This is a genomic window from Legionella qingyii (assembly GCF_003184185.1).
This window is the reverse complement of record NZ_QHJG01000015.1, coordinates 65,808-110,681: the sequence shown is the minus strand read 5'-3', so window position 1 is coordinate 110,681 and position 44,874 is coordinate 65,808. Positions and strand designations below refer to the sequence as shown.

Below are 44,874 nucleotides of genomic sequence, written 5' to 3'. Positions count from 1 at the left end.
CTTTCTACTCAATACTTAAGAAAAGTGATTGGTTTTTAAACTTTGATGAAATCGCCCTGGATAAATCAGTTCAAAAATAATTTCTTAATTCTTCCTTAAGGTTTGATCTTTATACTTAACTATGAACTAATAGGGAGCCCGGATGCTATGCGTGTATTAATTATAGAAGACAGCGTTTTTAATGCATTTTGCTTATCTCGACTCTTGGAGTCAGCTATTACTCCAGTATCAATAGATGTAGTAAGTAATAGCCAAGATGCTTTGTCTTTTATAGATACTCATGCACCGGATTTGGTTATCATTGATGGTGAGTTGAATTTGATTGATGAGTTATCTACTCATGGTCCGCAACTTGCAGCGGTGATACTACAAAAATATCCTCATCTTCCTCTCATAGCATGGTCAGACTCTGAATTTATGCGCGGAGCTTTTGCTAAGGTTTTTATTCAATATAATCGCTTGGTTAATGAGTATAACACCTGGACTAAAACTGTAAGTCCAGAATGTATCCAAAAAACTTGGGCTTATTATTTTGATGAGTCAGTCGGAAAAAAACAGCAAGCATTTTCACATGTATCTCATGCTAAAAGACAGGCTGCTATTATCTAGATTTACATATCGTAGATCTGAATTATTTCTGGGCAGCGATCAGCAAAGGCCTGAAATAAACGCTATAATTATAGTTATATAATACTGTTTCTGTGACAAATAGATAAATCTATTTTTTAAGGATATCGCAAATGATGGATTATGAGCGAATACAGGACCCTTCAGATCACAAACCACATAAAACACATAAAGCAACAAGAATTAGCGAAAAAGAAATGGACGATGATCTTGGTTCCTTAAGCCGAATGTTAAAAAAGACTAAAAATCATCAAAAACATAAGAATGCTCCTATAAAAGAGAGCATGCTTGATTTGGAGGTACAACCTATTAAGACAGAAGAAGCATTTTATGCAAAAAGTATTCTGCAAAATATTCTGGAAAGTACGATTGAGTATTCAATTGTAGCAACAGATTTGGATGGAAAAATAATTGTATGGAATCAAGGAGCTTACCGCAATTACGGGTACCATGCTACGGAGATGGAAAATAAGAAGAATATTTTAGACCTCCATAAGCCTGAGGACATTCAATCTGGAGCGGCTCAGAACTTCATGCAAAAAACATTGCGGGAGGGAAAAGCAGAAGAGGAATTTGAACGCCTTCGCAAAGATGGGTCGAATTTTATTGCCTCGGTCACTTTAGCATTACGCAGGGATAATGAGGGTAATCCTATCGGCTATGTTATGATTTCTAAAGACATTACTAAAGCAAAGCAAATTGAAAATCAACTGATTAAGACGAACGAAGAGTTAGAACAGTTTGCTTATATTGCATCACATGATTTAAAAGCTCCTTTGCGTGCAATTGAACGATTAGCTACCTGGATTGAAGAAGATAATATCGATAAGTTAGATGAAAAATCAAAGGAACATTTGGCATTATTACGTCAACGTACTTTGCGTCTGGCAAATTTAATTGATGGAATATTACAATATTCACGAGCTGGTCGTTTGGATTTAAATCTTGAGCTGGTAAATACCAAAGAAATTTTAAAAGAAATTATTGAAAATCTTAATCCAGATGGTCGATTTGAAGTACATTATCCGCAAAATATGCCGATTTTTAAAACAGCCAAGATTCCATTGATGCAGGTATTATCCAACTTGTTGGGTAATAGCATAAAGCATCACCATCGAAAAAAAGGCACGATTAAAATTGAGATTGAATCATTAGGTGCCTTTTATTTATTTACGATTAAGGATGATGGTCCAGGAATTCCCTCCGAGTTTTTTGATAAAATTTTTGTCGTTTTTCAAACTCTTAAATCTAGAGATGAGTTTGAATCTACAGGTGTTGGCCTGAGCATAGTGAAAAAAATTGTTGAATCTCAGGGAGGGCGAGTTATGGTTCAATCACAGGTGGAGCGAGGAACTACAATGTCATTTACTTGGCCTAAGCAGATCCGAAAATAAGATTTGCGCTCTTCATTAAACATCGATTAGAAATAGCAACAGGCGCTATTTCGCTTTTTTGTTAGGAAATTCAAGCAGATTCCAATAACGATGTAATGATGAAATTACTTCCATAAAGTCTGAGATTTGAAATGGTTTTACAATATAGCCAGCAGCGTTCAAGTTATATGCATCTATTTTATCCTGTTCACTATTTGAGGTAGTAAGAATAAAAACCAGCAGTGATTTTAATTTTTTATGGGTTCGAAGATTTTTCATAAATTCTATGCCATTCATTTTAGGCATATTGATATCAAGAATAATTATTTTGGGCGTGGGTTTTAATTTTTTTTCTCCATTTACGCCTAATAATTTGTTTAAGGCGTCTATCCCGTTGGTCGCCACATGCAATGGATTATCGATGTTATTTTTTTTAAAAGTTCGTTGCATGTCTTTGATATCAATTTCATCGTCATCCACAAGCATAAAATTAATGGATTTATCTAATTGATACATAATTTTTATTCCCTATCTCTGCGTAATATAGATTATAGGCAATAAAGTTTGTATTTACACATAATGATCTTTTATTGGTACTATAATTAATGTATGAATCGATACAAATAGGATAAGTCTTCTTAGAAACTATTTCCTGGTAACCGTGATTTATGGGCTATTTAAAGCACAGGAACGCGGTAGGAGAATGATTATGGAATCCCAAGGAAACACCGTTGATATTTTATATATCGAGGATGATATTGTTGATGTTGAGGGTGTAAAACGAGTATTTAAAAAACTAAAAGAGTCGTGTGCTATTGAAGTTGCTTTAAATGGTGAAGAAGCATTAAACAAATTATATGGACGTCAGGGTCAAGAGAAAATTCATCCTAAAGTAATTCTTCTTGACATCAATGTACCTATAGTGAATGGGATTGATTTGCTGAAAATTATCCGTAAGGATCCTTCATTAGCGTTCACAGAAGTATTTATTTTGACAAATGCTTATACAAAAGAGGATAAGCTTGCGATCAAAGACTTAAATGTAAGAGGACAAATTATTAAACCTCTTGAATACGGCGATGCATTGAATATTTATTGGGCAACCCATCATGTATAAAATGAAGTGCCAATGCTTCATACCTCGCAACACCGCTACTTGTTCAGCACCTTACAAAAAAAATTTGATTGCTAGTATATGTTTAATGAGCCGCATCCCAATTAGCACCTGTACCAATAGAGACTACAAGTGGGACGGAAAGTTCCACCGTATGCTCCATTAATTCACGAATTATCTTTTTGCTTGATTCGATTTCTTTGGCATTTACTTCAAAAACCAACTCGTCATGAACTTGCATAATCATTTTTGTTGATGGATTTTTTTGCGCATTTTGCCATTTAGCTATGGATATCATCGCCTTTTTAATGATGTCTGCTGCAGTACCCTGCATCGGCGCATTGATTGCTGTTCGTTCTGCTGCCTTTTGGCGTATCATATTGCGTGCATTGATTTCAGGTAAATACAAACGTCTACCGAATAAGGTTTCTACATAACCGAGATGATGAGCTTGTTGTCGGGTGCGATTCATATATTCCAAAACTTTAGGATAACGTTGGAAATAGGTATCGATGTAATATTGTGCATCCTGACGTTCCACACCAATTTGTTTTGCCAGACCAAAAGCAGACATTCCATAAATCAAACCAAAATTGACTGCTTTAGCACGACGGCGTTGCTCGCTGCTGACTTCATCCAAGGGTGTTTCAAAAATTTCGCTGGCTGTTGCCGCATGAATATCCCAACCGTGCGCAAAGGCTTTTAACAGATTCTCATCTTGTGATAAATGCGCCATGATTCGTAATTCGATTTGCGAGTAATCTGCTGCAAGAATGAGGTTGTTTTCTGGAGCTATAAATGCAGTACGTATTAGCCGGCCTTCTTCACTTCGAATGGGTATATTTTGCAAATTGGGTTCACTAGAAGAGAGTCGACCTGTGGCAGTGACTGCCTGGTTGTACGATGTATGTACTCGGTGCGTCTGCGGATTAATTTTTCTAGGTAGGGCGTCAATATACGTAGAGACCAGTTTCGTTAGACTACGGTACTCAAGAATTACTGCAGCCAGACGGTAATCATAAGCGAGCTCTTGCAATACTGACTCTGCTGTAGAAGGTTGTCCTGTTGGTGTTTTTGCGATCACTGGCAGTTTGTGTGAATCGAAGAGGATTTCTTGTAATTGTTTTGGCGAGTTCAGGTTGAAGGGTCTGCCTGCTAATTGTAATGCTTCTTGCTCTAAGGCATTAATGCGCTCTTTTAAGCGGTTTCCATGCTTCTCTAATGTTACGGAGTCAATAAGCACTCCAAGTCGTTCCATATCAGCAAGCACCGTAACCAATGGCATTTCTATCTCATTGAATACATTTTGCACCGATTCAGGGATTAAAGGGAACAGTTTATTGTGAAGTTGCAGCGTAATCTCTGCATCTTCTGCGGCATAAGCGGCTGCTTTACCCACTGGAATTTGATCAAAACGCAGTTGTTTTGCTCCTTTTCCAGCAACATCTTCATAACTAATTGTTTTATGACCTAGATATTTTAAGGCCATTGAATCCATATCATGACGCCCAGAACTACTATTGAGCACATAGGATTCCAACATGGTATCATAGCAGATCCCTTTAAGATTGATGCCATGATTTTTCAATACTGAATAATCGTATTTGAGATTTTGACCGATTTTTTTTATTTTGGGGTTTTCTAAGATAGGTTTTAACGCGGTTAATACTTCTTCACGAATTAATTGTGTCGTTCCATCTGTATGTGTAAATGGAATATATACGGCTTTTCCTTCTTCGATCGCTAAAGAAATTCCGACGATTTCTGCAAGCATAATCTCAATGCTGGTTGTTTCTGTATCAATGCAAAATGCTTGGCATTGTTCCAGTTGATTGAGTAAATGATTTAATTGGTGGTTGGTTGTAATTAATTCAAAGGGAATGCTGGAAATACCAGGTTTGTTTGAGGATGTACTTCCTTTTTCTCCTAAAAGATCTTTAAGCCAGTTTTTGAATTCAAAGTGACGGGTTAACTCGATGAGTTGTTCTTTATTCATTGGTTTCGGCTTTAACTCACCCCAGCTTAGGGGTAAATCAACATCCGTTTTGATCGTCACCAATTTTTTGGATAATGGCAGTTGTGGAATGCCTGCACGCAAGTACTCGCCAATCTTACCATTAATTTCAGCTGCATGTTGGATGAGATTATCAAGCGTTTGATATTCTGTAAGCCATTTGGCAGCTGTTTTAGGTCCGCATTTCGTTATCCCGGGGATGTTATCTACACTGTCACCAACAAGTGTAAGGTAATCAATTATTTGCTCAGGTTTTATTCCAAATTTTTCTTTGACTCCGTCAATACCCATGATGGTATTACTCATGGTATTGATTAATGTGATGTGCTCGTTGACAAGCTGAGCCATATCTTTATCGCCGGTCGAAATGACTACCGAAACTCCTTGTTCGGTCGCCTGCCTTGCCAACGTCCCTATTACATCATCTGCTTCAACCCCATCGATAATCAATATGGGAAGTCCCATCGCTTCGAGTAGCTGGATCAAAGGCTCAAATTGAGAGCTTAACTCTTGGGGCATAGGTGGTCTATGCGCTTTATATTCTGGATACCATTCATCCCGAAATGTTTTCCCCTTGGCATCAAAGACTACTGCCAATTCTTCAGGTTGGTAGTCTTTAATGAGCTTTTTAATCATATTGGCTACCCCATAGATGGCACCTGTGGGTTGGCCTTTTGAATTAGTCAAAGGCGGTAGCGCGTGGAAGGCACGAAAGAAATAGGATGAGCCATCGATGAGAATCAAGGGGGATGTCATGGTTACTCTGCCTCTGCTTTGGCAAGTTGTTTCTTCAATGATTCAACTTGCTCCGAAAGTGCTTTAATGTTTTTGCGAATTAAAGGGATTCGATTGACACCTAGCTCATGTTGAATGGCAAGATCTTTAGGACGAGCGGGATTTCCTAAATAAACATTCCCTTCTTTTAAATGCTTGTTCGGAGGCACTCCTGTGCGAGCACCTAATACTACGCCGTCATCAATGCGTACATGGTCACTGACCCCAACATTGGCGGCAAAAATGACATGATTACCGGAAGTTGTACTTCCTGCTATGCCGGTAAAGCCGCATAAAATATTATGTTTACCTAATTTAACAGAATGGGCTACCTGGACCAGGTTATCAATTTTAGTCCCCTCACCAATAACAGTCGCTCCCATTGTGGCGCGATCTATAGCGGTATTTGCACCTATTTCTACATCATCTTCAATAATGACTCGCCCAATATGAGGGACTTTGAGGTGTTTTCCATCAACAAAGGTATAACCAAACCCATCAGAACCAATAACAGTAGAGGCATGAATTGTTACTCGGGAGCCAATTTGACAGGTATCATACACAGTGACATGAGAATGAATGGTGGTATGAGCGCCTAAAGTTACTTCACGACCAATATGAATATGGCTTTTTAAAATACAGTGATCACCAATAACACTACCTGCTTCAATCACTACATAAGGCCCTATAAATACATCGTTTCCTAATTGCACTCCTTCGCCAATGACTGCAGTAGGATGAATGCCAGGAATGATTTTTTGTGGGGGATTGAAATGATGCATCAGAGTTATAAAGGCTTTGAATGGATGCTTTACCTGTATTAATGGTTTTTGAGAAACAGTGATTTGTTCATTGACTAATATAGCAGCTGCTTGAGATGCTTCCGCCAATTTTACATTTTCATTACTGTCAGCAAACACTATGCTTCCGGGTATAATCTCATCAATAGGAGATAGCAAAGAAATTTTTATTGTGTCATCACCTATGACTACCCCTTGTACCTTATTTGCTATATCACGCAGTGAATAACTCATTTGTTGGCCTTTTTTTGTAAAATAGCTGATTATATACCCAAGAAACCTCCATTGCTATGTTTTAAACGACTTGATTGATTTGTTCGGAGTCTTCGAAAACGCGCATCATTATTAAGTGCTATTCAACTTGGAACAGTATGGCGAAACTTAACCCCGGCTATAATTTTGGACCTAATAGCTGAGTGATTCTTAAATGTTTTCTTACTCTGAATAAAATTTGGCAGAACCGATTAAACGGTAACGACATGAAGTATAGAAAAGTAGGTTTAAATCCTGTATAAAATTAGCCTGAATGCTCTGGAATTCATGATTAAAAATCAAAAGGATATGTATGTTGAAAAAAATAATAGCCTCAGGGTTTTGCGCGCTGTTTAGCGTAAATGTGTTTGCTGTAGTAGATCCTTATGCCCCAGTTTTACCCCAGGTTTGGTCATCAATTATTATTGTAAGTGGAGGACCCGCATGGTCTGATCCAGGGAAGGATCAATATCTTTACCCGTTTCCACCTCCACAAAATAACTTATATCATGCTGATTCAAAGTCCGATTGGTTAGGCTCGGGTGAATTATTTTTTGGGCTACAGCATTTTATTGGTGCAAGCAATGTGATTGCCCAATTCGGACTCGGTGTGGCTGCTGCGAGTGATGCGAGTCTTTCAGGAACCGTTTCTGTTGATGGTGTTCCCGATGTTTATACCTATAGCTATAAGGTGAGTCATGTGCGTGCAGAGTTTAAAGGAAAACTCATTGCCTGCGGTTTTCAAGCCATTCAGCCTTATTTAAGTGGAAGTTTTGGTGTAGGTTGGAACCATGCTCATGATTGGCTTCCTACTACAGTTGATCCAGTTCTGTATCCAACCTACTGGTTTACTACCGCCAGTACGGTAGCTTTTTCATATACAGTTGGGCTAGGGGTGCAAAAAATGTTAACTCCCAACTGGCAAGTAGGCGTGGGGGCTGAATTTGCAGATTGGGGTAAAAATTATTTGGGCGGTGATAGCGCTACGCTGGATAAAGGCCCCGGTATGCCCCATTTGTATACCACGGAATTATTGTTTAGTGTGGGTTATATGTTTTAGGTAGCTGGGAGGCACAAATGCAAAAGCCTGGAACTGCCCGGCTGCTTGCCAGCAACTTACTCTTGTGCGTCTCTCACTGAAAAGCCATATTTGACTTCCCCCCAAAGATTTGCAGCTTGCGATTAAGAAGTAATCGCAAGCAACCAGGCTCGTTCTTTATTTGACATATCTACGTAGTATCAAGGCGACGTTGGCGCCTCCAAAGGCAAAATGATTGGATAATACGATATCAATAGTTTTTTTACGTGCTTCATTAGGCACATAATCTAAGTCACAGTCAGGATCTGGAGTTTCTAAGTTAATCGTGGGTAATAACAAATCATGTTGTAGACTTAGTGATGTGGAAATGACCTCCATGACCCCAGATGCTCCTATTGCATGGCCAATCATTGATTTTTGTGCAGTAACCGGGATCTCATAGGCCCTTTCACCAAATATTGATTTAATCGTTTGTGTCTCAATTTTGTCATTTAAGGGTGTTCCGGTACCATGGGCTTTGAGGTATTGAACATCGCGCGGTGATAATTTTGCATCATCTAATGCCCCCTGAATCGCACGTTGCTGTCCTTCTGAAGAAGGCGCGGTAATATGAAATGCATCACAGCTGGAACCAAAACCAATAATTTCTGCGAAAATAGTCGCTCCTCGCGCTCTGGCGTGATTTAATTCTTCAAGAATTAAAATTCCAGCCCCTTCTGCCATTACCATCCCCTCACGATTCAGATCAAATGGACGGCAGGCTTTTGTAGGCGTTTCATTATTGGTAGACATCACCTTTAATTTACACCAAGCGGACATCATCGATTCCCAAAGAGGCGATTCTGTCCCGCCACAGACAGCAGTGGAGAGTCTGCCATTAGCGATTTGTTGGTAAGCAGAGCCTATGGCCTCAGCTGAGGAAACACAAGCATTAGATATAGTTGAATTAGGTCCACCCAGGCCAAATGCGATGGCAATAAAATTGGCAATGGAGTTTGACATTCCTCGGATTACCGTCAGCGGTTGCATTTTTTTCCAATTGTCATTGAAGAAAAATTTATAACTGGCCTCTGATTCAGGATATCCGCCCATACCAGTCCCTATAAAAGTTCCTGCTTTACTGAGTTCATGAGGAGTCAGCCCGGATTGTTCTATAGCGTTATGTGTACAATAGAGTGCGAATTGAGCGGCCCGTGGATAACGTTTATTTTTGTTAAGCTCTGGAAGATGTTCCAGTGAGAAATCCGTAATTTCACCTGCTATTTGTGTTGGATACAAAGAAGGATCATAACTCTGAATCCGTTTTATTCCGCATTGCCCTTGTTTTGCCGCTTCCCAGAATTTGTTTAAGCCTGTTCCTATGGAAGAGGTTATTTCCATGCCGGTTATAACAACCCTTTTTTTCATCAATGATCCCTTTTATTTTTAATATGAGAAACGCTCTTTATGCAAGCTGAACGAACGATTTTGAGATAAATAGTTGTTCCGTCTTTTTTAGCTCAATACTAAAGGCGGGGTTTAAATTCTGTCAAGCTCTATATGAAGAGGTCCACTTTAAGGAATGGTTATCCACACGGTCATTAATTTAATGATTTTTGTTATTCTCGCGCAGGCGGTAATTCATTTTTATAGTGGTAGTGTGCTTCTCTAGAAATGGGTTCCCGCCTTCGCGGGAACGATTGTTCTTTTTCTAGGATGTCAGCATTTCGGTTCAGCTCACTACTTAGATACCAACGGTGTTCAAGGGTTTTGTTTTGGTTTAATTAGTTTTTGCAAATCGTAGAGGCTAATCTCCCAATAATCACATGAATTTTGAGTTAGAAAACCGAGGCGTGTATATAGATTAAGGGCTTTTTGATTGTGCGTTTCTACATCAAGATTGAGATCAGGTTTGCCTTCGCTTAAAGCATAATTAATGCAATGAGAAATTAAGGCCGTCCCCAAACCTTTACCTTGGCGAATTGGTAACACGGCGATATCAGAGAGTGTTGCGCCATGGTTTTCCCAACGTATGTGTGCTTTTCCTACGAGATGATTGTCTTCAAATGCGAGTATTATTTGATAGGCTCTATCACTAAGAATGTGTTCAAAACGAGGAACTAATTCTGCTTGCGTTTTGAAGAAACATGCTTCATCTAAAACGCAAAGCAATGGAATATCCTTTTCTGTAGCAGTACGGTACACTAGATTTTTTTTGTAATCTAGTAATGGCTTTAAATCATGTCGTTCCATATAGTATTCACTATGCAGATACGAAAAACCAAGTTCAGGTAACCATGGGCTATTGATATGAGCAGGACTAGAAAAAATTAATTTTAGAAAGCCTTGTTCTTGTACGAGAGGCAATATATTGCGTAGCAATTTTTTGGCAATGCCTTTCCTGCGATAATTCGGGTGAACAAGCAGTGAAACTTCAACTGCATCCTCGTAAAAGAAAAAAACACTTAGGAAGCCGATTAATTTTTTTTTGTCATAATTCAGCACGAGCGTAGGTAAATTTCTTTTTTGTATGAGTAAGTGGGTATATAAATTAGGCACGCTGCCGTCTTTTTTTTTGCAGACGGTTTTTAATTGTTCCAGATCTTTGAGCTGATCTTTATTAAGTTGATTTGTTTTACTAAGCATAATTGATAATAAATTATTATTCGTTTTTTTAAAGGATAGCCTGTTTTAGATTAATTTGCTCTTATTTATGTCTAATTTATTAAAAATGTAAATTTAAGACTGCAACTATAATTTCCAAAATGATTAAGACGATAATGATAATCTCCAAATTATGGCCATGTCGATTGTCTAAATACCCATTAAACATGTCAAAGATTTCATTTAGAGTATCCAGACGATGATTGATCGCGTTGACGCGTCTTTGAATGTGTAAGTAACGTTCCAACATAGTAAAGTGCTCTTCTAAGGTTGGATGCTGCCAAAAATATTTGGGATGATAAAGGAAATTACTAATTAAATTCATTTCACTTTTAGCGCCGAGGATTTCTCCAATAATTTGTTGTATTTGAGTACGGCTAATTTCCATTTCACCTGTATGCGAAAGCATTTGGATCATAGGATTGTATTTATCAATTAGCGCATCAATAATTGTTTCAAAATATTGTAATTTGACTGATTGGGAAAAACCATAAGATAGACTGAGTTTGAGCTCATCACTCTCATCTTCTATAGTCAGGCAATCCACATCGAAAAAATCATGTGGTTCTATAGTTGTTTTGTCACTGAGTTGATAATGGAATTCATCATGCACCAAAAGGGTTACTGGTTTATCAACCAGCTGCTTGATGGTACTTAGATAATCATTAATTTGATAACGTTTGATTCCCCAGGAAACCACAGTGCCATTTTTAAAAACGAAAATTGTATGGTCTTTGTTGTGGTTCGCACTTAACTTGAGAACATCTCGAGTCTTTAATGAGGTAAAGTCAGTTGAAGCATTTTTAAAATGACTGTCGACACGTGTTAAATCAATTGATTTGGCAATACAAAAACTTAAGCATTCCATGATGGTAATAATCCGCGAATAAAAGCTATTTTCTATGATGGTAATAGATACATATGCTGTATCTTATTAATCAATATTTAAGATCAGATACAGCATTTTACAAATTTATAATAATTATCTCAACTTTAACTATTATACATCATTCTATAGTTTCACGCGCTTGATAAGTTTTTTTTCGGTCGGTTGCCCCACATAACCATTTCGGACAAACTTCTAAAATCTCGGCGATCCGGTTAAGTTGTTCGGCTGCAGGAAGTATGTGCCCAAAGATTAACGAGTTTGCTAAGTGACGTGAAATACCAAATACTTTAGCTACGGCTTTGACTTTTTCAGTTAAATCCTCTGGAAAGTCCAACGAAGCCAACTCGCGATTGAAGCGTTGCGAAAATACTTTACTGTTCATTTTCTCACTCCATGAAAAAATAATATTCAGCATCATGCTGACCCATCCTAGATACCCGTCAATCCTTGAATCAGGTAAAAGAGAGTTATAACTCATTTTTTTTTAATAGCAAAGACTTTTTTAGCGTGGAATCAATTAGTTATTATTTACTCGCCATAATGATAACTAGTTGACCAATTGCTGCTTAGAATCAGCAACAATTCCTAAGGAAAATGGGAGCGTATTTGAAATGAGGGCGCGATCAGATCATGAGATGTCAATAGAAAAAGGTGATACATCTTCTTCTTCTTCCTCAAACGTATCTTTAACTTCAATAAAAGGTACTCTAAAATTTGATAATGTATTTTTTGGAATCAAAGAAATTTCTTGGAAAAACTTGTTCTTTCTTTGGTATTCATTAGCAAGAGAAAACCCAAACACATTGAAAATACTTAAAAATGCTGCGAGAAAACTGTAAAAAGCAGATTTAATTTGCACATCACTTGCGATGGCGGTTTGATGTTCAGAGCAAATAAATTGTAGTTTTTTTTCAAATTTTGAATGTTCTTGCAGTTGTTTTATAGGCGATAACTTAAAATACTGGTTAACTAATAAGGATAGTTTGGCTAGCGCATTTTCTAATTCTGTAGCATAAGGATTATTATTAACTTTTAATTGTTCTACTGTGGTCTCGATCATTTCTAATTTTTTCCGAACGACTTCCTTGGTATCAATAACATTTTCTTTCAAATACCAATTATAGGTGACTGTGAGTACATGAAATGCGAGCGCTTTATGTCTCAGATCCGACCAGGATAATTCACGGGAAAACGAATCCAGTACTTCTGCAAGGTAAGGATGTACTTTAATTCCACGAACTGCAACGCGTACTGTGTCATCGATAGATGTCATGAATTTATCGGGTTCAAGGCTATTTTTTCTTTTAGTGGCATGATCATATATTGCAAAAGCCGATGCAGTTAGATTTCTTTTATTCTTCACATCAAAAGGGCTTTGTAAATAATGTATTAATGCAGTTCTGAAATTTTGGATTAAAGTTTGAGACATTAATAAATGAACACTTAGGTTTTATTTGGGCAAGTGTAGCAAATAATTTTTACTTGGTTAACAAAAAATACAAAAAGAGTAAAAAAATATCTGCTCAAATCTAAGAGAGAAAAGATTACGTTTAATTCATTGATAGTTCATGCATTCTGACCCCATTTATAGAGGCTATTTCCGATCAAAATGAGAATTAATTTATAAATTTTTACACTATTCGTATGAAATAGGGTATAATGGCGGACTGAAATTAATCAGAACAGTTGTTTTATTTTTAGACAATCTCTTGTTTTTTGTTCTTTGCAGTGATTTAAGGATAATAAAATCATTACAGAGAATATTTATTTCAAATTAGGAGTTAAAACAGAATGATGAAAGTAGCCTCGGTAATATTGGGTTTGGTTTTAACTGGTTATGCTTTTGCAGACAATCCTAAAGAAATAGCAACTCATAAAGTGACTCTAGCTGGTTTGCAACCGGGAGAAGGACGCTTTATTCGTAGTGATGTATTTGAGAATGACAAGTTTCAATCCGGTTCTTATTTTTGTGCTGGCGCTGATAGTGTCTTGTACGATATGCAGTATGTATTTTCAAAAAGCCATGAGCCATTTCATGCTGAACATTTAATTAAATTTTCAATATGCCAAGACGAAACGATGGCTCAATGCCAAGAGTTTGCTACAGATAAATATTTTACCTTTAGAAACCTCGATGGATATTTGCAAAATGATAGCACCAAATCAACTGTGGATGTTTCTCCATTAAAAGTTGTTTATCAATCTTGCGAACCTAGTGCTGATATGGATGAATTGGTTAAAAAATCAATTTATGAAAATGATCGCCGTTTTTCACATGTAGGGTAATAATCCTTCTTTAGTTTCAAGTGTACTCCGGGAATTTTCAATGGATTACGATTCTCGGGTTGCGCTTCATTCAGGCTTTTTGTTTTTTTGCATCAATTGAATTCCAAATCTAATTGGTTAATTTTTTGCAAAACTCATCCCTTTTTTGCCTGCAATTCATGTATTAGTGGTTAAATAACGCCCAATTTAAAAGTATCCATGTAATAATTTGGAGGAACAGTGAATGAAAAAAATGAAAGTATTAGGATGTTGTTTATTATTAATGCTTGCATTGGATGCATACTCCTACCAAACTCGGGAAAGTAAAATATACAATGATAAAGGTCAGCTTGTTCATATAGACGGTCTATCATGGTCTGGATTTCAGGACACCAATGTGTTTCAAGGCTTACAAAGTAATCCCTTTTATGCAATTCCCTCATTGAGTTCTAGCCCACGCGCTTATGGAATGATGAATTTGATCAGCAAGCCATGGGAGTTCCCAAGTTCAGGCGTAGATAAAAATTCAGCAGTGAGTTTTAAAACATTACGATTACCCATCCAGCCTGAAGTCCTTTATGATGATCAGCGTGAAGTTGATTTGAATAAGTGGCTTTCAGATAAAGCCGCTCCGAGTGCAGGAAATGGTTTATTTTGTAAAACATGGCAAAGTAATGGAAGTGCTTGTGAAAAAGCTGTGAGTCCGAAACAAGCATTCTGGACTGTTTTACAGGAGTTAAAAAAGAACAATATTAGAGTGATGATTGACATCCACCATCGCCATGGCTACGGTGATGCGATGCGAGATGGTACTGTGTACGATATGAATCGATATGAACAGGATATTTCTCTTTTAGCTACAGAAATAAAAAAACGCAACTTAGACAATGTACTGGGCATTGATATTTTTAACGAACCTTATCGTTTAAATTGGTTTAAAATGCATGACGCTCAAGTACCTTGGACAAAAGTCATAGCAACAGCCGCTAATGCAGTACAAAAAAATAACCCTAATTTGTTGCTCTTTGTGGAAGGCCCTGATTCAGGAAATGATGACGCAAACAATCCTGTAATTTGTGTCCCTAAATCACAGATCGTGAATGATAATGGATACAGTCACGCTCCGGATCCGGCTTTATGTGGCACTTTAGATCGGGTGTTCTTTAAAGGGAATTGGGGAGAGGATTTCAAGCCCTTACTCAATGAACAACAGGCTAAAAATGGAATTGCTGTATTTGATAAGGATAAATTTAAAAAAGAATTAGTCAACCAGGGAATAAATCAGACTGCATTGCAATGGTTGTTGGGTGATGCACAAGCGCAAAACGGTCATATCGTTTTTTCACCGCATGTATATCCTGCTGAGGTCGCCGGTTGGGAGACAGCGCCCGGAAATCCAAGCCAATTACGTTTCGATTGGTCATGGGGATTTTTATACAAAGCAGGTTATCCGATCGTGCTTGGTGAGGCATCATGGAACACTGCAAAAGGTAAGGCATTCTTTACCAATGCGCTTATGCCTTATTTGCAAGCGAACATGGAAACTAACAACATCTTCTTCTGGGCGATTGGCTATCTTGGAGATACGGTAAGCGCGATTGATCCTAATTCTGGTGAGCTCAATTTAGATGTGCAGCAAACATTAAAAAATTATTTTGATGATATTTAAAAAATGGAGCCTGGGTTAAGCTGCGCTTTACCCAGGTTACTTTAATTCAGAGGCTTACTCGCTACCCACACAATGATGACAGGTAAAAATGTTTTGAGGGTCGTATTTGTGTTTTATTTGCAGCAATTTAGGATAATTGCTACCCCATAAAGCCGATTGCCAATTTTTAATAAAATAATCTGCTTCATTTGGATAAGTACCGGAGTGGGGACTTAAGGTTTGCAGGAGAGCCATTGCCTTATTGGCTTGCTTAATTTCTTCTTTAGCTTTAATTAAATCCGGTTTATGTCCAGCAACATTGGCGTAAGTATTTTCTTGGCCTCCAGAAATAATGGCTAGGGCTGCCGCATTAAGCACCTCTGGGTGCATCGCAGTATTTTTTTGCCGTGCAAGAGCGTCTTGTGTTGCACCCGATAATCCTTTATTGAAATGAAGTGTAATTTCCGCAAAACGTGATGCATCAAAAAGTGTTTTGGCAAATGATGTTGAATGTTCATTAGTGAATAATGTAAACGGAAGATACATGGATAAATAATAGTTAATGTACATGGATACTTCAGATTGATTTGCGGCCCACCAAAACTCATCAGGAGACGCCTTTTTTCCTTTGTTAATCACAATCGCATCAGGGGTATTGGCAAGCAAATAATCAAAATCCCAATAGTGCCTTGCAGGGCGTGTTGCGCTATTGAGACTAAATTGATATTGCTCAGGTTTTCTTGCTAACCAATTAAGAAATGGTTGCCAAAGTTTGTCTACTTCGGATTTGCTTAAACCAGAAAAAGCCAGGGAGAAATTCATTTTATTATCAGGAGTTAAAGTAACTTGCTCTCCCCAATGCTCATTATTGAGATTGAGTTGATAAAAATGGATGAAATAATGAATAAGTTGTTGGTAAGCTGCATTGGATTTCGCAGTAATTGTTCCTTTAACTTTGCCAAATAATGTGGGAAGGTCATGGGTTTGCAATGTAATTTTACTGACAATGCCATACGTACCCCCGCCTCCGCCTTTTAATGCCCAAAATAGGTCTTGATTCTGGCAGGCATTAACCGTCCGAATTTCTCCATCTGCAGTAATAATCTCTGCCTCCAATACTCCAGCAGCACCGGTGCCAAATTTTTTGGAAAAACTACCGAATCCGCCTCCCTGAATAAATCCGCCTGCCGCACCGACTGTTGCACAACCGCCTCCCTGTACGTAGCGGCCATTATTGGTAGTGACTTCCTTATAAACTTCTATCCATCGTGTGCCTGCCGCAACAGTGACTGCGGTTGTTGGTGCTTGGGTTTCAGGACATCCTTGAGGGATAAACTGATCTTGAAGCATCACCTTACGCAAGTGATGAGTCCAGATTAAGAGTGAATTCGGTGCGTTGGAACGGCCAAGATAATCATGCCCAGTTCCTTTTACTACCAGTTTAATTCGATGTTTACGTGCAAAATTAACTGCAGCAGCTATTTCTTGAGCATTTTCAACTGCAACCACATAAGAGCTCACCGCAGTTTGCCAGGCATCGACCCAACCATTGGATTGAGTCGCCCCAGCTTGTGATTCAATAAAATAAGGGTTTCTTAGCTCATGAAGAACCTTTTGGCAGGAAGTGCTCTTGGCGTTTTTAACACAAGGAGATAAAGGGGATTGTCCGCGCAGTAAATGCCCATTGACTTGTTTGTTTAACTCGTCCCATTGCGCTTGAGTTGGCCAACAGGGTTGATTTGGGAAACAATATTCAGAAGCCCCATTGCACATGGAACTCATGAATAGAAAACATACCATCATCCATAATTTCATGAATCATCTTCCAGACTATTATCAATTTTGAATTCTTAATCCCGGGTTACACTCCGTTTCACCCAGGCTACCAAGGTGAGGTAGTGTTACATTGGTTTCACATTCCATGCAAGACAATTCCATGTCTCAGAGGGCTCTTTATTTTCAAAGACACACAATGCACCGGTCGCGACTTTGATCCCAAATTGCGTACTGAATGTTGCAAAATCACCAGTTAAATAAGGTGCAAAGCGGGCAATTCCATTGCTTGTAACGACCAGACATGTTTTTCCAGGGTATTCTTTACGAATACGCGTGGAAAAATCCATCCAATTTTGAATCAGCAAAGCAGGATCTACGTTCCAACCTGCAGGCACTATGGCTTGTGATTCCCATGCATTCATAGCTTCTTTACCAAGGCGCGCCACAACATGTTCTTCGGGTTGATTTTCATCAGGCCCATAATCGATCTCATTAAAAATGGCCAGTGTTTCAATGGGTAAATTTGTTCCCATAGTACTTTGTGCTTGTTCTGCAGTTTGTATGGCTCGTTTTAGCTTCGAAGTGAAGATGACATCAGGAATAAGCTCATTATTTTTGAGATATGTGCCTAGTTTTTGTCCTTGGTTCAAGCCACTATCAACAAGCGGTAAATCAGTAGTACCGACTCTGCGAACAATATCACCTGGCGCAAAAGTATTTCCATGGCGGGCAACCAGTAATCGTGTCGTCATAGTTACATCCTTTTTAATAGTTCGCCGTGTTGGGCAATCAGCGCTTCCGCTCGTACTATATCTTCTGGGCTATCAATGCCTGACATACTGGCACGACCTTTATAGTCAACGGGAATGCAACGAAGAGTATAACCATTTTCCAAGATACGTAATTGTTCCAATCCTTCCATTTTTTCAAATTTACCCTCTGGCAAACTAATGTATTGTTTGAGCATATCTCGCGAATAACCATACAAACCAATATGACGAAATACAGGGCTTTTATCACTTTTTTGACGTAATTCCTTTTCGTTGCGTATGGCAGGAATAATGTTTTTGCTAAACCAAAAAGCGTTGCCAGTTTGTTCATCGAATACGGCTGTAGTACCGCTAAAGGGAGTAATCAACTTATTTTGGCGCAAATCATCCAGCTGGTTCCAGGATAATTGAGTTACGGGGGTGACGGCGTCACAAGGAGACGTAGCAAAAGCATCGATTAATGCACGTAAAAAATCTGGTGGTGTTAAGGGGGCATCGCCCTGCATGTTTAAAATGAAATCCGGTTCACTCGTCAAAGACTGGATTGCTTGGGCGACGCGATCAGTTCCACTCGGGGCCTCTGGTGAGGTCATTACTGATGCAACACCTAATTCATTACAATGTTGGACAATTCGCTCATCGTCGGTTGCAACGACTACAGACACATTTTCTAATCCTTCGGCAGCCGCACAGGATAAGCGGACCACACGTTGTAACATCGTTTGCCCTTGAATCATTGCCAGCGGTTTTCCTGGTAAACGAGTTGAAGCATAACGGGCAGGAATTACAATGGCAGTGTGCATGGCTAAAATTATTCCAACAAAAAGGCCAATAATAGCCTAAATATGAGAGGGTTACTATAGAAGAATAATGTCACAATAATGTGGGTAAAAAATACACTCAAGGTTCTAACCTGGGCGAAGTGGCACCTGGGGATTTCATTGCGCTTATCCTTGGATTTGCTTTAAGGGTTAGGCGTTCTCATCAATCATTTTTTCTTTGCATCGCTGCAAAAAATATTGTGCGGGTGAGTCATTTGGATTATTTAATACGATTTGCTCAAGAAGATTTGCTGCATCGGCAAATTGTTTGGCTTCATAATGCTTCAATGCAGTCGTAAAAAGAGAAGCAGAATCCTTTTTCAATTGTATTTCGGTTAATGGGTTATGGTTAAAAACTTCATAAATTCTTATAGGCAAGCTTTTGCCTTTCACTTGCGTTAAACCTAAGCACCGTAAATTGTATTTTTCTTTTTGTTTTAATTCTTCATAGGTTTGTTCACCAATGACAAGTTCAATATTAAAATTTCTAGTTAATGATTCAAGTCGAGAAGCAATATTGACTGCATCACTAATTACACTGCAATCCATCCGTTTTTCAAAACCAACGGTGCCTACAATCAAATTACCGGTGTTTATCCCAATTCCTACGTTAATGGGTTTCAGGTTATCGCCTACACGGGTGGCATTGAAATCATCCAGGGCATCTAACATGTCCAATGCCGCAGCGACAGCATCATCGGCATTATTGAATAATGCCATAACGGCATCACCAATATATTTATCAATAAGACCAGAATTTTTAAAAATGGCTGGATCTAAATAACTCATTAGTTCGTTAAAAACAGTGAAAATTTCAACAGGAGATAAACGTTCAGCTAGAGAAGTAAACGATTTTATATCTAAAAATAAAACGGTCATGACTTTTTCAACACAATCGCCGAGCTTGATATCCGAAATATTTTTACGATTCAGCACTTTAAGAAAATCTTGAGGGACAAAGCGTGCTACAGCAATCGCATTTTGCTGGATTTCGACTAACTTATTAATCAGCTCTTCATTCAGGACTTTGACCCTTTGTTCAGCAATCTGCAAGTCTTGAAAGTACGAGTTAGTACGCACCATATAACGGACACGATATCCCAGTAGCGTTGGATTAATTGGCTTAGTGGTAAAATCAGTAGCCCCGGCCTGAAAGGCTTTATTAATGGATTCATAGTCTTCTAAACCAGTAACCATCATGATTGGAAGGAAAAGACAATCAGGTAATTTTCGAATCGCTGCACATACTTCAAAACCATTCATACCTGGCATTTCTACATCCAGCAAAATTGCATCAGGTTTAGAGGTTTTAAGTAGCGATAATGCGGCATCACCATTTTCGGCTTGAATGACTTCAAAACCTACTTTGATTAATGCATTGCAGGTAATTAGACGCATTGTAGCGCTATCATCCACAACCAAAATCACTGGATTTTCTTTTTCCATAGAAGAGCTACTCATATTTTGTGGTACAAATTTTTGTTAAATAACTTGCAATTTGCTCTAAACCAATGACCTGATCTACAGCATCCAATGATTGAGCTACCGCGCCCATTCCAAAAACGATGGAACTTTCCTGGTTTTGAATCAAGGTATGTCCATGGGCTTTTTTTAATTCCAATAAGCCTTCTGCCCCATCATCACTCATTCCGGTTAATAGAATTCCAATCGCTTTGTTTCCAGAAACTTTAGCAATGGATTGCAGCAATCGTGTAATCGAAGGACAAAAACCAGACACTGGAACCCCATCAACTAATTTACATATTAATTGTTCATGAAGACGTTCAATTTCCATATGCTGGTGTTCCGGAGCTACATATACTGTTCCTTTTTGCAATGGTTCATGATTTACTGCATTTTTTACTTTAAGACCCGTATTTTCTTCAAGCCATTGTGCAAATCCTCGAATAAAGCCAGGACTCATATGTTGAACCACCATAATAGGTAATGGAAAATCAGGAGTTAATTGCGAGAGAATCGTCTTTAATGCCATAGGACCGCCAACAGAAGCGCCTATCCCTACAATTTCGTAATTTATAATTTTAGCGTGTTCTGTTTTATTTTTTTTGCCTTCTTCAAGAGGCGAATTTTTCTTCAATGGTTTTTTGACAACGCGAATATCAGAGAGACTTCGCAGGGTATCTACGATGTGTTTCCTGCTTTCTTCAAAAGAAGGAGAAAATACATTAACGGGTTTTGCCAAAGCAGTTAACGCGCCTGCTTCAAGAATATGGAAGGTGGCATGGAGCGACTCATCATTCACCATGGAGCTGATTACCACAATGGGGGTCGGATTTTCAGCCATAATTATGCGAGTGGCTTCGAGTCCATCCATGATTGGCATTTGAATATCCATGGTAATGAGATCAGGTTTTAATTTTGCTGTTAAGTCAATTGCTTCTTTGCCATTTTTTGCAACACCAATGACTTGCATATCATTTTCAGATTGGATGATGTGTTGAATTAATGCGACTTCAGTTGGTGAGTCATCAACAATTAAAATTTTTATCATGGGTAATAGTTCACTATAGCAGCATTTTTTTAATGATCTCCGAGGAGTTTAATACGAAATTAATTTGATTGCTGCCCGTCAGAGTAGCTCCGATGACACAAGGGATATTTGTTAATGGTTCTTGCAACGGTTTGAGTACAATTTCCCTTTCACCAATAATTTCGTCGACAAGTAAGGCAATACTGTCCCCATTTTTTTTGATTACAACAACAGAGATATGTTCTTTATTATTCTGTTTCTTTTCATCAAGATGCAGTACCTTAGACAACGAGCATAACAAAACTGGTTGTTCTTTGACAAGAACACTCGGGCTTCCTTCCACGGTTATAACTTCATGCCGTTTTAATAACATCACTGTTTCTACAGAGTTGGTAAGAATCACAAAAATTTGACCGTCACAGGCAACAGTCAACCCACGTTCTGTAGCCAAGGTGAGCGGCACTTTCAGAAAGAAAATGGTTCCTTTTCCGGGTTGACTTTCAATACTGACCTGGCCTTTTAAGCGAAGCAAATTGGAACGTACGACATCCAAGCCCACGCCACGCCCAGAAATATCAGTTGCAATTTCCCGAGTGGAGAAACCCGGTCGAAAAATGAGCTCGTAAATATCTTCTTTTTTCATATTTTCAAGCTCAGCTTGGGTAATTATTTTTTTTTGTAACGCGATGCGAATCACATCATCTGCTTTAATGCCGGTACCATCATCAATGATTTTGAACACAATCTGGTTATCTTCCTGATTAACATTGATACGAATATTGCCTTGAGGGGATTTGCCGGCTGCTTTACGGGCTTCAGCGTTTTCTATACCGTGATCGATTGCATTGCGTAAAAGATGCACGATGGGATCTTTTAAGCCATCGAGGATCATTTTATCAATTTTTACATCATTACTATTTATTTCGAGTTCCACTTGTTTATTTAGTTCATGGCCTAAATCACGTACGATTCGCGGTAAATTCCGTAATTGGGTGGTTACTGGAATAAGGCGCAAAGTGCGAATTTCATCCTGGAGCGCATTTAATAAGATGGATAGTTCGTTAACGGGGGTTCGTAACTCCCTTTGTATTAAGTGAGTTGCATTATTGATTTGAGATAATTCAACAAAACTTGTGGAGAACAAGGAGAGCAAAGGTTCTTCTTCCTCTTGAGCAAGGATTTTTAAATTGGCTTTATTTTTTTTCCATAATTGGACCAGATTCTCGATTTCATAATTCAACTTGGTTAATTTGTTGTAATATTCTTCGATGGCAATTTTAATGGTTTGAATTTCTTCTGTATAAACTGAAACACGATCCAAATTTTGTAACGAAACGCGGATTGATTCAAATTCACTTGTTTTTGTTTGTACTTCTTGAGTTACGGGTGCTTTTTTAACCGCAGATAGCTCAGCACTTGATCCTGGAGATGGAATTTCTTCAGAGGACAATTCATTATAATGTTCTAGTTGCATTAAGTGATTTTTTAAGTCAAACGATAGTGGTTTTTGCTCACTGAAACATTGCATGGCTTCATTCATGTAATCGATCGATTGCAGACAAAGATTAATCAAGCCCGGAGAAATTTTTATGCTTTTTTTCTGGATGGCGGTAAATAAAGTCTCTATATGATGAGCAATCTCACCTACATCAAGAGCTCCTATACCACGCGAAGAGCCTTTGATGTTATGCGCAATACGAAAGATTTCCTCGAGTAAACTCTGGAACTCATGTTCTGATTGAGTTCCTTTTTCAAGCTGCAGCAAACCATCGGTAATGGTGATTAAATTTTCCTGAAGTTCTGCTTTGAATGTTTCAACAAGTTTTTTTACAAATTCATTGTCTAATGCTTTAGTCGCCGGTTTTTCTTCAGGGACAATAGGCTTAGGTGAAGGCGATTCTTCTATATTTGCGATTTCTTCAGTCTTTTCGGCATGAAGAGCCTGTTGTAACTGGTACAATAATGCATGAAGCTCCGCGGATGGTGGCTTTTTTTCTATAAAATCATGAAGAATTTCACGCATTCCATCCACGGCGTGAAACCCTAAATTAATTCGTTCAAGTGATACGTTTTGAGATGGCTCAAAAAGTTTTTCAATGTACTCAGCTATTTTCCCCAGATCATCGATACCAACAGAAAATGCAGATACTTTAATATTTCGTCCTGCTCGGGAAATTTCTTCCATCATAGGACTTATATTACTCGTTGATTCACTACGCTCAATCATTTTTAAATGATCCGTGATAATTATCAGTAATGATTCAAGTTCTGCACTAAAGGTTGCAAGTAATTGATCGTCTGGAGTCATATGGAGCTCCTAAACTTTGTAGATATCTATATCATCCTTTAGATGTTTGGCAATATCATCCAAATTATGAATAAATGTCATCATCTCTTTTATTCCGCTGGAAAAAGTTGAAGTAGTGCGATTAATTTCATTCATGCTTTCAACGATTTGTTCAATGCCAACTGCTTCTTGGCGAATAGCCACCTCGATGTGTTGACTTGAAATCGACGCTTCATTAATCATTTTACTTAAAGCCTGGATAATTTGGCCTGCTTTTTCAATGAGTTTTAGTCCTGAATCAAGAGTCTTGGTTCCTTCTTCGGTTACGGTAACGGCTCGTTCTGTAGTGCGTCGAATGTCTTCAAGAATTTTTTGGACCTGCACGGTGGATTGTTCTGATTGCTCTGCAAGATTTCGCACTTCCGTTGCTACGGCGGCAAAACCTTTTCCAGCTTCTCCGGCTTTGGAGGCTTCAATTGATGCATTCAATGCTAGCATTTTTGATTGTTGGGCAAGAGTATTGACCACCGAAGTAATGTCGCCAATTTGTTGCGTGTGATTACTTAAATCAAGAATGGTTTGCGCTATAAGCTTCATCTTTTCTTCAGAAGCTTTAATGCCATGAATACTCTGCTCGACTGATTCGGTGCCTAGTTTTCCTTGCTCGTAGGTATTTTTAGCAACTTCCCGTAGCATTTGTGCCTTAGCCATGGTTTGCTTTGAGCTCTTATCTATTTCTTCAAGTGAAGCACTGATTTCATTAATAGCTGAGGCTTGAGAAGTAATACCTTCTGCTTGTTCATTGGCTGATGTGAGTACCGTGCCAACCATGGTGACTATATCGCTGCTGACTTTAGTAATTTTTTTGGTGATTGATGCCAATCCATCGGTCATCGAATTTAAATCTCTGCCTAGATCCTGCAATACATCTTCTTTATCTATTTCAAGACGCTCCCTAAGATCACCTGAGGCAACTTTACTGCTATGTAGTCTAAATTTTTTCGATGAATTGACTAATTTTTCAAATAACTCTCGAGATTCTTCTTCTTTATTGCGAAGGATTTCTTCATTTTTCTTAATCGCCTCTTGCATTGTTTTTAACGATAACAGCATTTTACCCAATTTATCTGCAGATCGGATTTGGATATCTATATCACGCTCACCGGCTGCGATGCGTTCTGCAATATTAATTGCATTATCCACTGGCCGCGCTATCGATCGTTGTGTTATGTAAGGAACTGTGATCGTTAAAAGAATGGCAAGAATCAATAATGCATAAGCAGATTTTTTTAGGGAACTTAAGCTTTCATTGATCTTATCCGTATTTTTTTCAATTTCCTTCGATAAAGATGAATACAAGCCACCACTTCTTTTGCCTGTTTCTGAAGAATAAGTACCCAGTATAATGTCAATCATTGCATTTTCGACATCTCTCGTCTTATTTCGGCTATTTTCTACATTACTTGAATTATTGGGATCTCTGGGGGCATTGATGAATGATGTTTGAATATCATAAAGAGGCGTATATAATTCTTGCAATTTATCCCATTTAGTCTGTAATGTTTTATCACCGATTGAATGCATTACTTGATCCCAACGGTTCCTGACTTGATTAATTTGACCCCACAAACGGGCGAAATGCACTTTGGCGCTCGGATCCCCCGTCATCGCCCAGTGTTCGAGAAGGTCTTGGGTTTGATAGATTTGGCTATCAAGAATTTCAGTTAAGTTTTCACTACGAATTTCCTGACTCAGATAGACTACGTTGTTTACTTTGGGGATCAAATACAGAATTGATAGTATTACAGGTAAACTAAGGGTCATAAAGCCAATCAACAAACGAGCACGTACTGTAAGAACAAACCGTTTATTCCCATTAGTTTCCATGAGTTTCTCCTATCTTATATAAACGCATTTTAAGTTCTTGGCTTAAACTTGATATGAACGTTTCTACATTAATGATTGCCGTAACGGCATGATGTAATCCCAGAATATATTCTGGATTAGTCACATTCGCAGAAGATAATGGCGCGGCTAGCTCGCTAGGTTGATAAAGCTCGCTACCTTCGACGTGATGCACAAGTAAGCCAAGAGTTATATTATTTGCCTGAACAACGATGATAAATTCACTATTCTGTTCCGTATCGGTAATTGCATAATTTAGATGAAAAAACTTAATGAGATCTACTACCGTAATCAGCGCACCTCGCCAGTTGATTACCCCGGCAATAAAATTAGGTACGAAAGGAGCTGGAGCGATGTTCACATTACGTAAAACTTCTTGGACATATTGATAAGAGATCCCATAATTTTCATTTTGGCCTAGGCTAAAGCGAACGAAAGTAATACCATGATTTTTACTGGTATCTATTTCCTGTTTGGCAAGTTGTTTTGCTCTTGCCTGCAGTATTTTAAGTGCTTCTTCATTTTTGGGTATCAATTCTGAAGCATGCTTTTGTTCTTTGATCATCATTCAAAATCCTTTTTTGTTTCATCATTACTATCCAGTGAGAAATAGATTGCACCATCATGATGAAAAACAAGATTTGTCCCAATTGTAACAATAGGATCTGATGCGCCCAGTAAAAGATAAGCATTTTCAGTCATGCATGCGCTTATCTTTTTCATAATTTTTGTAACAAGTTCATTATCAAAATAAATTAGCACATTGCGGCATAGGATTAAATCGACTTCAAATATTCCATTGATTATGGATGGATAGGTATTATCACATAAGTTTAGGTATTTAAATTGTACCAAATCACGAATCTCAGGCGATATAATATAAGTACGATTATTTTTTTGAAAATATCGTTGTAAGTAATTTTCTGGAATAGAGCGCATGGACCATTGTCCATATGTTCCTGAAATTGCTTTCTGTAGTGCGGTGGTATTGATATCGGTACCTAATAAATAGAGATCCCATGTATCAAGATTGGGTATGAGTTTATCCAACAACATGGCAATGGTATATATTTCTTCACCTGAAGAACAACCGGCACTCCAAATTTTTAAAGTAAAATCTTCTGATTTTCGTTTTATCAATTGAGGTAGAAGCTTATGCTCAAGTAAATTCATCTGATTTTTGTCACGAAAAAAGTAGCTTTCTCCCACTGTAATTGCTGCAACTAAATCAGCTAATAAAGAAGAATTACTGGCGCAGCATTTTAATTGCTCCAAGTATTCTCGGGGTTGGTAATTGAATTTATTACATGCAGCAGTAATGGTTTTTGCTAATTCTTGAGCTTGGTTTACATGGATAATAAGTCCATAACGCTCATGAATTAATTCTATAAATGCAGGCTCAAGTTTTTTTATGTCATTTAATATATTAGTGCTCATGTTGCTCATGATTCGTAGTCGAATGGTGGAGTTGGGTTAACTTTAAAGCAAAAACCCAATCGATGTTAATCAATAGTGAAACCCCTGTTTCCAGCGTCACAGCGCCAAAAAAAGGTGAGTTATTACTTGTAAATTCTTCATGTATTTCGATTTGTTGTTCATCGACAGGACTCAATCCAAGGACTTTATCAACAATCAAGCCAACCTGATGCGTTCCATCAGCGCAAAGTAGAATGGGCGTATTTAATGGATAGACTTCATTTCGTGTCAAGCCCGTACCAATAGCCAAGTCAAGCACAGGAATGCAATTGCTTTTAAAATTCATTAATCCCGCAAAATAGACTGGACTGGATGGAACGATTTCGAGCATAGGCAAAGGGAGGATTCTTTCTATATAACGTAAATCCATACAGACTTGTATGTCTTGTAAGAGAAAATGGAGAACTGTAAGGTTCTTGGGAAGCACTTTATACATTCCTTCTTTTATAATTCGGCGCCCTATCTAAAGCGTAGGTGATGCTCGTGTAAAAATAAATTATTAATTCCATTTTATATTTATAGACCTAATAGGATTGATGCACAAGACATGCCCTATGTGTTTTAAGTGTGGTCTTACAGGGAGGGATCATAACTCGGACGTATAGCGCCCAAGTTATGATTATAATCAGAGATGCTCTAGGGCCTTATTTGCATCACCTATCCTGGAATTGAAGATTAATGGTTCCTCTAGGCTTCTTCATCTTTATGGGATGCAAAATAATTTAAATCCAATTCTCGGGCTGCCTTAACATCATCTAACCGTTTGACCGGTAACGTATGAGGGGCATTTTTAACCAAGTCAGGGTTTGTGGCTGCTTCTTCTTTAATCATTTTCATGATTCCCACAAAATGATCTAATTCTTCCTTGCTCTCAGTTTCCGTTGGTTCAATCAGGAGGCATTCAGGAATGAGCAATGGGAAATAAGTAGTTGGGGCATGAACGCCATAATCCAACAGCCTTTTGGCAAAATCCATTGCGGTAACCCCAAATGTTTTCTTTTCTGGACTTAAAGTAAGAATAAATTCATGAGATGCACGTCGGTTCGGATAGGCTGCCGTAAAACCTGCTTTAGTCAGTTCTTTGAGTAGATAATTTGCATTAAGCGTTGCGTATTCTGAAACGCGAAGTAATCCTTCTTTACCGAGCACGCGCATATAAAAATAGGCACGCAGTAAAATACCTGCATTTCCCATAAAACAAGACAGACGGCCAATGCTTTGTGGATAGTCCTGGCGAGTTGCCCATTGATATCCTGAATCGGATTTTTTCACGACCGGTAGGGGTATAAAGGGGAGCAGGCGCTTACCTACAGCTACAGGACCAGCACCAGGTCCGCCACCACCGTGCGGGGTTGCGAATGTTTTATGCAGGTTTAAATGCATGACATCAAAACCCATATCCCCGGGTCTTACTTTTCCCAAAATAGCATTAAGATTGGCACCATCGTAATACAATAATCCCCCTGCTTGGTGAACAAGTGCCGCTATTTCTTTAATTTGGCGCATGAATAGGCCCAAAGTAGAGGGATTGGTTAGCATGATACCGGCGGTTCTTGGTCCCAGTTTGCTTTTTAACGCTTCAAGATCGATGTCGCCATCCGCAGCAGTAGATATTTCAATAATCTTAAAGCCACACATGACAGCAGAGGCGGGGTTTGTACCATGGGCCGCATCGGGGATCAGCATTTCATCGCGTGCGGTATCACCTCGGGATTGATGATAGGCTTTAATCATCGCAACGCCGGCAAATTCTCCTTGTGAGCCGGCCATGGGTGTTAAAGAAACACCAGCCATTCCTGTAATTTCAGCAATATGTTCTTGCAAGAGATACAAGGGCTCTAAAAAACCTTGGCTATTTTCTTCTGGGGTCAGAGGATGACGATTGAGAAAGTTGGCTATGGATGCTGCTTTGTGAACTCCTCGAGGATTATACTTCATGGTACAAGAACCCAGAGGATAAAAATTGCTATCAATCGAGAAATTTTTATGAGACAAACGAGTAAAATGCCGGACTACCTGTAATTCGGAACATGCAGGCATTTTGGGGGGTGTTTTTCGCTGCAATTCAGCAGGAATGGCGTATTTACTGGTTGAAATTTTGGGCGCTTGGGCTGTTGCCTGACGGTCTTTTTTAGATAATTCAAAAATCAACATAATTTGCCTTCCATTTTTTGAATAAATTCTTTAAGTTCAGCTCGATGATTGACGGGGGTAAATTCAATAAATTGATACTCCGCAATTTCCGCCAAATAATAAGGATCCTTTTTAAATATGGATTCGAGATAGGCGCGATCATTTGTGGCTGCTATGATAATTCCACCTGTACGGGGTCTCATGGGGCCTGAGACCAGCAATAAGCCTTGCTTATAGTAGTAATCAAGAAACTCTCTATGTGCTTGCAGGTACTTATCTACTTCACTAAGCGGAACCAAGTAGGTTAACTGGATTACAAACATGAGACACCTCGTTGAGACATAATGGATTTCAAGGTTTTGGCATAAAGTGCTATTTCTTCTTTAGTACGCATTTCTGTCGCACAAACTAAAAGGGTATTCGCCAATTGAGGATAATGAGTTCCTGGGGCATAACCTCCTGTAATTCCTGCCTGCGCCAATTGTTGTAACACTTTATCTACAGGTTGGTCGAGTTTAATTAATGCTTCATGAAAATAAGGGGCAGCAAAAACCTGCTCGACACCATCAATTTGGGTTAAAGCATCTACTAACTCATGAGTATTTTCATGGCATTGGCTTGCAACCTGACGTAATCCTTCAGCACCTAAAAGGCTCATATGAATGGTCGCTGCGGTAACTAACAAACCTTGATTCGTACAAATATTTGAGGTTGCCTTGGCTCGACGTATATGCTGTTCACGTGCTTGCAACGTTAAAGTAAATCCTCTTTTCCCATCTTTATCCAAAGTACATCCAATGATACGGCCAGGCATTTGGCGTACATGAGCCATGCGGGTACTTAAAAAACCAAAATAAGGACCACCCGATGCCATAGGAGCGCCTAAAGGTTGTCCCTCACCGCATGTAATATCCACGCCATGTTTCCCCCATGAGCCTGGTGGCTTTAATAAGGCGAGCGAAACCGGGTTAACGCAAGCAATACTGATGGTTTTATTGTGCTGCGCCCAATCGCTTAGTTCATCTACTTTTTCCAGACAGCCAAAAAAGTTAGGCTGAGCGATAACCAGTGCAGTTATATCTTCTCCTGTATATCGTTCCAATGCAGAAAGAGAGGTAATTCCTTGCTGTTCATCAAAAGGCAATATGATTACTTCAATATGCTGGTTACGCAGGATGGTCTCAATGGTTTCACGATAGAAGGGATGAATTGTCCCAGGGATTAATACACGACTTGTTTTGCTATGCTTATTAACTCGTACCGCCATTAAAATGGCTTCGGCTAATGCTGTAGCACCATCATACATCGATGCATTAGATACATCCATGCCTGTTAATTCACAGATCATGGTTTGATATTCGTATAATAATTGCAAAGTGCCTTGACTGGCTTCGGCTTGATAAGGGGTATATGCGGTTAAAAACTCACCACGAGAAGCGATATCCCACACTGCTGCAGGTATATGATGCTCATAGCATCCTGCACCCATAAAGCAGATTCCATTTATATTTTTATTCGCCAGATTTTTTGCTTCTTTGAGCATATCCATTTCATTGATACCCGCCGGTATATTTTGAAATCCTGCATATTGCAAGGACAAAGGGATTTCATCAAATAAAGTTTGTGTATCTTGAACCCCAATGGAATCAAGCATGACTTTGCTGTCTTCAGGAGTATGTGGGATATAAGGCATAATTAATGCTCCTCAGCGATCTCGTTTTGATATTGTTCAGCAGTCAATAAGCTATTAATTTCATCTGGATGACTGGGCTTTATTCTCACAAGCCAACCTGCCGCATAGGGATCAGAGTTAACAAGAGCTGGATTTTCGACAACTATTTCATTGATGGCCGTAACGACACCGCTCACTGGTGCATAAAAATCAGAAGCTGCTTTTACTGACTCGACAACACCAAGTTCTTCTCCAGCACTTACTTCATCACCAATTTCAGGCAACTCGACAAAAACCATGTCACCCAATAATTGCTGGGCATGGTCGGTAATGCCTACAGTTACTTCATTCTGTTCTTCTTTCAGCCATTCGTGGGTATTAGTGAATTTTAATTCATTCATTGCATTGTCCTTATTTAATTCTATAGCACTGAAGTGAAGTTGAATCTATAGAATCTACAAGTTACTAGAAACTCAGATTCTGCTTCTTGCATTCAGACCACAAGTTCTCACTTTTAATTAGGAGCTGTTTGCATTTCTACTATCTTGGCCAAACTTCCCTGATTTTCTGTGCTTCAATGCCCATACTATGCTGCGTTTCGGTACTCGAAAATCAAGGCAGTTTGGCTCAAGTTAGCGAAATGTAAACAGACCCTAACTTAATTCGATGCCTTAAATTGCTTTTCCTGCTTTTACAAAACGCGGTTTGCCTACTTTTGCCGGGAGTAATTTGCCGCGAATATCAACCATTACCTCCTCACCGGTTTCAACTGGAACTCTTGCCAAGGCTATAGATTGTTCCAGTGTAGGTGAGTAGCTCCCACTCGTAATAATTCCATCAGCACAACCTGGGATTATTACTTTTTGTCCATGACGCATAATTCCTTTATCTAATAAAGTAAGCCCCACCATTTTTCGTTTAATTCCAATTTGTTTTTGGGAGAATAAAGCGCCCATGCCAATAAAATCACGGTCTGCGGGTTCCCATTTAATAGTCCAACCAAGGCCTGACTCCAAGGGACTGGTGGTCGTATCCATATCCTGGCCGTAAAGAAGCATTCCTGCCTCCAGGCGAAGAGTATCTCGCGAACCTAATCCACAAGGATGAACGCCAACCTGCATTAAATCATTCCATAATTGGACAACACATTCTTGAGGGGCGATGATTTCAAATCCATCTTCGCCAGTATACCCAGTACGGGCAAAAAACCATTGTTCCACATCCACACATTCGAAATTTGTCAAAGTAGAAACCGCGTCAATTTGTGCAGGATTAAGTATTTGTTGTGTTTTTTCTATGGCGTTAGGTCCTTGTACGGCAATCATCGCCAATTCTCTACGTTCTTGCAAGCCAACAGCAAATCCTTCACTTTTTTTGCGAATCCAGGCCAAATCATTTTGTCGGGTTGCAGAATTTAGGACGACTCTATAATTATCTGACGCGCGTTGATACACGATAAGATCGTCAATAATTCCACCATGTTCATTACACATGCAACTGTAAAGTGCTTTTCCGTTGTGTTCAAGCTGATCCACATCATTAGTTAAAAGCTTGCGTAAGAATTGACGGCCACCGGCACCAAGAATATCAACAATAGTCATATGCGAGACATCGAACATGCCCGCATCTTTACGCACATAATGGTGCTCATTAAGCTGAGAACCATAATGCAAAGGCATTTCCCAACCATGGAAATCAACCATTTTAGCGCCACATGCTTGGTGTGTGGCATGGAGAGGGGTTTTAGCAATCATTGTACGTCCTTTTTCAATCACCTTAGTGTGGGTGATTATACCTATTGCGATATATACTGTATATTGCATACTGCATATTTCTTAGGACTACTTTAATGACTTGGCTAAATGTTTGGCGTTGGATGTTGGATTTAGGATGGTTATTCTTTCTCCTGATACTCCTCCGGCATTTTTGGCGTGATAGGCAAGTTTTAATGCAAGCGCAATCGTGGCTAAAAGTTAAAGGTTATATTACGAAATGTGAATGGACAAAAGTAGGTCATAGCGTTTGGCCTAAAATTGAATACACTTACCAAGTTGATGATAAAAATTTGACTGGGGAATATTTGTTTTTAGATACAGCACGTAATAATCCGAATAGTAAATATTCCCGCGGTATTGCTTATAAAGCGGCTATTGCCTTTCAAGAAAATACCGCGATTGATATCTATTATAATCCCAACGATCCTGAGGAGTCGGCTTTAGATGTAACCATGCCAATCAAATTAAATATAATTTTAATTTTGATTGGCATGTTAATCGTTATCCATCTCGGACTTATGGCTTGGCATTATTTGGGGTAGGGGTACCTGCTGGGGGCGTATTAGCTGGCGTTGATTCACTTTCTGATTCAACATCACATTTACAAGGTTGTTTGTTTATTATGGCCTGTAGACTGGTAATGGTATATCCACGTACTCCCTGTCCTGATGGGGCGACCATAAAATTAATATTTACTTTCAAATTTTGTCGTTGTTGATATTGTGGGTTTTGGTACACAACGATCAGCCCCATAGTTGCTTTCCAATGTGTCGGGTCGATATTAGTGATTACAGGTGGCGCAGTAGCTACGGCACTTACGCTATAAAGATTTTTTTGTACATCCTCTGGTAATTTGGAAGCATTTAAAGCATTGCTGTAGGCAATCCAGGCATCTGCAGTAAAATATTTCGCTATTTTTTTCTGATCTTCGAGATAATTTTTATAACTATAGGTATAGGTAGCAACGATTGCTTCATTGACCCAGACAGATAATTGCACTGGTTCCGGTTGTGCATAACTTAACTGGAAAAAAATTGATAAGAAAATAAAGGCTAATTTTTTAATCATAAGCATATCCTGTTTGCCATAAGAAAATAAGTTTAAGAGTACATTCACAATTAGATAGATTGTTTTATAGTGTAACCCATTCAATACACATAAAAAAATCCCCGGCAGCTGCCGGGGCAAATTTAATGTTTAGAGAATGAATCTAAACATTGCTCCACTTAAGAGGGGGTAAAGCGGAGCTAAGCATTCGGGGGAAATGCTCACTATATTAGACACGGAAATTATTAAAAAGTTCAATATTTGTGCAAATTATTTCTTTTTAGATAAAATAAAGAGCTAATTTATTGAATATTAATGTATTTTAATATTTTGTCGCATTTCACCTTGTTATTTTTAGGGTTTTTGACCAGAATACTCCTGGTCTTTATAAGAAAGAAAGCGATATATTCAGCCGCTATAATCTATCGGTTATGCCGTCTTTATGGTATTTTATTATCCTGAAACAAGCAGCTGAACTCGTATCTACAAAAACTAATTCCAGCGCAGTAATTTTGAGATGCACAGGCTTACATTGAGGCCCTTTAGTTTCACTGCTTTTTTGTTCAATTATATATACTGCGTGATTAAAAAGTTGCAGAGTGTATTTGGGTGTCGACAAAGTTATTGAGGAGGCATTGTGCGCGAGAGTCGGTTCTACTTTGCTAATCCTGATAGATTTGGCCGATATATAAATCGTTGGGATTTGCTGCTCCTTATTCTTATTTTTTCCATATTGTTTTTCTTGGGTTGGGCCGGATCGCAAATGGCCACTCCATATCAGTTGGGAGAGCAGATACCCATTTCATTGGATCCAGCCAATCTTCCCTTTTATGCATTGCGTACGGTACTTCGTATGTTTATTGCATTGTTTTTTTCAATCATTTTTACGTTTACTGTAGGGCTTTGGGCCGCTAAAAATCGACGTGCAGAACAAATCATTATCCCTGCGATTGATATTTTGCAATCCATACCCGTTTTAAGTTTTTTATCGATTACGGTAACCGCGTTTATCCGCTTATTTCCTAACAGTTTATTGGGGCCTGAATGTGCATCCATTTTTGCGATTTTTTGTGCCCAAGTATGGAATATGACTTTTGGCTTTTATCAGTCATTAAAAACATTACCACATGATTTACAAGAAGTTTCTTCTATGTTTCGACTTTCCGCATGGCAGCGCTTTTGGAAATTGGAAGTTCCTTTTTCCATGTCGAGTTTGTTATGGAACATGATGGTTTCTATGTCTGCCAGCTGGTTTTTTGTGGTTTTGTCTGAAGCGATCTCTGTTGCGCATCAAGACATCCGATTACCCGGGGTGGGTTCTTATATTGCCTTGGCAATTCAACAACGTGATTTACACGCTGTGGGTTATGCTATTTTGGCGATGATGATTGTTATTTTTTTATATGATCAAATCTTTTTCCGGCCTTTGATTGCATGGTCTGAAAAGTTTAAAACAGAGCCATCACATGATGAGGCTGAATATCAATCTTGGCTCGTGGATTGGATACGCGGCAGTCGGCTAATGAAGCAGTTTGCTGAAATCCTCAGTATTTTTACCGATCATTTTGTCAATGCGCGCTGGCTTAGAATCAATGAGACCAAAGTAATTAAAGAGATTGATTTTAAAAGACAGAAGCGCCTGGATCGACTTTGGAGCATCCTGGTTTTAATTAGCGTTGGTGCTGGAGCATGGTTTTTGTTGCGCTTTATTCTTGCAGAATTGAAAGTGAGTGATATTTTGCATGTATTTTTGCTTGGCGCCGCAACAGGGGCACGAGTGCTGTGCATGATTTTCCTGAGTTCATTAGTTTGGATCCCAGTAGGAGTGTGGATTGGTCTACGGCCAAGAATTGCGCAAAAAATACAGCCAGTGATTCAATTTGTTGCAGCATTTCCCGCAAATTTATTCTATCCTTTATTTGTGATTGCTATTGTTGCGTTTCATTTAAATGTCGAAATATGGGTGACTCCACTCATGATTCTTGGAACCCAATGGTATATTTTATTTAATGTGATCGCGGGAGCATCTACTATCCCCAGAGAACTCTATCTTGCTGCAGACAATTTTGGCTTAAAAGGATGGCTGTGGTGGAAAAGACTAGCCTTGCCCGGCATTTTCCCTTTTTATATTACTGGTGCCATAACCGCGGCAGGTGGTGCATGGAACGCCAGCATTGTGGCAGAGTTCGTAAGTTGGGGGGACACCACACTGAGAGCGACCGGTTTGGGTGAGTACATCCAGGCCAGTACGGCTACAGGAGATTTCCCCAAAATTGCTTTAGGTACTGCAATGATGTGTTTGTATGTACTTACTTTTAACCATTTGATTTGGCGTCCGCTCTATCGGTTGGCGGAAGAACGTTTTAACCTTAATTAATAGATACCTATGTCTGAAACCATTATTGCTATAGAAAGCTTACGCAAGTCTTTTAAAAAAGCAGCAGAACAAAATTTGCTTGTGCTTGAGGATGTGAACTTTAAGCTGCAAGAAGGCGAAATAGTTGCTTTATTAGGTAAATCCGGTTCAGGGAAATCCACTTTATTGCGTATTATTGCGGGTCTTATAGCACCCACTAGTGGGACTGTGACCTATAGAGGCAAACCCGTCACCAGTCCTGTTGCGGGAATTGCAATGGTGTTCCAGTCGTTTGCATTGATGCCGTGGCTTACTGTATTGGAAAATGTAGAACTTGGTCTTGAGGCGCAGGGAGTAAGTCGCGAAGAGCGCAGGCATCGAGCAATTGAAGCGATTGATATCATTGGTCTTGATGGTTTTGAATCGGCCTTTCCCAAAGAGCTTTCAGGTGGGATGCGTCAACGGGTTGGTTTTGCGCGTGCCCTGGTTATTAATCCTGATGTTTTATTAATGGATGAGCCTTTTTCCGCGCTTGATGTGCTTACCGCGGAAAACCTGAAATCCGACTTGTTGGAGTTATGGGCAGAAAAGAAAACCAATACCAATGGAATTTTATTAGTGACTCATAATATTGAAGAAGCCGCCACATTAGCTGACAGAATTGTAATTTTTGGCAATGATCCAGGTTACATTCGAGCTGAATTACCCGTCACCTTGCCGCAACCACGTGATCCGGAATCGCCTGAATTTCGGGCGTTAGTTGATAAAATTTATACTTTAATGACTACTGGCCCTAAAGAAAAAGCAAAGCGTGCCCAAAGAGAGCGGCAAATCGGTTTAGGATATCGCTTGCCTGATGTAGAGCCCTCCGAACTGACCGGCTTAATTGAGACGATGACCTCCTTTGAAGAGCGCATTGATTTACCTGAGCTTGCAGATGAGCTGATGATGAATATTGATGACTTATTCCCCATACTTGAAACCTTGGAAATATTAGGTTTTGCTAAAGTTTCTGCAGGGGATATCCAATTAAGCGACTTAGGAAAGCAATTTGCTGAGGCCGATCTTCAAGAGCGTAAGCAATTATTTGCGCAAAGATTATTGGAAAAGGTACCTCTTGCACGTTATATCCGGCGAATTTTAGATGAAAAAGTAGGGCATAGAGTTTCTGAGGAACGATTTTTGAGTAAGCTTGAAGATTATTTAAGTGAAAAAGAAGCAGACCGTGTATTACGTACGATGATTGACTGGGGACGTTATGCTGAGATTTTTGCTTATGATTTTAATACCGGAATTTTAAGTTTAGAGAATCCAGGTAAAGGAGCATAAAAGATTTAATGAACTAAATTCAGAAGCATTTATTAGCAACAAAATTGCTTTGCTACGCTTCCCTCAATCTCCAAAAACGACTCATGGAATGCTTAAATTAGAGCGAATAGTTTGTTATATTTGTTCAAATTCATCTCAAGGAAGGTTGTTTAGCATGGAGCAAAAGCAAGAATATGATGAGCATTTCAAAATAATCCTTCTAGGAAATAATGCGGTTGGTAAATCGTGTCTATTGCGTACTTATTGTGATCGCACCCCATGTAGTTTCGATGAATACATGGATACTATGGGGGTTGACCAAGAAATAAAACCGATTAATGTTTTCGATAAAAGGATACAGTTGCGTATCTGGGATGCTTCGGGAGCACCAAAATTACAGAAAATAGTTGCGTCCTATTTTCGATTTGTTGATGGAGCCTTGATCTGCTTTGACTTAGCCAATAAGGCTTCTTTTTCGGGCACGAAGGAGCATGTGGCTCATTTAAGGACAATTAGGAAAGATATCCCTATAGTTATAGTCGGTTGTAAAGCAGACTTGGTGAAACGAAGAGAAGTAACCTTCAAGCAAGCAAAGGAATTAGCGGATGAATTGGGCGGGGATTATTTAGAAGTTTCTGCCCTTAATGAAATGACTGTAAGGCAACTTTTTGCACAAATTACCCTTCAAATATATCTTTGCAAACAATTAAGTAAGCTCAAGCCCGCCTTAGATATATGTTTCAATAATTTTTTAAAGCTCAATAACCTTAATCGTGCCAACTTATTTACTGAACAGCACCAGAATTTACCCCTAAAAGGAGAAATAAGAGCGGAGTACAGAGCCCAGTTTGAAAAACTGTTTGCTTCCAGACGAGTGGACGAAGTGACTGAGTTTTGTAGAAAAACATTATATCTCATTGAAAAGACTAACAACTTTTATAAACAAGAGAGCCCTGTTTTGAGTACCTTTCTAACCAGTCCGCTTTCAAGTGCCCTAAAGGACATATTGGATGTTTTAAGTAGAATGTTGGGTGACATGATGGGATTTACCGCTGCGAAAGAACTTATATATCAGAAAAAATCCATCGAGCACGCACCTTAAATCACATTTTCGAGTCATTAGTGGTAAATTGTTTATATATAGTGTCACTTTGTAGGTGAGATGGATTCACGTCTGTGCGGTGGCCATACCTCAGATCCCGAATGTAGTGAGGAGCGCCTTCGTCGTAAACTATTCAGGATGAGGTGATTATAAGCGCATTAGTCGAACGTTTCACGTGAAGCATTAACTTATGTTTATATAAATTTCTTCGTATTAAGTACTGTAGACTGGGTTACGCTTAGTGGAATCAAGGGATTTGGGCTATGAATGAGTTTCTCGACCTGAGTTAGGGCTTGCGCCCTCACCCAGGTGTTTGAATGGTTATAATTAACCGGCTGATTAAGCCGATTTTCGTGTGAGGTAATTCAATAGTTCTAATAACCGCTCTGGGTTGCCAGCCATTTGTAAGTCGGTTTTATACTTATTATTTACCACAAAGGCAGGTACCGCATTAATTTGATAAGTTCCCATGAGACTCATTCCATTTTGTACACGCATATCAATGGTTGGTGAGTTTTCAAAAGCACTTTTTGCGATTTCCTTATCGACTCCTTGCGCAACGAAGAAACTGATCATTGACTGTTTGGAATCGAGAGGTTTTCTCTCTTCTTGTATGGCTTTAAACAGTAAAGGAGTCATTTTATCAGAAAGTGCAAGGGTTTTTGCGGTGTAGTAGGCTTTAGCATAGAGCTCCCAGGATGGTTTAAATACCACTGGGACACGTTCGAATTGAATGTTATTGCCCATCTTATTAACCCATGTATCGAGAGGGGCCTCTATTTTATAACACCAGGGGCAGCCATAACTAAAGAACTCTTCAATAATGGGGGTTTTATTTTTATTATTTGTTGCGTTCGGATTGGTAACAATTTGATAATCCTTCCCTTCAACAAATGATGCAGCTAGAGCCATTGCTGGTAAAAGAAAGAATACAGCGATTAATTTTTTTAACATAATTTAGTTTCCTAGTGTAACCCTTCAATATAATGTGCGACTGCTTCCATATCTTCTTGGCTCATTCTACTGCTAATATCTTGCATGATATGGTTTAAATCATTTTTTCTCTTCCCGTCTTTAAATGCATTTAATTGCAACACGGTATAAGCAGCATGTTGGCCAGACAGTATTGGGAAGCCAGCTTGAGCATTGCCCGTACCTTTAGGACCATGGCAGGCGATACATGCCGTAATCCTTTTTGCAAAATCTCCTCCACGGTAGATTTGCTCACCCCGTTTAAGAAATTGTTTAGGGGTACTGCCATTAGCAAGAGGCATTTTAGCATAATATGCTGCCAAGTCATCCATATCCTGTTTGCTCAATGTGGCAACAAGTGCATTCATTGTCGGTGCGTTACGTAATGCACTGTCTTTCATATCGTTCAGTTGTTTAATAAAGTATTTGGGATGTTGCCCAGCAATATTAGGCCAGTCGGGATTCGGGCTATTGCCTTGTTGACCATGGCATGCGGAACAAATCACCGCTTTGTCTGCTGCGGATGAGGTGTTTTCTTGAGCAAAAAGAACTAATGGAAAGCATAGAATAAAAGTGAGTACAAATTTTTTCATCGATTTCTCATAATAAATTCACGAAGTAATGGTACACTGCCTTAGTTGAAATCCCAAAATATTATAATTCTTATGTTGGAAAATCCTTATTCTAAAGCAGTTTTTTTACAAAGTGCTGCACGTGTATCTCAGTTACCTGAGGATTCAGGGTATGAAGTTGCCTTTGCTGGTCGTTCAAATGCCGGGAAGTCAAGTGCCTTAAATTGTCTCACTGGCATCAAAAATTTGGCCCGCACCAGTAAAACGCCCGGACGTACTCAATTGATTAATTTATTTGGAATTGATGAAATGCGTCGTCTTGTCGATTTGCCAGGTTATGGCTACGCCAAAGTCGCGTTGCAAGTGAAAATGGACTGGCAAAAAAATTTAGCGCATTATCTTGAAGTCAGGCAAAGCTTAAAAGGGTTGATTTTATTGATGGATATTCGTCATCCCTTAAAAGATTTAGATGTGATGATGATTGACTGGGCATTAAACCGTGAGCTCCCCGTCCATATTTTACTGACTAAATCAGACAAATTAAGCCGCAGCGAGGTAAAAAATACGGTATCAAAAGTTCGTAAGCATTACGAATTGGCAGAGCATTTAATTACCGTTCAATCTTTTTCTTCTTTGAAAAAGGAAGGGGTGGGGGAATTGATTGCTTTGCTAAATCAATGGCTTGATTGGTAACCTGGGTGACGCGAAGCAGAACCCAGGATTTCTGGATATGATAGAGCTTCTTTACCCTGGGTTTCGTTTCACTTCTCCCAGGTAGAAATTAAAGCAGGTCGAATGGTTGATTTATTTCTCAGGATATCTGACCAATTATTAATTGTAAGGAATTCAAATGCTAGGATTCGGCAGATTTTTTAAAAGTTCTACTGATTCTCACCAAGAGCAAACTGGTTTGTCAATTGAATGCCTTCCAAATGAAATGCTACTGCCAATTCTTCAAAGAACAGTGACCTCCCGAAATGATAAAAATAGTGTGTCACTAGTTAGCAAGCGGTTTTATGAATTGAGCGAAGATAAGTCAGTTGGCATATATCTGGCTTATGATGTTCGTTTTATAATTGATTCTTTGTTGCGTGATTTGTATCGACTCGTGTTTAAGCCAAGGTCCGCCGGGGCTGGACAATTTTGTGCTGATAAAGAACTGATACAATCGATTGAGCAAATTAAAAAACAGCTCGTAGCTGTTTTGAAGGCAAGATCCTTTGAACGAATTGATAAAAACACACTCGATATTTTTTCAAATGGTGATGCGAAAGTAATTCGATCAAAGCTACTTATTAAATACGGAGGCATGCTGCCTTACGTTATTGATAGTGTCAAAGATTTTCAATTTCTTGCGGCTACCGTTGATAAAAGCCAATGGAATGCCATTGAAGTGATATTTAAAACGATTAAATTAAGTGAAAAAAATAACGTAACCACATGCATACATTTAATGTTACGTCTTTGTGCTGAATTAAAAAACAAAAAGCGACTTACTGATAGACATCAGGATTACAAAGAGCTCTTAACCAATGCGAATTCTAAACTCATAGCCGCTCTATCTAAAGAGCAACAAAGGATCGCTATGGAAATGGTTAAAGATGGAGTCAGGTTATCAGCGGAGATTTATTTGCATAATCTAGCTAATACTTTTATTGCAGTGAGTAACGAATTGCATGAGCAGTTGGGCGATGACGCAAGCAACGACATTCATCAACCAGGCACATAGTTTTTTTACAATCACCCTATAAAGTTATAGGGTGAGATAAATGTTTTATAATTCGACTGGTTATCCCTTAATTTCAGCATGTTCCAATACTTTTTCTGCTTGCGTAGCACGATAATTTTTAATTGCTTCGCGGTATACAGGATACTTATTTCCCAGGATTGTTACCGCCAAAATAGCCGCATTGATGGCGCCTGCCTTACCTACTGCAAGGGTTCCTACAGGAATTCCTGCAGGCATTTGGACTATGGATAAAAGCGCATCCAAGCCATTAGTAAAAGTTGAGGAAGGCATAGGCACACCTAAAACAGGGACTATAGTTTTAGCCGCTACAACTCCAGGCAAATGAGCTGCACCGCCAGCTGCGGCGATAAAAATTTCAACGCCACGTTGTTCTGCTGATTTGAGATACTCAAATAATGCATCGGGGGTGCGATGCGCCGACAAGGCCCGGACTTCGTGAGGAATGTTAAATTGTTCCAGAGTTCGGCTGGTTTCTTCCATGATGGTCCAATCAGATTTTGAACCCATGAGTATTGATACAAGTATATTTGACATAATTCCCTCGTTAATTATTTATCTTGTTCAGTATTCGGAGCTTGAGTGCAGTGAAAGGGAGGTTGCAATAATCTGTATTGCTTCAACCAAAGCTAATCCTTCGAGTTCTTGCACCCTGGCTTTTAAACGTTCTGGGGTATCGCCTGCCAACACAGGACATTTCTTTTGCAAAATAATCGGTCCTGCATCCACTTGTTCGGTAACGAAGTGTACCGTACAACCGGTTTCAACCTCGGCGGCATCTAAGACAGCTTGATGTACATCGAGATTCATCAACCCAGCATGAGCGGGTAATAATGAAGGGTGAATATTGATTATTTTATTTTCCCAGTCGGATACGAATTCAGCTGATAAAATACGCATATAACCAATTAAAACAACAAGCTCTATTTGATGTTGTTTGAGGATTCCAGAAAGATAAGCATCAAACTCCATGCGGCTTAGGCCTTGAGGATTGGCAAACATTGATTGAATTCCAAAGTTCGCTGCTTTTTCCAAAATGGGAGCATCTTGTTTGTTGCTCAGAACCAGTTCGATTGATGCCGATAGACGTTGATGCTTTATTCCAGCAACAAGTGCATTAAGATTAGTGCCTCGAGTTGAACCGAGTACGGCGATGCGAATCATAATGCGCGTATCCTTTGCATATGGTCAATGCGTTGTTGAATTAATTGTTTGGTACCTATATCCTGGCGATGAAATAAAGGACCTTCAATTAATGAAATTTCGTTCTCAGCGCGTTGCTCTGCAGCAAAAATCGTATCAGCGATGCCTACATAAGCCGCAGTGCGCGAGCCTTCAGCAACGATTTGATCATCGACCTGATTTACTGAAGAAAGGTATAAATGATCTTGATGTGCAACCTTGGAAAAATCTACGACAAAGTTTTTCTTTGGTGCATCAGGATAACCTTCAGGGACGGCATATTTACAGACGGTGGCCTGCTTTGAAAATTTAACGTTGTCTTCAGTAAGATTGCCATTCACCATGGCTTGACATAGTGCAACAAAGTCAGATTCCAAGATCGATAATACATTTAATGCTTCAGGATCGCCAAAACGGGCATTAAATTCGATCACATAAATTCCATTTTTAGTCGCAATGAAACTGCCATATAAAATACCAATATAGGGTTCGCCACATTCAGTAGATAAGGCCTGAAATACTGCATTATTGATTGCTAAGGCTTCCTGAACATCATTTGGGGTTAAAAAGGGTAGCCGATGATCGGTATCGGAATAACTTCCCATACCACCAGTATTGGGTCCTTTATCGCCGTTATAAGCACGTTTATGGTCTTGGACCAAAGGCATAGGAATAAGCTTTTTGCCATCAGCGAAACACATGAATGAAAACTCTTGGCCAATCAGTTTTTCCTCAATAAGGATGGTCTGCTTTTTATCAAAAATCTCCTGACAAAACTCCAAAGCCTCAGTGATTGAATGCAGATGATCTCCAGCAACTTTGACCCCTTTTCCACCCATTAAGCCGTTTGCTTTAATGACGTAATTGCCTTCCCCGAGTTCATTGAGAAAAGCGTCAACATGATTGAGGGTTGTAAATTTTTTATAACGTGGCAAACCCGCAATGTGATATTTGTGCATGAGATCACGTGCGAACTCTTTAGAGGTTTCAATTTGTGCCAATATTTTTTTCGGACCGATGGTCGGGATTCCTGCTTGCCAAAAGGCATCCGCCATTCCGTGTTCAAGCGGTGCTTCTGGACCAATAATTACTAATTCCACTCCCCAGAGCTTTGCCATAGACACTACTGCGGCGCAATCAGTGATATCACCTGCGCAATATTGATTCGTTAATTGATGGATACCTGGATTAATTGCTGTGCCGTAGCAAAACAATGACGTTTTGTGTGGCGAACGATGTAAGGCTTTAATTAATGCATGCTCTCGTGCGCCAGAGCCGATAACAAGAATGTTCATTCGCGAGTATCCTCTATTTTTTGGGGGCAGTAAGTCTGCTTGTTTCACGTTGTAGCTCGAGCTGCTTCATTTTTTCAGCAGTCAGTTTTTTACAAAAATAATCGCCATCCATACACGCCATACATGGTTTTTTGATGTGATGTTCTCCCCGACGTGTTACTGCTTCAATCAAATCTTCATTTGATTGATAGAGTAAAACATCAACACCAAGATAATTGGCAATCTCATCTTCAGTTTTATTGGCAGCAATCAATTCTGTGCGTGAAGGAATATCAATCCCACTAAAACAGGGATTTTTAAGTGGGGGCGATGTGGAGGCGAAATAGATGTTCTTTGCGCCAGACTCTCTTACCATTTTGACAATTTCACGAGAGGTTGTTCCCCGGACAATGCTGTCGTCGATAATCATCACAATTTTATTTTTAATTTCAGTTTGCTGCGGGGTTAGTTTGTAACGGATATTTCGACTTCGTGCCTTTTGATTGGGCATGATGAAGGTACGACCTATAAAAGGATTCTTATATAAGCCTTCGGAGTATCTTACCCCTAATTCATGGGCAAATGATAGGGCGGCAGTATTGGCAGTAAACGGAGCAGGAATAACAATATCCGGTATGAGTTCAGGGTACTTTTGTTTCCATTGATGGGCTAGATTTTGTCCCATACGTAAACGAGCGCGGTATACACTGACGTTATTGAGGGTTGCATCCGGGCGTGCAAAATAAACATACTCAAACACACAAGGCCTG

The 44,874-nt window shown here is 39.1% G+C and carries 43 protein-coding genes (1 of these 43 cut by a window edge); 12 read left to right on the top strand and 31 right to left on the bottom strand.

Annotated elements, in window-relative coordinates; all coding sequences use genetic code 11:
* Positions 1–147: 147 nt before the first annotated feature.
* Positions 148–609 (top strand): response regulator, encoded by a 462-nt coding sequence (locus DGG96_RS10665; RefSeq protein ID WP_110142653.1) that lies wholly within the window; start codon positions 148–150, stop codon positions 607–609.
* Positions 610–740: 131 nt separating this feature from the next.
* A complete protein-coding gene (locus tag DGG96_RS10660) occupies positions 741–2,021 on the top strand; it encodes a sensor histidine kinase (RefSeq protein WP_233590583.1) in 1,281 nt (426 codons plus the stop codon).
* Positions 2,022–2,066: 45 nt separating this feature from the next.
* Here the strand turns inward: DGG96_RS10660 and DGG96_RS10655 are convergent, their stop codons facing one another.
* Positions 2,067–2,516: a response regulator gene (locus tag DGG96_RS10655; RefSeq protein WP_110142652.1), complete on the bottom strand. Its 450-nt coding sequence runs from the start codon at positions 2,514–2,516 to the stop codon at positions 2,067–2,069.
* 193 nt (positions 2,517–2,709) lie between these two features.
* Between DGG96_RS10655 and DGG96_RS10650 the strand changes: the two genes are divergently transcribed.
* Positions 2,710–3,117, top strand: a complete 408-nt coding sequence (locus DGG96_RS10650; protein ID WP_110142651.1) for a response regulator — start codon at positions 2,710–2,712, stop codon at positions 3,115–3,117.
* An 82-nt stretch (positions 3,118–3,199) separates the two neighbouring features.
* Here DGG96_RS10650 and polA read toward each other — a convergent pair whose 3' ends face one another.
* Complete coding sequence (gene polA, locus DGG96_RS10645; protein ID WP_110142650.1) at positions 3,200–5,884, bottom strand: DNA polymerase I; 2,685 nt, start codon at positions 5,882–5,884, stop codon at positions 3,200–3,202.
* A gap of 2 nt (positions 5,885–5,886) precedes the next feature.
* Positions 5,887–6,936 (bottom strand): UDP-3-O-(3-hydroxymyristoyl)glucosamine N-acyltransferase, encoded by a 1,050-nt coding sequence (lpxD, locus tag DGG96_RS10640; RefSeq protein WP_110142649.1) that lies wholly within the window; start codon positions 6,934–6,936, stop codon positions 5,887–5,889.
* A gap of 331 nt (positions 6,937–7,267) precedes the next feature.
* Here lpxD and DGG96_RS10635 point away from each other — a divergent pair, with 331 nt between their 5' ends.
* Complete coding sequence (locus DGG96_RS10635) at positions 7,268–8,014, top strand: outer membrane protein (RefSeq protein ID WP_110142648.1); 747 nt, start codon at positions 7,268–7,270, stop codon at positions 8,012–8,014.
* Positions 8,015–8,170: 156 nt separating this feature from the next.
* Here the strand turns inward: DGG96_RS10635 and DGG96_RS10630 are convergent, their stop codons facing one another.
* The 5 genes from DGG96_RS10630 to DGG96_RS10610 form a co-directional block, all read right to left on the bottom strand.
* Positions 8,171–9,400 (bottom strand): beta-ketoacyl-[acyl-carrier-protein] synthase family protein, encoded by a 1,230-nt coding sequence (locus tag DGG96_RS10630; RefSeq protein WP_110142647.1) that lies wholly within the window; start codon positions 9,398–9,400, stop codon positions 8,171–8,173.
* Positions 9,401–9,733: 333 nt separating this feature from the next.
* Positions 9,734–10,618 (bottom strand): GNAT family N-acetyltransferase, encoded by an 885-nt coding sequence (locus DGG96_RS10625; RefSeq protein ID WP_110142646.1) that lies wholly within the window; start codon positions 10,616–10,618, stop codon positions 9,734–9,736.
* Between the two features lie 79 nt (positions 10,619–10,697).
* A complete protein-coding gene (locus DGG96_RS10620) occupies positions 10,698–11,504 on the bottom strand; it encodes an RMD1 family protein (RefSeq protein WP_110142645.1) in 807 nt (268 codons plus the stop codon).
* Between the two features lie 139 nt (positions 11,505–11,643).
* On the bottom strand, positions 11,644–11,907 hold the full coding sequence (locus tag DGG96_RS10615) for a hypothetical protein (protein WP_110142654.1): 264 nt from the start codon (positions 11,905–11,907) through the stop codon (positions 11,644–11,646).
* Positions 11,908–12,153: 246 nt separating this feature from the next.
* Positions 12,154–12,954, bottom strand: coding sequence for a hypothetical protein (locus DGG96_RS10610; RefSeq protein WP_110142644.1), 801 nt, complete (start codon positions 12,952–12,954; stop codon positions 12,154–12,156).
* 362 nt (positions 12,955–13,316) lie between these two features.
* Between DGG96_RS10610 and DGG96_RS10605 the strand changes: the two genes are divergently transcribed.
* Positions 13,317–13,811: a hypothetical protein gene (locus tag DGG96_RS10605; protein ID WP_110142643.1), complete on the top strand. Its 495-nt coding sequence runs from the start codon at positions 13,317–13,319 to the stop codon at positions 13,809–13,811.
* A gap of 223 nt (positions 13,812–14,034) precedes the next feature.
* Positions 14,035–15,459, top strand: a complete 1,425-nt coding sequence (locus DGG96_RS10600) for a cellulase family glycosylhydrolase (RefSeq protein WP_110142642.1) — start codon at positions 14,035–14,037, stop codon at positions 15,457–15,459.
* Between the two features lie 54 nt (positions 15,460–15,513).
* Here DGG96_RS10600 and DGG96_RS10595 read toward each other — a convergent pair whose 3' ends face one another.
* From DGG96_RS10595 to gcvT, 15 genes are all read right to left on the bottom strand, one after another.
* Complete coding sequence (locus DGG96_RS10595) at positions 15,514–17,253, bottom strand: FAD-dependent oxidoreductase (RefSeq protein ID WP_110142641.1); 1,740 nt, start codon at positions 17,251–17,253, stop codon at positions 15,514–15,516.
* Between the two features lie 86 nt (positions 17,254–17,339).
* Positions 17,340–17,966 (bottom strand): histidine phosphatase family protein, encoded by a 627-nt coding sequence (locus DGG96_RS10590; RefSeq protein WP_110142640.1) that lies wholly within the window; start codon positions 17,964–17,966, stop codon positions 17,340–17,342.
* A 2-nt stretch (positions 17,967–17,968) separates the two neighbouring features.
* On the bottom strand, positions 17,969–18,787 hold the full coding sequence (gene kdsB / locus DGG96_RS10585; protein WP_110142639.1) for a 3-deoxy-manno-octulosonate cytidylyltransferase: 819 nt from the start codon (positions 18,785–18,787) through the stop codon (positions 17,969–17,971).
* Positions 18,788–18,955: 168 nt separating this feature from the next.
* Positions 18,956–20,251 (bottom strand): response regulator, encoded by a 1,296-nt coding sequence (locus tag DGG96_RS10580; RefSeq protein WP_110142638.1) that lies wholly within the window; start codon positions 20,249–20,251, stop codon positions 18,956–18,958.
* Positions 20,252–20,258: 7 nt separating this feature from the next.
* On the bottom strand, positions 20,259–21,317 hold the full coding sequence (gene cheB, locus DGG96_RS10575; protein ID WP_110142637.1) for a chemotaxis-specific protein-glutamate methyltransferase CheB: 1,059 nt from the start codon (positions 21,315–21,317) through the stop codon (positions 20,259–20,261).
* Positions 21,318–21,330: 13 nt separating this feature from the next.
* A complete protein-coding gene (locus DGG96_RS10570) occupies positions 21,331–23,604 on the bottom strand; it encodes a chemotaxis protein CheA (RefSeq protein ID WP_110142636.1) in 2,274 nt (757 codons plus the stop codon).
* A gap of 9 nt (positions 23,605–23,613) precedes the next feature.
* Positions 23,614–25,470, bottom strand: coding sequence for a methyl-accepting chemotaxis protein (locus DGG96_RS10565; RefSeq protein WP_110142635.1), 1,857 nt, complete (start codon positions 25,468–25,470; stop codon positions 23,614–23,616).
* Complete coding sequence (locus tag DGG96_RS10560; protein WP_110142634.1) at positions 25,460–26,056, bottom strand: chemotaxis protein CheW; 597 nt, start codon at positions 26,054–26,056, stop codon at positions 25,460–25,462. Before DGG96_RS10560 ends, DGG96_RS10565 begins: the two co-directional genes overlap by 11 nt.
* Entirely contained in the window at positions 26,053–26,925 is an 873-nt protein-coding gene (locus DGG96_RS10555) for a CheR family methyltransferase (protein ID WP_233590585.1), read from the bottom strand. Before DGG96_RS10555 ends, DGG96_RS10560 begins: the two co-directional genes overlap by 4 nt.
* Positions 26,915–27,400, bottom strand: coding sequence for a CheW domain-containing protein (locus tag DGG96_RS10550; protein ID WP_110142632.1), 486 nt, complete (start codon positions 27,398–27,400; stop codon positions 26,915–26,917). The genes DGG96_RS10555 and DGG96_RS10550 overlap by 11 nt, the downstream gene beginning before the upstream one ends.
* 251 nt (positions 27,401–27,651) lie before the next feature.
* The gene (gene gcvPB, locus DGG96_RS10545) at positions 27,652–29,118 is read right to left on the bottom strand and encodes an aminomethyl-transferring glycine dehydrogenase subunit GcvPB (protein ID WP_110142631.1); all 1,467 of its coding nucleotides are present in this window, start codon (positions 29,116–29,118) and stop codon (positions 27,652–27,654) included.
* Positions 29,112–29,420 carry a YciI family protein gene (locus tag DGG96_RS10540; protein WP_110142630.1) on the bottom strand — a complete coding sequence of 103 codons (309 nt, stop codon included), beginning with the start codon at positions 29,418–29,420 and terminating at the stop codon, positions 29,112–29,114. The genes gcvPB and DGG96_RS10540 overlap by 7 nt, the downstream gene beginning before the upstream one ends.
* Complete coding sequence (gcvPA, locus tag DGG96_RS10535; RefSeq protein WP_110142629.1) at positions 29,411–30,790, bottom strand: aminomethyl-transferring glycine dehydrogenase subunit GcvPA; 1,380 nt, start codon at positions 30,788–30,790, stop codon at positions 29,411–29,413. Before gcvPA ends, DGG96_RS10540 begins: the two co-directional genes overlap by 10 nt.
* A gap of 2 nt (positions 30,791–30,792) precedes the next feature.
* On the bottom strand, positions 30,793–31,170 hold the full coding sequence (gcvH, locus tag DGG96_RS10530) for a glycine cleavage system protein GcvH (RefSeq protein WP_110142628.1): 378 nt from the start codon (positions 31,168–31,170) through the stop codon (positions 30,793–30,795).
* 270 nt (positions 31,171–31,440) lie between these two features.
* The gene (gcvT, locus tag DGG96_RS10525; RefSeq protein WP_110142627.1) at positions 31,441–32,523 is read right to left on the bottom strand and encodes a glycine cleavage system aminomethyltransferase GcvT; all 1,083 of its coding nucleotides are present in this window, start codon (positions 32,521–32,523) and stop codon (positions 31,441–31,443) included.
* 95 nt (positions 32,524–32,618) lie between these two features.
* On the opposite strand from gcvT, the gene DGG96_RS10520 reads away from it, so the two are divergent.
* Positions 32,619–33,086: a DUF3592 domain-containing protein gene (locus DGG96_RS10520; RefSeq protein WP_110142626.1), complete on the top strand. Its 468-nt coding sequence runs from the start codon at positions 32,619–32,621 to the stop codon at positions 33,084–33,086.
* Here DGG96_RS10520 and DGG96_RS10515 read toward each other — a convergent pair.
* Together DGG96_RS10515 and DGG96_RS21180 are read right to left on the bottom strand one after the other, a co-directional pair.
* Positions 33,061–33,612, bottom strand: a complete 552-nt coding sequence (locus tag DGG96_RS10515; protein ID WP_110142625.1) for a DotI/IcmL family type IV secretion protein — start codon at positions 33,610–33,612, stop codon at positions 33,061–33,063. The genes DGG96_RS10520 and DGG96_RS10515 overlap by 26 nt on opposite strands.
* Before the next feature lie 394 nt (positions 33,613–34,006).
* Positions 34,007–34,354: a hypothetical protein gene (locus tag DGG96_RS21180; RefSeq protein WP_240610449.1), complete on the bottom strand. Its 348-nt coding sequence runs from the start codon at positions 34,352–34,354 to the stop codon at positions 34,007–34,009.
* Between DGG96_RS21180 and DGG96_RS10510 the strand changes: the two genes are divergently transcribed.
* The 3 genes from DGG96_RS10510 to DGG96_RS10500 all read left to right on the top strand — a co-directional run bounded on the left by DGG96_RS10510 (position 34,355) and on the right by DGG96_RS10500 (position 38,357).
* A complete protein-coding gene (locus DGG96_RS10510) occupies positions 34,355–35,968 on the top strand; it encodes an ABC transporter permease (protein WP_240610448.1) in 1,614 nt (537 codons plus the stop codon).
* Positions 35,969–35,977: 9 nt separating this feature from the next.
* The gene (locus DGG96_RS10505; protein WP_110142623.1) at positions 35,978–37,276 is read left to right on the top strand and encodes an ABC transporter ATP-binding protein; all 1,299 of its coding nucleotides are present in this window, start codon (positions 35,978–35,980) and stop codon (positions 37,274–37,276) included.
* A gap of 154 nt (positions 37,277–37,430) precedes the next feature.
* Complete coding sequence (locus DGG96_RS10500; protein ID WP_110142622.1) at positions 37,431–38,357, top strand: Rab family GTPase; 927 nt, start codon at positions 37,431–37,433, stop codon at positions 38,355–38,357.
* 339 nt (positions 38,358–38,696) lie between these two features.
* Here the strand turns inward: DGG96_RS10500 and DGG96_RS10495 are convergent, their stop codons facing one another.
* Together DGG96_RS10495 and DGG96_RS10490 are read right to left on the bottom strand one after the other, a co-directional pair.
* Positions 38,697–39,311, bottom strand: coding sequence for a thiol:disulfide interchange protein DsbA/DsbL (locus DGG96_RS10495; RefSeq protein WP_110142621.1), 615 nt, complete (start codon positions 39,309–39,311; stop codon positions 38,697–38,699).
* An 11-nt stretch (positions 39,312–39,322) separates the two neighbouring features.
* Positions 39,323–39,922, bottom strand: coding sequence for a c-type cytochrome (locus DGG96_RS10490; protein ID WP_110142620.1), 600 nt, complete (start codon positions 39,920–39,922; stop codon positions 39,323–39,325).
* A 72-nt stretch (positions 39,923–39,994) separates the two neighbouring features.
* Here DGG96_RS10490 and yihA point away from each other — a divergent pair, with 72 nt between their 5' ends.
* Positions 39,995–40,594, top strand: coding sequence for a ribosome biogenesis GTP-binding protein YihA/YsxC (gene yihA, locus DGG96_RS10485; protein WP_110142619.1), 600 nt, complete (start codon positions 39,995–39,997; stop codon positions 40,592–40,594).
* A 157-nt stretch (positions 40,595–40,751) separates the two neighbouring features.
* The gene (locus DGG96_RS10480; protein WP_110142618.1) at positions 40,752–41,630 is read left to right on the top strand and encodes an F-box protein; all 879 of its coding nucleotides are present in this window, start codon (positions 40,752–40,754) and stop codon (positions 41,628–41,630) included.
* A 60-nt stretch (positions 41,631–41,690) separates the two neighbouring features.
* On the opposite strand, the gene purE is transcribed toward DGG96_RS10480, so the two are convergent.
* The 4 genes in view from purE to purF are tightly spaced (at most 27 nt apart) and all read right to left on the bottom strand, a layout consistent with a single transcriptional unit that may run on beyond the window.
* Positions 41,691–42,185, bottom strand: coding sequence for a 5-(carboxyamino)imidazole ribonucleotide mutase (gene purE / locus DGG96_RS10475; RefSeq protein ID WP_110142617.1), 495 nt, complete (start codon positions 42,183–42,185; stop codon positions 41,691–41,693).
* A gap of 27 nt (positions 42,186–42,212) precedes the next feature.
* Entirely contained in the window at positions 42,213–42,812 is a 600-nt protein-coding gene (purN, locus tag DGG96_RS10470) for a phosphoribosylglycinamide formyltransferase (RefSeq protein WP_110142616.1), read from the bottom strand.
* Positions 42,809–44,125: a phosphoribosylamine--glycine ligase gene (gene purD, locus DGG96_RS10465; RefSeq protein ID WP_110142615.1), complete on the bottom strand. Its 1,317-nt coding sequence runs from the start codon at positions 44,123–44,125 to the stop codon at positions 42,809–42,811. Before purD ends, purN begins: the two co-directional genes overlap by 4 nt.
* Before the next feature lie 13 nt (positions 44,126–44,138).
* On the bottom strand, positions 44,139–44,874 hold the 3' end of the coding sequence (gene purF / locus DGG96_RS10460; protein ID WP_110142614.1) for an amidophosphoribosyltransferase. It continues 755 nt past the right edge of the window; only the last 736 of its 1,491 coding nucleotides appear in the window; the start codon falls outside the window, past its right edge; it ends in the stop codon at positions 44,139–44,141.

Bases quoted from the DNA above. Each gene is read 5' to 3' on its own strand.
- DGG96_RS10555 (WP_233590585.1), bottom strand. From the start codon at position 26,925: ATGAGCACTAATATATTAAATGACATAAAAAAACTTGAGCCTGCATTT.
- DGG96_RS10600 (WP_110142642.1), top strand. From the start codon at position 14,035: ATGAAAAAAATGAAAGTATTAGGATGTTGTTTATTATTAATGCTTGCA.
- gcvT (WP_110142627.1), bottom strand. From the start codon at position 32,523: ATGATTGCTAAAACCCCTCTCCATGCCACACACCAAGCATGTGGCGCT.
- DGG96_RS10510 (WP_240610448.1), top strand. From the start codon at position 34,355: ATGGCCACTCCATATCAGTTGGGAGAGCAGATACCCATTTCATTGGAT.
- DGG96_RS10635 (WP_110142648.1), top strand. From the start codon at position 7,268: ATGTTGAAAAAAATAATAGCCTCAGGGTTTTGCGCGCTGTTTAGCGTA.
- DGG96_RS10490 (WP_110142620.1), bottom strand. From the start codon at position 39,922: ATGAAAAAATTTGTACTCACTTTTATTCTATGCTTTCCATTAGTTCTT.
- cheB (WP_110142637.1), bottom strand. From the start codon at position 21,317: ATGATAAAAATTTTAATTGTTGATGACTCACCAACTGAAGTCGCATTA.
- DGG96_RS10660 (WP_233590583.1), top strand. From the start codon at position 741: ATGATGGATTATGAGCGAATACAGGACCCTTCAGATCACAAACCACAT.
- DGG96_RS10665 (WP_110142653.1), top strand. From the start codon at position 148: ATGCGTGTATTAATTATAGAAGACAGCGTTTTTAATGCATTTTGCTTA.
- DGG96_RS10615 (WP_110142654.1), bottom strand. From the start codon at position 11,907: ATGAACAGTAAAGTATTTTCGCAACGCTTCAATCGCGAGTTGGCTTCG.
- purE (WP_110142617.1), bottom strand. From the start codon at position 42,185: ATGTCAAATATACTTGTATCAATACTCATGGGTTCAAAATCTGATTGG.
- DGG96_RS10625 (WP_110142646.1), bottom strand. From the start codon at position 10,618: ATGCTTAGTAAAACAAATCAACTTAATAAAGATCAGCTCAAAGATCTG.
- DGG96_RS10610 (WP_110142644.1), bottom strand. From the start codon at position 12,954: ATGTCTCAAACTTTAATCCAAAATTTCAGAACTGCATTAATACATTAT.
- DGG96_RS10570 (WP_110142636.1), bottom strand. From the start codon at position 23,604: ATGACTCCAGACGATCAATTACTTGCAACCTTTAGTGCAGAACTTGAA.
- kdsB (WP_110142639.1), bottom strand. From the start codon at position 18,787: ATGCACACTGCCATTGTAATTCCTGCCCGTTATGCTTCAACTCGTTTA.
- gcvPA (WP_110142629.1), bottom strand. From the start codon at position 30,790: ATGCCTTATATCCCACATACTCCTGAAGACAGCAAAGTCATGCTTGAT.
- DGG96_RS10520 (WP_110142626.1), top strand. From the start codon at position 32,619: ATGACTTGGCTAAATGTTTGGCGTTGGATGTTGGATTTAGGATGGTTA.
- DGG96_RS10550 (WP_110142632.1), bottom strand. From the start codon at position 27,400: ATGTATAAAGTGCTTCCCAAGAACCTTACAGTTCTCCATTTTCTCTTA.
- DGG96_RS10580 (WP_110142638.1), bottom strand. From the start codon at position 20,251: ATGGAAAAAGAAAATCCAGTGATTTTGGTTGTGGATGATAGCGCTACA.
- DGG96_RS10500 (WP_110142622.1), top strand. From the start codon at position 37,431: ATGGAGCAAAAGCAAGAATATGATGAGCATTTCAAAATAATCCTTCTA.
- DGG96_RS10540 (WP_110142630.1), bottom strand. From the start codon at position 29,420: ATGTTTGTAATCCAGTTAACCTACTTGGTTCCGCTTAGTGAAGTAGAT.
- DGG96_RS10565 (WP_110142635.1), bottom strand. From the start codon at position 25,470: ATGGAAACTAATGGGAATAAACGGTTTGTTCTTACAGTACGTGCTCGT.
- DGG96_RS10630 (WP_110142647.1), bottom strand. From the start codon at position 9,400: ATGAAAAAAAGGGTTGTTATAACCGGCATGGAAATAACCTCTTCCATA.
- lpxD (WP_110142649.1), bottom strand. From the start codon at position 6,936: ATGAGTTATTCACTGCGTGATATAGCAAATAAGGTACAAGGGGTAGTC.
- yihA (WP_110142619.1), top strand. From the start codon at position 39,995: ATGTTGGAAAATCCTTATTCTAAAGCAGTTTTTTTACAAAGTGCTGCA.
- DGG96_RS10595 (WP_110142641.1), bottom strand. From the start codon at position 17,253: ATGAAATTATGGATGATGGTATGTTTTCTATTCATGAGTTCCATGTGC.
- purD (WP_110142615.1), bottom strand. From the start codon at position 44,125: ATGAACATTCTTGTTATCGGCTCTGGCGCACGAGAGCATGCATTAATT.
- gcvPB (WP_110142631.1), bottom strand. From the start codon at position 29,118: ATGTTGATTTTTGAATTATCTAAAAAAGACCGTCAGGCAACAGCCCAA.
- DGG96_RS10620 (WP_110142645.1), bottom strand. From the start codon at position 11,504: ATGGAATGCTTAAGTTTTTGTATTGCCAAATCAATTGATTTAACACGT.
- DGG96_RS10505 (WP_110142623.1), top strand. From the start codon at position 35,978: ATGTCTGAAACCATTATTGCTATAGAAAGCTTACGCAAGTCTTTTAAA.
- DGG96_RS10650 (WP_110142651.1), top strand. From the start codon at position 2,710: ATGGAATCCCAAGGAAACACCGTTGATATTTTATATATCGAGGATGAT.
- DGG96_RS10655 (WP_110142652.1), bottom strand. From the start codon at position 2,516: ATGTATCAATTAGATAAATCCATTAATTTTATGCTTGTGGATGACGAT.
- DGG96_RS10605 (WP_110142643.1), top strand. From the start codon at position 13,317: ATGATGAAAGTAGCCTCGGTAATATTGGGTTTGGTTTTAACTGGTTAT.
- DGG96_RS10590 (WP_110142640.1), bottom strand. From the start codon at position 17,966: ATGACGACACGATTACTGGTTGCCCGCCATGGAAATACTTTTGCGCCA.
- DGG96_RS10560 (WP_110142634.1), bottom strand. From the start codon at position 26,056: ATGATGATCAAAGAACAAAAGCATGCTTCAGAATTGATACCCAAAAAT.
- DGG96_RS10495 (WP_110142621.1), bottom strand. From the start codon at position 39,311: ATGTTAAAAAAATTAATCGCTGTATTCTTTCTTTTACCAGCAATGGCT.
- DGG96_RS10515 (WP_110142625.1), bottom strand. From the start codon at position 33,612: ATGATTAAAAAATTAGCCTTTATTTTCTTATCAATTTTTTTCCAGTTA.
- DGG96_RS10480 (WP_110142618.1), top strand. From the start codon at position 40,752: ATGCTAGGATTCGGCAGATTTTTTAAAAGTTCTACTGATTCTCACCAA.
- gcvH (WP_110142628.1), bottom strand. From the start codon at position 31,170: ATGAATGAATTAAAATTCACTAATACCCACGAATGGCTGAAAGAAGAA.
- polA (WP_110142650.1), bottom strand. From the start codon at position 5,884: ATGACATCCCCCTTGATTCTCATCGATGGCTCATCCTATTTCTTTCGT.
- purN (WP_110142616.1), bottom strand. From the start codon at position 42,812: ATGATTCGCATCGCCGTACTCGGTTCAACTCGAGGCACTAATCTTAAT.